Annotated in this window: 69 protein-coding genes, 1 rRNA gene and 2 other annotated features; all 70 genes read left to right on the forward strand. The window is 41.6% G+C overall.

The window, feature by feature from the left end; genetic code table 11:
- Positions 1–95, forward strand: a 5S ribosomal RNA gene (gene rrf, locus ABD006_RS16955); the annotation flags it as partial.
- 214 nt (positions 96–309) lie between these two features.
- Positions 310–1,008, forward strand: coding sequence for an MgtC/SapB family protein (locus tag ABD006_RS16960; protein ID WP_343843684.1), 699 nt, complete (start codon positions 310–312; stop codon positions 1,006–1,008).
- Between the two features lie 218 nt (positions 1,009–1,226).
- Positions 1,227–1,691, forward strand: a complete 465-nt coding sequence (locus ABD006_RS16965) for a CtsR family transcriptional regulator (protein WP_044153387.1) — start codon at positions 1,227–1,229, stop codon at positions 1,689–1,691.
- A 15-nt stretch (positions 1,692–1,706) separates the two neighbouring features.
- Positions 1,707–2,255 (forward strand): protein-arginine kinase activator protein McsA, encoded by a 549-nt coding sequence (mcsA, locus tag ABD006_RS16970; protein WP_343843691.1) that lies wholly within the window; start codon positions 1,707–1,709, stop codon positions 2,253–2,255.
- On the forward strand, positions 2,255–3,322 hold the full coding sequence (mcsB, locus tag ABD006_RS16975) for a protein-arginine kinase McsB (protein WP_343843694.1): 1,068 nt from the start codon (positions 2,255–2,257) through the stop codon (positions 3,320–3,322). Before mcsA ends, mcsB begins: the two co-directional genes overlap by 1 nt.
- A gap of 15 nt (positions 3,323–3,337) precedes the next feature.
- Positions 3,338–5,770 carry an ATP-dependent protease ATP-binding subunit ClpC gene (gene clpC / locus ABD006_RS16980; protein WP_343843697.1) on the forward strand — a complete coding sequence of 811 codons (2,433 nt, stop codon included), beginning with the start codon at positions 3,338–3,340 and terminating at the stop codon, positions 5,768–5,770.
- A 177-nt stretch (positions 5,771–5,947) separates the two neighbouring features.
- On the forward strand, positions 5,948–7,315 hold the full coding sequence (gene radA / locus ABD006_RS16985) for a DNA repair protein RadA (protein WP_343843700.1): 1,368 nt from the start codon (positions 5,948–5,950) through the stop codon (positions 7,313–7,315).
- A 353-nt stretch (positions 7,316–7,668) separates the two neighbouring features.
- On the forward strand, positions 7,669–8,769 hold the full coding sequence (locus ABD006_RS16990; RefSeq protein ID WP_343843703.1) for a PIN/TRAM domain-containing protein: 1,101 nt from the start codon (positions 7,669–7,671) through the stop codon (positions 8,767–8,769).
- A 117-nt stretch (positions 8,770–8,886) separates the two neighbouring features.
- Complete coding sequence (locus tag ABD006_RS16995; RefSeq protein ID WP_343843864.1) at positions 8,887–10,050, forward strand: bifunctional 2-C-methyl-D-erythritol 4-phosphate cytidylyltransferase/2-C-methyl-D-erythritol 2,4-cyclodiphosphate synthase; 1,164 nt, start codon at positions 8,887–8,889, stop codon at positions 10,048–10,050.
- 67 nt (positions 10,051–10,117) lie between these two features.
- Positions 10,118–11,584 (forward strand): glutamate--tRNA ligase, encoded by a 1,467-nt coding sequence (gene gltX / locus ABD006_RS17000; RefSeq protein WP_343843706.1) that lies wholly within the window; start codon positions 10,118–10,120, stop codon positions 11,582–11,584.
- 45 nt (positions 11,585–11,629) lie between these two features.
- Positions 11,630–11,846, forward strand: a binding site (T-box leader).
- A gap of 99 nt (positions 11,847–11,945) precedes the next feature.
- Positions 11,946–12,620 (forward strand): serine O-acetyltransferase, encoded by a 675-nt coding sequence (cysE, locus tag ABD006_RS17005; protein WP_343843709.1) that lies wholly within the window; start codon positions 11,946–11,948, stop codon positions 12,618–12,620.
- Positions 12,621–12,626: 6 nt separating this feature from the next.
- Positions 12,627–14,030, forward strand: coding sequence for a cysteine--tRNA ligase (gene cysS, locus ABD006_RS17010; RefSeq protein ID WP_343843712.1), 1,404 nt, complete (start codon positions 12,627–12,629; stop codon positions 14,028–14,030).
- Positions 14,031–14,033: 3 nt separating this feature from the next.
- Positions 14,034–14,438 carry a Mini-ribonuclease 3 gene (locus ABD006_RS17015; protein ID WP_343843715.1) on the forward strand — a complete coding sequence of 135 codons (405 nt, stop codon included), beginning with the start codon at positions 14,034–14,036 and terminating at the stop codon, positions 14,436–14,438.
- A gap of 3 nt (positions 14,439–14,441) precedes the next feature.
- On the forward strand, positions 14,442–15,182 hold the full coding sequence (gene rlmB, locus ABD006_RS17020) for a 23S rRNA (guanosine(2251)-2'-O)-methyltransferase RlmB (RefSeq protein WP_343843719.1): 741 nt from the start codon (positions 14,442–14,444) through the stop codon (positions 15,180–15,182).
- Positions 15,183–15,185: 3 nt separating this feature from the next.
- Positions 15,186–15,695 (forward strand): NYN domain-containing protein, encoded by a 510-nt coding sequence (locus ABD006_RS17025; protein WP_343843722.1) that lies wholly within the window; start codon positions 15,186–15,188, stop codon positions 15,693–15,695.
- Between the two features lie 88 nt (positions 15,696–15,783).
- Positions 15,784–16,434 carry an RNA polymerase sporulation sigma factor SigH gene (gene sigH, locus ABD006_RS17030; protein WP_343843867.1) on the forward strand — a complete coding sequence of 217 codons (651 nt, stop codon included), beginning with the start codon at positions 15,784–15,786 and terminating at the stop codon, positions 16,432–16,434.
- A 74-nt stretch (positions 16,435–16,508) separates the two neighbouring features.
- Positions 16,509–16,658, forward strand: a complete 150-nt coding sequence (gene rpmG / locus ABD006_RS17035) for a 50S ribosomal protein L33 (RefSeq protein ID WP_162038903.1) — start codon at positions 16,509–16,511, stop codon at positions 16,656–16,658.
- A gap of 32 nt (positions 16,659–16,690) precedes the next feature.
- Positions 16,691–16,861, forward strand: a complete 171-nt coding sequence (secE, locus tag ABD006_RS17040; protein WP_343843729.1) for a preprotein translocase subunit SecE — start codon at positions 16,691–16,693, stop codon at positions 16,859–16,861.
- Between the two features lie 181 nt (positions 16,862–17,042).
- The gene (nusG, locus tag ABD006_RS17045; RefSeq protein ID WP_044153371.1) at positions 17,043–17,576 is read left to right on the forward strand and encodes a transcription termination/antitermination protein NusG; all 534 of its coding nucleotides are present in this window, start codon (positions 17,043–17,045) and stop codon (positions 17,574–17,576) included.
- A 149-nt stretch (positions 17,577–17,725) separates the two neighbouring features.
- Positions 17,726–18,151 carry a 50S ribosomal protein L11 gene (rplK, locus tag ABD006_RS17050; RefSeq protein WP_044153370.1) on the forward strand — a complete coding sequence of 142 codons (426 nt, stop codon included), beginning with the start codon at positions 17,726–17,728 and terminating at the stop codon, positions 18,149–18,151.
- 113 nt (positions 18,152–18,264) lie between these two features.
- A complete protein-coding gene (rplA, locus tag ABD006_RS17055; protein ID WP_343843735.1) occupies positions 18,265–18,957 on the forward strand; it encodes a 50S ribosomal protein L1 in 693 nt (230 codons plus the stop codon).
- Positions 18,958–19,012: 55 nt separating this feature from the next.
- Positions 19,013–19,173, forward strand: a sequence feature (ribosomal protein L10 leader region).
- Positions 19,174–19,212: 39 nt separating this feature from the next.
- Positions 19,213–19,716 carry a 50S ribosomal protein L10 gene (rplJ, locus tag ABD006_RS17060; RefSeq protein WP_343843738.1) on the forward strand — a complete coding sequence of 168 codons (504 nt, stop codon included), beginning with the start codon at positions 19,213–19,215 and terminating at the stop codon, positions 19,714–19,716.
- A gap of 95 nt (positions 19,717–19,811) precedes the next feature.
- On the forward strand, positions 19,812–20,177 hold the full coding sequence (rplL, locus tag ABD006_RS17065) for a 50S ribosomal protein L7/L12 (RefSeq protein ID WP_044153365.1): 366 nt from the start codon (positions 19,812–19,814) through the stop codon (positions 20,175–20,177).
- A 172-nt stretch (positions 20,178–20,349) separates the two neighbouring features.
- A complete protein-coding gene (locus tag ABD006_RS17070) occupies positions 20,350–20,955 on the forward strand; it encodes a class I SAM-dependent methyltransferase (RefSeq protein ID WP_343843742.1) in 606 nt (201 codons plus the stop codon).
- Positions 20,956–21,464: 509 nt separating this feature from the next.
- Entirely contained in the window at positions 21,465–25,010 is a 3,546-nt protein-coding gene (gene rpoB / locus ABD006_RS17075) for a DNA-directed RNA polymerase subunit beta (protein WP_343843745.1), read from the forward strand.
- A gap of 49 nt (positions 25,011–25,059) precedes the next feature.
- Positions 25,060–28,674 (forward strand): DNA-directed RNA polymerase subunit beta', encoded by a 3,615-nt coding sequence (gene rpoC, locus ABD006_RS17080; protein WP_343843748.1) that lies wholly within the window; start codon positions 25,060–25,062, stop codon positions 28,672–28,674.
- 123 nt (positions 28,675–28,797) lie between these two features.
- Positions 28,798–29,049, forward strand: coding sequence for a 50S ribosomal protein L7ae-like protein (locus tag ABD006_RS17085; protein ID WP_343843751.1), 252 nt, complete (start codon positions 28,798–28,800; stop codon positions 29,047–29,049).
- 105 nt (positions 29,050–29,154) lie between these two features.
- Positions 29,155–29,568 (forward strand): 30S ribosomal protein S12, encoded by a 414-nt coding sequence (gene rpsL, locus ABD006_RS17090; RefSeq protein WP_343843754.1) that lies wholly within the window; start codon positions 29,155–29,157, stop codon positions 29,566–29,568.
- Positions 29,569–29,616: 48 nt separating this feature from the next.
- On the forward strand, positions 29,617–30,087 hold the full coding sequence (gene rpsG, locus ABD006_RS17095; protein ID WP_044153359.1) for a 30S ribosomal protein S7: 471 nt from the start codon (positions 29,617–29,619) through the stop codon (positions 30,085–30,087).
- A 45-nt stretch (positions 30,088–30,132) separates the two neighbouring features.
- Positions 30,133–32,208 (forward strand): elongation factor G, encoded by a 2,076-nt coding sequence (gene fusA / locus ABD006_RS17100; protein WP_343843757.1) that lies wholly within the window; start codon positions 30,133–30,135, stop codon positions 32,206–32,208.
- A 142-nt stretch (positions 32,209–32,350) separates the two neighbouring features.
- Positions 32,351–33,541 carry an elongation factor Tu gene (gene tuf, locus ABD006_RS17105; protein WP_343843759.1) on the forward strand — a complete coding sequence of 397 codons (1,191 nt, stop codon included), beginning with the start codon at positions 32,351–32,353 and terminating at the stop codon, positions 33,539–33,541.
- Between the two features lie 551 nt (positions 33,542–34,092).
- Positions 34,093–34,401: a 30S ribosomal protein S10 gene (rpsJ, locus tag ABD006_RS17110; RefSeq protein ID WP_044153356.1), complete on the forward strand. Its 309-nt coding sequence runs from the start codon at positions 34,093–34,095 to the stop codon at positions 34,399–34,401.
- Between the two features lie 32 nt (positions 34,402–34,433).
- Positions 34,434–35,060 carry a 50S ribosomal protein L3 gene (gene rplC, locus ABD006_RS17115; protein WP_343843763.1) on the forward strand — a complete coding sequence of 209 codons (627 nt, stop codon included), beginning with the start codon at positions 34,434–34,436 and terminating at the stop codon, positions 35,058–35,060.
- Positions 35,061–35,089: 29 nt separating this feature from the next.
- Positions 35,090–35,713 (forward strand): 50S ribosomal protein L4, encoded by a 624-nt coding sequence (gene rplD / locus ABD006_RS17120; protein ID WP_343843766.1) that lies wholly within the window; start codon positions 35,090–35,092, stop codon positions 35,711–35,713.
- On the forward strand, positions 35,713–36,003 hold the full coding sequence (gene rplW / locus ABD006_RS17125) for a 50S ribosomal protein L23 (RefSeq protein WP_343843769.1): 291 nt from the start codon (positions 35,713–35,715) through the stop codon (positions 36,001–36,003). The genes rplD and rplW overlap by 1 nt, the downstream gene beginning before the upstream one ends.
- 34 nt (positions 36,004–36,037) lie before the next feature.
- The gene (gene rplB, locus ABD006_RS17130; RefSeq protein WP_343843772.1) at positions 36,038–36,871 is read left to right on the forward strand and encodes a 50S ribosomal protein L2; all 834 of its coding nucleotides are present in this window, start codon (positions 36,038–36,040) and stop codon (positions 36,869–36,871) included.
- A 54-nt stretch (positions 36,872–36,925) separates the two neighbouring features.
- On the forward strand, positions 36,926–37,204 hold the full coding sequence (rpsS, locus tag ABD006_RS17135) for a 30S ribosomal protein S19 (protein WP_044153351.1): 279 nt from the start codon (positions 36,926–36,928) through the stop codon (positions 37,202–37,204).
- 18 nt (positions 37,205–37,222) lie between these two features.
- On the forward strand, positions 37,223–37,564 hold the full coding sequence (gene rplV / locus ABD006_RS17140; RefSeq protein WP_044153350.1) for a 50S ribosomal protein L22: 342 nt from the start codon (positions 37,223–37,225) through the stop codon (positions 37,562–37,564).
- Between the two features lie 3 nt (positions 37,565–37,567).
- Positions 37,568–38,209 (forward strand): 30S ribosomal protein S3, encoded by a 642-nt coding sequence (gene rpsC / locus ABD006_RS17145; RefSeq protein WP_343843777.1) that lies wholly within the window; start codon positions 37,568–37,570, stop codon positions 38,207–38,209.
- Positions 38,210–38,227: 18 nt separating this feature from the next.
- Positions 38,228–38,662 (forward strand): 50S ribosomal protein L16, encoded by a 435-nt coding sequence (gene rplP, locus ABD006_RS17150; RefSeq protein ID WP_044153348.1) that lies wholly within the window; start codon positions 38,228–38,230, stop codon positions 38,660–38,662.
- Entirely contained in the window at positions 38,652–38,846 is a 195-nt protein-coding gene (gene rpmC / locus ABD006_RS17155; protein ID WP_044153347.1) for a 50S ribosomal protein L29, read from the forward strand. Before rplP ends, rpmC begins: the two co-directional genes overlap by 11 nt.
- Before the next feature lie 29 nt (positions 38,847–38,875).
- Positions 38,876–39,139 (forward strand): 30S ribosomal protein S17, encoded by a 264-nt coding sequence (gene rpsQ / locus ABD006_RS17160; RefSeq protein WP_343843783.1) that lies wholly within the window; start codon positions 38,876–38,878, stop codon positions 39,137–39,139.
- Between the two features lie 44 nt (positions 39,140–39,183).
- Entirely contained in the window at positions 39,184–39,552 is a 369-nt protein-coding gene (gene rplN, locus ABD006_RS17165; protein WP_044153345.1) for a 50S ribosomal protein L14, read from the forward strand.
- 42 nt (positions 39,553–39,594) lie between these two features.
- Positions 39,595–39,906: a 50S ribosomal protein L24 gene (gene rplX, locus ABD006_RS17170; protein ID WP_343843788.1), complete on the forward strand. Its 312-nt coding sequence runs from the start codon at positions 39,595–39,597 to the stop codon at positions 39,904–39,906.
- A 28-nt stretch (positions 39,907–39,934) separates the two neighbouring features.
- Entirely contained in the window at positions 39,935–40,474 is a 540-nt protein-coding gene (gene rplE / locus ABD006_RS17175) for a 50S ribosomal protein L5 (protein ID WP_343843791.1), read from the forward strand.
- A 24-nt stretch (positions 40,475–40,498) separates the two neighbouring features.
- The gene (locus tag ABD006_RS17180) at positions 40,499–40,684 is read left to right on the forward strand and encodes a type Z 30S ribosomal protein S14 (RefSeq protein ID WP_044153340.1); all 186 of its coding nucleotides are present in this window, start codon (positions 40,499–40,501) and stop codon (positions 40,682–40,684) included.
- Between the two features lie 28 nt (positions 40,685–40,712).
- On the forward strand, positions 40,713–41,111 hold the full coding sequence (gene rpsH, locus ABD006_RS17185; protein WP_044153338.1) for a 30S ribosomal protein S8: 399 nt from the start codon (positions 40,713–40,715) through the stop codon (positions 41,109–41,111).
- Positions 41,112–41,136: 25 nt separating this feature from the next.
- Positions 41,137–41,673: a 50S ribosomal protein L6 gene (gene rplF, locus ABD006_RS17190; RefSeq protein WP_343843795.1), complete on the forward strand. Its 537-nt coding sequence runs from the start codon at positions 41,137–41,139 to the stop codon at positions 41,671–41,673.
- A gap of 32 nt (positions 41,674–41,705) precedes the next feature.
- Positions 41,706–42,068, forward strand: a complete 363-nt coding sequence (gene rplR / locus ABD006_RS17195) for a 50S ribosomal protein L18 (RefSeq protein ID WP_044153334.1) — start codon at positions 41,706–41,708, stop codon at positions 42,066–42,068.
- Positions 42,069–42,089: 21 nt separating this feature from the next.
- On the forward strand, positions 42,090–42,593 hold the full coding sequence (gene rpsE / locus ABD006_RS17200; protein WP_343843798.1) for a 30S ribosomal protein S5: 504 nt from the start codon (positions 42,090–42,092) through the stop codon (positions 42,591–42,593).
- A 13-nt stretch (positions 42,594–42,606) separates the two neighbouring features.
- Complete coding sequence (gene rpmD / locus ABD006_RS17205; RefSeq protein ID WP_044153329.1) at positions 42,607–42,789, forward strand: 50S ribosomal protein L30; 183 nt, start codon at positions 42,607–42,609, stop codon at positions 42,787–42,789.
- Positions 42,790–42,818: 29 nt separating this feature from the next.
- Entirely contained in the window at positions 42,819–43,259 is a 441-nt protein-coding gene (rplO, locus tag ABD006_RS17210; RefSeq protein ID WP_044153321.1) for a 50S ribosomal protein L15, read from the forward strand.
- Positions 43,259–44,548, forward strand: a complete 1,290-nt coding sequence (secY, locus tag ABD006_RS17215) for a preprotein translocase subunit SecY (RefSeq protein ID WP_343843803.1) — start codon at positions 43,259–43,261, stop codon at positions 44,546–44,548. The genes rplO and secY overlap by 1 nt, the downstream gene beginning before the upstream one ends.
- A 55-nt stretch (positions 44,549–44,603) precedes the next feature.
- Positions 44,604–45,257, forward strand: a complete 654-nt coding sequence (locus ABD006_RS17220; protein ID WP_343843806.1) for an adenylate kinase — start codon at positions 44,604–44,606, stop codon at positions 45,255–45,257.
- Positions 45,258–45,550: 293 nt separating this feature from the next.
- Positions 45,551–45,877 (forward strand): KOW domain-containing RNA-binding protein, encoded by a 327-nt coding sequence (locus ABD006_RS17225; RefSeq protein ID WP_044153306.1) that lies wholly within the window; start codon positions 45,551–45,553, stop codon positions 45,875–45,877.
- On the forward strand, positions 45,864–46,082 hold the full coding sequence (infA, locus tag ABD006_RS17230) for a translation initiation factor IF-1 (RefSeq protein ID WP_343843811.1): 219 nt from the start codon (positions 45,864–45,866) through the stop codon (positions 46,080–46,082). The genes ABD006_RS17225 and infA overlap by 14 nt, the downstream gene beginning before the upstream one ends.
- Positions 46,083–46,110: 28 nt before the next feature.
- Positions 46,111–46,224, forward strand: a complete 114-nt coding sequence (gene rpmJ / locus ABD006_RS17235) for a 50S ribosomal protein L36 (RefSeq protein WP_044153295.1) — start codon at positions 46,111–46,113, stop codon at positions 46,222–46,224.
- Positions 46,225–46,244: 20 nt separating this feature from the next.
- Positions 46,245–46,610 carry a 30S ribosomal protein S13 gene (gene rpsM, locus ABD006_RS17240; RefSeq protein ID WP_343843816.1) on the forward strand — a complete coding sequence of 122 codons (366 nt, stop codon included), beginning with the start codon at positions 46,245–46,247 and terminating at the stop codon, positions 46,608–46,610.
- A gap of 24 nt (positions 46,611–46,634) precedes the next feature.
- Positions 46,635–47,030 (forward strand): 30S ribosomal protein S11, encoded by a 396-nt coding sequence (gene rpsK / locus ABD006_RS17245; protein ID WP_343843819.1) that lies wholly within the window; start codon positions 46,635–46,637, stop codon positions 47,028–47,030.
- Between the two features lie 186 nt (positions 47,031–47,216).
- Positions 47,217–48,161 carry a DNA-directed RNA polymerase subunit alpha gene (locus ABD006_RS17250; RefSeq protein ID WP_343843823.1) on the forward strand — a complete coding sequence of 315 codons (945 nt, stop codon included), beginning with the start codon at positions 47,217–47,219 and terminating at the stop codon, positions 48,159–48,161.
- Positions 48,162–48,204: 43 nt separating this feature from the next.
- Positions 48,205–48,567: a 50S ribosomal protein L17 gene (gene rplQ / locus ABD006_RS17255; RefSeq protein ID WP_343843826.1), complete on the forward strand. Its 363-nt coding sequence runs from the start codon at positions 48,205–48,207 to the stop codon at positions 48,565–48,567.
- Between the two features lie 265 nt (positions 48,568–48,832).
- Positions 48,833–49,675, forward strand: a complete 843-nt coding sequence (locus ABD006_RS17260; protein WP_343843829.1) for an energy-coupling factor ABC transporter ATP-binding protein — start codon at positions 48,833–48,835, stop codon at positions 49,673–49,675.
- Entirely contained in the window at positions 49,651–50,523 is an 873-nt protein-coding gene (locus ABD006_RS17265) for an energy-coupling factor transporter ATPase (RefSeq protein ID WP_343843832.1), read from the forward strand. Before ABD006_RS17260 ends, ABD006_RS17265 begins: the two co-directional genes overlap by 25 nt.
- Positions 50,516–51,313, forward strand: coding sequence for an energy-coupling factor transporter transmembrane component T family protein (locus ABD006_RS17270; protein ID WP_343843834.1), 798 nt, complete (start codon positions 50,516–50,518; stop codon positions 51,311–51,313). Before ABD006_RS17265 ends, ABD006_RS17270 begins: the two co-directional genes overlap by 8 nt.
- Positions 51,314–51,326: 13 nt before the next feature.
- Positions 51,327–52,073, forward strand: coding sequence for a tRNA pseudouridine(38-40) synthase TruA (gene truA, locus ABD006_RS17275; protein WP_425542243.1), 747 nt, complete (start codon positions 51,327–51,329; stop codon positions 52,071–52,073).
- An 86-nt stretch (positions 52,074–52,159) separates the two neighbouring features.
- A complete protein-coding gene (gene purH / locus ABD006_RS17280; protein ID WP_343843840.1) occupies positions 52,160–53,698 on the forward strand; it encodes a bifunctional phosphoribosylaminoimidazolecarboxamide formyltransferase/IMP cyclohydrolase in 1,539 nt (512 codons plus the stop codon).
- Positions 53,699–53,941: 243 nt separating this feature from the next.
- Positions 53,942–54,379 carry a 50S ribosomal protein L13 gene (gene rplM / locus ABD006_RS17285; protein WP_044153254.1) on the forward strand — a complete coding sequence of 146 codons (438 nt, stop codon included), beginning with the start codon at positions 53,942–53,944 and terminating at the stop codon, positions 54,377–54,379.
- Between the two features lie 20 nt (positions 54,380–54,399).
- A complete protein-coding gene (gene rpsI, locus ABD006_RS17290; RefSeq protein WP_343843870.1) occupies positions 54,400–54,792 on the forward strand; it encodes a 30S ribosomal protein S9 in 393 nt (130 codons plus the stop codon).
- A 228-nt stretch (positions 54,793–55,020) separates the two neighbouring features.
- Positions 55,021–55,155, forward strand: a complete 135-nt coding sequence (locus ABD006_RS17295; RefSeq protein WP_343843846.1) for a hypothetical protein — start codon at positions 55,021–55,023, stop codon at positions 55,153–55,155.
- A 348-nt stretch (positions 55,156–55,503) separates the two neighbouring features.
- Positions 55,504–56,226: an N-acetylmuramoyl-L-alanine amidase CwlD gene (gene cwlD, locus ABD006_RS17300; protein WP_343843848.1), complete on the forward strand. Its 723-nt coding sequence runs from the start codon at positions 55,504–55,506 to the stop codon at positions 56,224–56,226.
- Positions 56,227–56,237: the final 11 nt, after the last annotated feature.

The raw sequence follows: 56,237 nt of genomic DNA on the forward strand, positions 1-56,237 counted from the left end.
GTCACACCTGTTCCCATTCCGAACACAGTAGTTAAGCTCTCCAGCGCCGATGGTAGTTGGGGTTCTTCCCCTGCGAGAGTAGGACGCTGCTGGGCAAAAGCCAAGAAGACATTTTCTTCTTGGCTTTTTTTTCGTATAATAATATTTAATATAATTTATTGAACAAACATTTCATGACCAGTCAGTGAATAATCTATATTAAAGAAAAAATATAAGAGACTGACATTTACACTAAAAAGGGAAAGCAACAGGAGAGAAATTAAATTTCACTGATTATTGCTTGAACAAAGGGACTAAGGGGAGAAAGCTATGTTTGAATCAGTCTATTGGTTAAATGATAACTTTGAAATTATGGCCTTTCGTCTTATATTAGCTGCAACCTTATGTGGGGTTATTGGTTTTGAACGGGAGATAAAAAATCACTCGGCCGGTTTTCGAACTCATATATTAGTTGGTGTAAGTGCCTGTCTGATGATGCTATTATCCCTTTATGGATTTGATCAGTATTTGGATAATTTTGAAAACATCCGGTTTGATCCAGCGCGTATACCATCCTATGTGATTAGTGGAATAGGCTTTTTAGGGGCTGGAACTATAATGGTTCATGGAATGACTATCCGAGGACTTACAACGGCTGCTTCCATATGGACCGTTGCCGGACTTGGTCTCGTTATTGGGGCAGGAATGTATGGACCTGCATTGTTAACAACATTTGTCGTTCTTTTAAGTCTGATTTTCCTCAATCAATTTGAAAATCGTTTAGCGAAAAATAAAAAGAGTGATCGTAAAATCCGATTAATTTTAAATAGAGATGCGAAACTGAATGACCTCCTGAAGGTATTTGATGATTTTCAATTAAGGGTAAAAAGAGTGGAAGTGAACCATCAGGACAATGATGAGAGATATTTGTTAGTTGAAATTGACAAGGGTCAGGATTTTGAACGAAATGATCTGCTCGACCATTTAACCAAAATCAAAAATGTGACATATATATATGATAAAAATTAAATTATTAAATTGTTGTTTTGTCAGGTTTTATTTGAAGTTAAACGGATAAACTTTAAATAGAGAAACGGTTTTTGAGAGTTTTTCCCTTTGTTAATGGCATACATATTATTTGCATGAATGCGTAATTTGAGTATAATGAAGATAAAGTCAAAGATAGTCAAAGTCAAATTGTGCAGAGATACAGTGTTAATAGTGAAATGATTTAAGGAGGAGGGAAGATGCGAAATATATCCGACATCATTGAGAATTATTTAAAAGAAGTTCTGAAACAGAGCCACCAGAACGCAATTGAAATTAAAAGAAGTGAAATTGCAGACCGTTTCCAATGTGTACCTTCTCAAATTAATTATGTTATTAAAACAAGGTTTACCATCGAAAAAGGTTATTTAGTGGAAAGTAAACGTGGTGGTGGTGGATATATTCGTATTATTCGTGTTAAACCACAAAGCAAAGTGGAGTTAATTGAACAAATCATGGAGCTTGTCCAGCCTCAGATTACTCAGCAGGCGAGTTTGGATGTTATTGAGCGTCTGCTTGAAGAAGAGATTATAACTGAACGTGAGGCCAAATTGATGCTCAGTGCATTAGATCGGAATGTAATTTCCATTCAATTACCAGCACGTGACGAACTAAGATCGAAAATTTTAGTAGCTATGCTTGATGTATTAAGATACAGAATGTAAGGGAGGTTGATTCGCATGAAATGTCAGGAGTGCGAGAAAAGACCTGCTACCGTTCATTTCAGCCAGGTAGTAAATGGCGAAAAAACGGAAGTGCACTTGTGTGAATATTGTGCCCAGGAAAAAGGGTATATGGATCAATACAATCAGAATTTTTCCTTCCAGGATTTATTATCAGGTTTGTTTAATTTTGATTCGGGAACATCATTTAAAGAAAGCCAAGGCTCGTCTTTTCAATCAAACCATTCGTTGCAATGTGATAAATGCGGCATGACTTATGAGGAATTTAAACGACGCGGAAAATTTGGATGTGACCAGTGCTATGAAACTTTTGATCAGCATTTAAATCCTATTTTCAGAAGAGTTCACAGTGGAAATACAACTCATGATGGAAAAATTCCAAAACGTGTAGGAGGAAATCTTCATCTGAAGCGTAATCTTCAGCAGTATCGGCTGGAATTACAAAAATTAATTGAAAAAGAACAATTTGAAGAGGCAGCTAAAATGCGGGATCAGATACGTGAATTGGAAAAACAACTTAATAATGATAAGGGCGGTGAAGTCTAATGTCCTTACAGCAATTTATTAACGAAGCCGTTAGCCCATGGTTAAAAGAAGAGGGGCAGGATAGTGATATCGTTCTTAGCAGTCGTATTCGGCTAGCCAGGAATTTTAAAGAATATCCGTTTCCGATTGTTGCTAATTCCGATATGCTGAATAAAGTCCTGGATGTTTTTGAGGATCATTTCGAAAATCAATCCTTAGAAAAGAACGCAAAGCTTGAATTAGTAAGGATGTCCGATTTAGAACCCATTGAAAAGAGGGTATTGGTGGAAAAACATCTCATCAGCCCGCAGTTAACCGAACATAATGAGTCGGGGGCTGCTTTAATTTCAGAGAATGAACAAGTATCCATCATGCTTAACGAAGAGGATCACATACGTATACAGCTTTACTACCCTGGACTTCAGTTAGAGAATGCCCTGGACTATGCATCTAAAATTGATGACTGGCTTGAGGAAAAGATTAATTATGCCTTTGATAAAGACCGTGGTTATTTAACCAGCTGTCCAACAAATGTCGGGACGGGTATGAGAGCTTCGGTCATGATGCATCTGCCAGCTCTTGTGATTACACAGCAAATAAACAGAATGATACCTGCCATCAACCAGTTAGGCCTGGTCGTGAGAGGGATTTATGGAGAAGGCAGTGAAGCGTTAGGCAATCTGTTTCAAATTTCCAATCAGATTACATTAGGTAAATCTGAGGAGGATATTGTTGAAGACTTAAAGAGTGTCGTGACACAGTTAATTGAACAGGAGCGCTATGCACGTCAGCGTCTGATGAGTAATTCAGGTATACAACTGGAGGATAAAGTGTTCCGTTCTTACGGAATTTTAGCCAACAGCCGGATCATCCAATCCAAGGAAGCAGCGCAATGCCTGTCTGATGTAAGGCTTGGAATTGATTTAGGAATTATTGAGAATATCTCAAAAACAATTTTAAACGAACTGACTGTATTAACTCAGCCCGGTTTTCTGCAGCAATATGCGAAAAAGCCATTGAAACCGGAAGAAAGAGATATAAGAAGAGCTGCTTTAATAAGAGAACGACTTCATTTAGAAAAGATGTAAGGAGTGAATAGAGATATGATGTTTGGGCGATTTACAGAAAGAGCACAGAAGGTTTTAGCCCTTGCCCAGGAAGAAGCCATGCGTCTAGGGCACAACAATATTGGTACAGAGCATATTTTGCTTGGATTAGTTACAGAAGGAGAAGGGATTGCTGCGAAGGCCTTAACCACCCTGAACGTAGAACCGGATAAAATCCAGCAGGAAGTTGAGCAGCTAATTGGAAAAGGGGAGAAGGCTAATCAGACGATTCACTATACACCACGGGCCAAAAAAGTAATTGAATTATCTATGGATGAAGCCCGTAAACTTGGTCATTCCTATGTTGGTACTGAACATATACTTCTTGGTCTTATTCGTGAAGGAGAAGGGGTTGCTGCACGTGTTTTAAATAATTTGGGAGTCAGTCTCAATAAAGCCCGTCAACAGGTCCTTCAGCTATTAGGAAGCAATGAATCCACTTCCAGCCACCGCGGAGGAGTCGGTCGTCAGTCTTCAAATGCCAATACACCAACATTGGATTCTCTGGCGAGGGATTTAACGGCCATCGCAAAAGAGGATCACATTGACCCTGTGATTGGAAGAAGCGAGGAAATTGAGCGTGTCGTTCAGGTGCTTTGCCGTCGAACTAAAAATAACCCTGTCTTAATCGGGGAGCCTGGGGTAGGTAAAACAGCCATTGCAGAAGGTTTAGCCCAGCAAATTGTAAATAATGAAATTCCGGAGATTTTAAGGGATAAACGAGTGATGACCCTGGATATGGGTACCGTTGTTGCAGGTACGAAATATCGTGGTGAATTTGAAGACCGTCTGAAAAAGGTGATGGAGGAAATTCGCCAGGCAGGGAATATTATCCTGTTTATTGATGAGCTTCATACTCTTATTGGTGCTGGTGGAGCAGAAGGTGCGATTGATGCTTCCAACATCTTAAAACCAGCGCTTGCCAGAGGAGAGCTCCAGTGTATTGGAGCGACCACGTTAGATGAGTACCGTAAATATATTGAAAAAGATGCGGCACTTGAACGCCGCTTCCAGCCTATTCAGGTGGATGAGCCAACTAAGGAAGAGTCCGTACAGATTTTACAGGGCTTAAGAGATCGCTATGAAGCCCACCATCGTGTCTCGATTACAGATGAGGCCATTGAGTCATCTGTAAGACTTTCTGACCGTTATATCACGGACCGCTTTTTACCGGATAAAGCGATTGATTTGATCGATGAAGCAGCTTCTAAAGTTCGTCTTCGTTCTTACACAGCTCCACCTGATTTAAAAGAACTGGAGCAGCAATTGGAAGAGGTGCGTAAAGAAAAGGATGCTGCGGTTCAAAGTCAGGAATTTGAAAAAGCGGCTTCTTTACGTGATAATGAGCAGCGTCTTCGTGAACGTCTGGAAAAAACACAATCAGAGTGGAAGGAAAAACAGGGGCAGGAAAACTCTGAAGTGACACTTGAAGATATCGCAAGTGTGGTATCCACCTGGACTGGAGTACCCGTGTCAAGACTGGCTAAGGATGAGAGTGAACGCTTGCTTAACCTTGAGGAGACATTACATTCTCGGGTTATTGGGCAGGATGAGGCAGTTAAGGCTATTTCCAAAGCAATTCGCAGAGCCCGTGCAGGTCTGAAGGATCCAAAACGTCCAATCGGTTCCTTTATCTTCTTAGGACCAACCGGTGTGGGTAAAACCGAACTCGCACGTGCCTTAGCATCATCCATGTTTGGTGATGAGGACGCGATGATTCGCATCGATATGTCCGAATATATGGAGAAGCATTCCACCTCAAGACTTGTAGGGTCCCCTCCAGGCTATGTAGGATTCGAAGAAGGAGGACAGTTAACGGAAAAGGTACGTACCAAGCCTTATTCAGTTGTACTTCTGGATGAGATTGAAAAGGCCCATCCGGATGTATTTAACATGCTTCTGCAGGTCCTGGAAGATGGCCGTTTAACAGACTCAAAAGGACGTACCGTTGATTTTCGTAATACGGTTCTCATTATGACCTCCAACGTAGGAGCCCGTGAACTGCGCAGGAATAAATATGTAGGGTTCACATTAGGAGATGAAGAGCAGGATTTCCAAAATATGAAGTCAAAGGTTATGGAGGAACTGAAGAAAGCTTTCCGTCCAGAGTTCCTGAACCGAATTGATGAAACCATTGTCTTCCATTCCCTTGAGAAGAAGCATCTTAAAGAAATTGTCTCATTAATGATTGAACAGCTCAGACAACGATTGGTAGATCAGGAGATTGATTTCGAGGTGACAGATCCGGCGCTGGATAAAATCTCAGATGAAGGCATTGACCTTGAGTATGGTGCCCGTCCATTGCGCAGATCCATTCAGAAAAACATTGAGGATCTGTTATCGGAGGAACTGCTTAAAGGTAATGTGGAAAAAGGTAAAAAAGTCACAATTGATACCAATGATGATGGAGAAATCATCGTAAGACCTTAAAATTTTTCAAAAATTGAAGGATAAAACGTGATAAAATAAAAATATCGGAGGGTGATTCCCTTCCGATATTTTTTTATACTATTAAATAACGGTGTTCAATGATTTGTCACAAAAATGTGCAACTAAGTACATGTTTTATTCGTATATATATATGAAGGGCAAAGAAGGAAGGATATTATGGCTAAACCCAAAGTGAAATTTGTCTGTCAGGAATGTGGATATGAATCGCCAAAATGGATGGGGAAATGTCCGGCCTGTCAGACATGGAATACATTAGTAGAAGAAAAGGAAATAACCAATACACGTCAGACTGTTTCCGGCGGCTCACAGAAGGCGAGCAAGCCTGAACGTATAACAGGTATTGCCATACAGGAGGAAAAACGTATTGCCACTCAAATGCCGGAGTTTAACAGAGTTTTGGGTGGAGGAATTGTACCGGGATCCCTGGTTTTAATCGGTGGCGATCCGGGTATAGGGAAATCAACCCTCCTATTGCAAATTTCTGCTCAGATGGCCCAAAAAGGACTGGACATCTTATACATATCAGGTGAAGAATCCGTTCGTCAAACGAAGCTTCGGGCAGATCGGCTTCAGATAAATTCCGATCGTCTCTATGTAATGGCTGAAACAAATTTACAGCAGTTAGCGGATGCAATATATGATATGAAGCCGTCTCTTGTAGTGGTAGATTCTATTCAAACCGTCTATCATAGTGAGATTACCTCAGCTCCTGGGAGTGTTTCTCAAGTCAGAGAGTCGACATCGGAACTGATGAGAATTGCCAAGCAGAATGGAATCCCTGTGTTTATTGTAGGTCATGTAACAAAAGAAGGGTCCATTGCCGGCCCTCGTTTACTTGAGCATATGGTGGATACAGTACTTTATTTTGAAGGAGAGCGGCACCATACCTTTCGTATTGTAAGAAGTGTAAAAAACCGCTTTGGAAGTACTCACGAGATGGGGATTTTTGAAATGAAGGAGGAAGGTCTTACAGAAGTTCTGAATCCTTCCGAAATTTTCCTGGAAGAACGCTCAAGCGGGGTGGCAGGGTCAACGATTGTAGCATCAATGGAAGGGACAAGACCGGTCCTTGTTGAAATTCAGGCCTTAATTTCACCGACAAGCTTTGGAAATCCGCGTCGAATGGCAACCGGATTGAGTCAGAACCGTGTTCATCTTTTAATGGCGGTACTGGAAAAAAGAGCAGGCTTGTTGCTGCAAAACCAGGATGCCTATATTAAAGTAGCCGGGGGTATAAAACTTGATGAACCTGCAATTGATTTAGCCATCGCTGTCAGTATTGCGTCCAGTTTTAGAGAAAAGTCCCCCCGACCGGACGATATTCTGATTGGTGAGGTTGGACTGACAGGTGAGGTTCGCCGTGTATCGCGAATCGAACAGCGCGTTCAGGAGGCAGCCAAGTTAGGATTTAAACGGGCCATCATTCCAAACAATAATTTATCCGGATGGGACCCGCCCTCATCCATTGAAGTCGTTGGTGTGGATAGTATTCAGGATGCTTTAAAAGTTACTTTTGAAACATAAATGAAATGATTCAGGATTCTTTTTAGGTCTTTGGAATGACTAAGGCCCGTAACCTGACTCATAGGGTTTCCGCGATAAAGGTCTGGGATATCCGCCTGCTAATGATGGTGCCAGTATTTGAAGCAAATCAGGGAACTGTTCAGCTCGTTTTGTAAAATAGGCTGAATTCCGTAATAAGTTTGACACATTGTAAAATTAGTGTTAAACTTGTCTGTTTAATATTTTGACTAGTGCATAATAGCGTGATATAATAAGTATCTACCAAATATTTGTATTTGGTAGTCCATGAAATTATAATTTTTCTTATTATTTTTGTATTTTTTGGTAACAATAGTTGATAGGAGGTGAAATGGATGCTGAAAAAGATTATTCAGGTCTTTATAATAGTTGCCGGAGGGGCAATAGGATATTTATATGTCCCCGATCTCTTAAAGCTGATTGGCCTTGAAAGTCCGTTATGGCTGTTGTCGCCATACGTTGGTACGGTAATAGGTGCTATTATATTATTTTTATCTGCATTTTGGCTGGTTGACTATATTGTGAATTTCATCCGTTGGGTTGAGGAGACGCTGGTTAAAGTCCCTGTTACCGACTTATTGTTTGGAAGTATTGGATTAATTATCGGTTTGATTATTGCGCTGTTGGTAAATAGACCAATACAGGATATTGAAATTCAGCTAGTATCACAGGTTATTCCTATTTTTCTAACGGTGATTTTAGGTTATTTAGGATTTCAGGTTGGTTTTAAGCGGAGAAATGAGTTTACCAACTTATTAGCTAATGCAAAAAAAGAGAAGCGGAAAACGGGAGAGGAAGAAGAGGATACGTCCGGTGCCTTCCTGAACTCAAAACCGAAAATTCTTGATACAAGTGTCATCATTGATGGCCGGATCGCTGATATATGTCAGACAAAGTTTTTAGAAGGTACAATCGTTATTCCGCAATTCGTACTTGAAGAACTGCAGCACATCGCTGATTCATCAGACGTATTGAAACGGAACCGGGGAAGACGGGGTCTGGACGTGTTGAATCGTATGCAAAAGGACCTTCCTGTTGATGTCCAGATTTATGAAGGTGATTTTGAGGATATTCATGAAGTTGACAGCAAGCTGGTAAAGCTCGCTAAAACGTTTCAAGGCATTCTTGTTACAAATGATTTTAACTTAAATAAAGTTTGTGAGTTTCAGAATGTTGAAGTGTTAAATATTAATGATTTGGCTAACGCCGTGAAACCTGTTGTTCTTCCAGGTGAGGAGCTATCTGTACATGTTATTAAAGATGGTAAGGAGGATAAACAGGGGGTTGCCTATCTGGATGATGGAACGATGATCGTCGTTGAAGAAGGGCAGAATTATATCGGCAAAACTATTGAAGTAATTGTCACCAGCGTTTTACAAACCTCTGCAGGACGAATGATTTTTGCAAAGCCAAAATTACTTGAAAAAGCACTGTAAAAACGGAATAATAAAAGGATGAGGACAAAAGTGATAACAAACCAGCTTGTTATCGCTTTTGTTTTGTTAAAGCTCTATAGACATAAGGAAACGAGTTTTGAAAAGGCGGTACATAATATGAATTATCAAGTGATTGTTCTTGCTGCAGGCCTTGGGAAACGAATGAAAACGGGAATGAATAAACAGTTTTTACAGCTTTACAGCAAACCATTAGTGATTCATACTCTGGAGGTTTTCGAGAAGGACTCCTGGTGTACGGATATTTATCTTGTCGTCAATCCTAAAGAAAAAAAGGATATGGAAGCTTTGGTGGATGAATATCAGCTTGCAAAGATTACGAAGCTTGTTGATGGAGGAGCTGAACGTCAGGATAGCGTAAACAATGGTCTAATGGCCTGTCAGACAGAGGATATTGTCCTGATCCATGATGGAGCAAGACCCTTTGTGGCAGAAGAAGCGATTCATCAGTTGGTGGAATCTGCAGCGGAAAAAGGGGCCGGGCTGCTCGCTGTCCCGGTAACAGATACGGTGAAGAAAAAAGAGGGAGAGCTTCTGGAAACCCTCGATCGGAAAAGCCTTTGGGCTGCCCAGACGCCTCAGGGTTTTCAATATCAAAAAATTAAACAGGCACATGATCAGGCGGGACGTGAAGGATACAGAGGCACAGATGATGCTTCACTGGTAGAACGTCTAGGGGAGCATGTTGAAATTGTTCAGGGCAGCTATGATAATTTTAAATTAACAACACCGGAGGATATTAAAAAAGCAGAGAACCTGTTAAGAGAAAGGGAGGAGTCGCGCTTGCAAATGAAGGTGGGTACAGGTTATGATGTTCATCAGCTTGTTGATGGACGTCCATGTATTATCGGAGGCGTGACCATTCCGTACGAGAAGGGTCTGCTTGGTCATTCTGATGCTGATGTTCTTTTACATACAGTAGCCGATGCATGTCTGGGTGCAATTGGAAAAGGGGATATTGGAACTCATTTTCCGGACACAGAAGCTGCTTTTAAAGATGCCGATTCTAAGGTATTATTAAAAGAAGTGTGGAACCTGGTTAAGAATCATGGATTGCAGCTTGGAAATATCGATTGTACGATCATTGCTCAGGCACCCAAAATGTCCCCGTACATAGAACCAATAAAAGAAAATGTTGCTGAGATCCTGGAAGCAGATCCTTCCCAGGTTAATATAAAGGCTACAACAACTGAGAAACTCGGTTTTACAGGACGAAAGGAAGGCATTGCCGCTCAGGCGACAGTCCTTTTGCAAAATAAATAAAGCAATCGTAAAATAAGTTTTACGTGGAATCATAATTGGAAAACGAGAATAAGGAAGGGGTATATATATGACAAATGATATTCGGGTAAGGTACGCACCGAGTCCAACCGGTCACCTTCATATTGGAAATGCGCGTACCGCATTATTTAATTATTTATTTGCCCGTGCGACTGGCGGTAAATTTATCATTCGGATTGAGGATACGGACCAGAAACGAAATGTAGAGGGTGGAGACATCAGCCAGTTAAAATATCTTAAGTGGTTAGGTATTGACTGGGATGAGAGTATCGACATCGGTGGAGATTACGGTCCTTATCGCCAAATGGAGCGCTTGGATCTCTATGAAAAGTATGCAAATGAGCTGTTAGAAAAAGGTCTTGCTTATAAATGTTATATGACCGAAGAGGAACTGGAAAAGGAACGGGAAGAGCAGAGGGCCCGGGGAGAAGTGCCTCGTTATTCCGGTGCTCACCGTGACTTGACCGAGGAACAACAGCAGCAATTTGAAGCGGAAGGCAGAAAACCAAGCCTTCGTTTAAAGGTTCCTCAAAATCACACGTATCGCTTTAAGGACATTGTAAAAGGCAATATTACTTTCGAGTCAGAGGATTTCGGTGACTGGGTGATTATGAAGAAGGATGGAACGCCTACATACAATTTTGCTGTGGCAATTGACGATCATCTCATGGCGATTACCCATGTCCTGCGTGGAGAGGATCATATTTCCAATACACCAAAGCAAATGATGATCTATGAAGCGTTTGGATGGGACGTTCCAACCTTTTGTCATATGACCCTGATCGTAAATGAAGAACGGAAAAAATTGAGCAAGCGGGATGAGAGCATTATCCAGTTTATTGAGCAATATGAGGAGCTTGGGTATTTACCTGAAGCACTGTTTAACTTCATCGCTCTTCTTGGCTGGTCTCCTGAGGGTGAAGAGGAGCTGTTTACGAAAGAGGAGTTTATTGAAATTTTTGATGCAACCCGTCTCGCTACATCTCCGGCTGTTTTTGATCCGAACAAACTAAAATGGATGAACAATCAGTATATCAAAGAAGCCGATTTAGACCGTATTATTGACCTGACGCTTCCGCATTTAGTTCATGCAGGGAAATTACCGGAAAAAATGGACGATACTCAGCGGAAGTGGGCAGAGGAGCTGATCGGACTCTATCAGGAACAGTTAAGCTATGGAGCTGAAATTGTGGAGCTTACTGAACTTTTCTTCAGACAGGAAATTGATTATGATGATGCAGGTATGGAAATTTTAAGCGGTGAACAAGTCCCTGCAGTGATGGAAACCTTCCTGAATAAGCTTGAAGAACTGGAAAGCTTTGAGCCGCAGGAAATTAAGGCAGCTATTAAGGCGACGCAAAAGGAAACGGGCGCAAAAGGCAAGAAATTGTTTATGCCGATCCGTGTGGCTACTACAGGACAAAGCCATGGTCCGGAGCTCCCAAATGCCATTCATTTGTTAGGACTGGAGACAGTTAAAGTAAGATTAAAAAATGTTAAGGAGCGCATACGTTAACGTCACCAAATTTATCGTTTATAATATAGTATAACAGGAATATCTAACTGAACGTTGATGAGGAGAAGTAAAAAGGCTCATCCTGTATACAGAGAGAATCGCCACCGGCTGAAAGTGATTCTACAGGACCCTTTTGAAATGCACCTCTGAGTCCCTTGTTGAATAGTAGTATACAAGGGCGGCGATCTCCCGTTACGAGACTGAGTTGAGGAATGAGTGATCGTTCCTAAACAGAGTGGGACCGCGTGCGAACGTCTCTGTATAGCTTTTATACAGGGACGTTCTTTTTTTATACTTTTTAAAGCTTCGGATTAGAGGAACTGGGGAAAGTCGTGTCTTTCTAAATGGATTTCAGATTTTGATGAATCAACAAGGAGGGGAAACAGGTATGGGTGGATTTTTTAAATTGTTAAAGGCTGATGTGGATGTTGTGTTTGACCAGGATCCAGCTGCACGCAATCGGTTTGAAGTTATTTTATTATATTCAGGTTTGCATGCCATATGGGCGCATCGGGTGGCCCATGCTTGTTATAAACGTAAGCTTTTGTTCCTTGCGCGTCTGATTTCACAGGTATCCCGGTTTTTTACCGGAATTGAAATTCATCCTGGTGCCAAAATTGGAAAACGTTTTTTTATTGATCATGGCATGGGGGTTGTTATCGGGGAAACGTGTGAAATTGGTGATAATGTCACCCTGTTTCAAGGTGTAACATTAGGTGGGACCGGAAAAGAGAAAGGGAAGCGGCATCCTACCGTGAAGAACAATGCATTAATCGCCTCAGGTGCAAAAGTGCTCGGGTCCATTACGATAGGAGAAAATTCAAAAGTCGGAGCAGGTTCGGTTGTATTACGTGATGTGCCGAATAATTCCACCGTGGTCGGTATTCCGGGGAAGGTTGTTGTCCAGGATGGGAAAAAGGTTCGGAAAGACCTCGATCACCATAAAATGCCTGACCCTGTAGCTGATAAAATCAAACAACTGGAAGAGGAAGTACAAGAATTGAAATCTGCCATGCAAAGTGTGCATAAGGAGTGATGAGTAGTGGCCATTCAGATTTATAATACACTGACAAGACAAAAAGAGGCATTTAAACCGTTGGAAGATGGAAAAGTTAGAATGTATGTATGCGGTCCTACCGTTTATAACTATATACACATAGGGAATGCCCGTCCTGCTATTGTGTTTGATACTGTAAGACGTTATCTGGAGTACAGAGGATATGACGTGAAATACGTCTTAAATTTTACAGATGTAGATGATAAATTGATAAAAGCGGCAAACGAATTAGGGATGGAGGTTCCTGAAGTAGCAGACCGTTTTATTAACGCCTACCATGAGGATGTCAGTGCGTTTGGTGTGAGAAAAGCGGACCGCCATCCCCGTGTAACGGAAACGATGGACGATATTATTGAATTTATTCAGGGGTTAATTGATGCTGGCTATGCTTATGAAGAGGATGGAGATGTTTATTTTAAAACCCGTTCCTTTGATGAGTATGGAAAGCTCTCCCATCAGTCCATCGATGAACTGCGGTCAGGGGCAAGAATTGAAGTAGGCGAGAAAAAGCATGACCCACTGGATTTTACTCTCTGGAAGCCTGCCAAGCCGAATGAAATTGCCTGGGATAGTCCATGGGGCAAAGGTCGTCCGGGCTGGCATATTGAATGCTCGACGATGGCGAAAAAATACTTGGGAGAAACCATTGATATTCATGCTGGAGGGCAGGATTTATCCTTTCCACACCACGAAAACGAAATTGCTCAATCTGAATCACTGAACGGAAAAACCTTCGCAAATTACTGGATGCATAATGGTTATATTAATATTGAAAATGAAAAAATGTCTAAATCCCAGGGAAATTTTGTCCTCGTTCACGATGTGGTTAAGGAACAGGATCCTAATGTAGTCCGTTTCTTTATGCTGAGTGTGCACTACAGGAACCCGATTAACTTCAGCAAATCCCTGCTGGAAAGTGCGGAAAACGGACTGGACAGAATCAGAACGGCCCGGGTCAACCTGGCTCACCGTAAGCAGGCAAGCACGAATCTTACCGGCCAGGACGATGAATGGTATCAAAGAATTGAAGAATTTAAAAACCGTTTTATGACCGAAATGGACGATGACTTTAATACGGCAAATGCGATTTCTGTTTTATTTGATTTAGCAAAAGAAGGGAATGTGTATCTGCAGGAGAGTCATACATCCACAGGGGTTATTGATGCTTTTATACAGACCATTGATGACCTTATGAACATCCTCGGGGTATCAATCGCAGAGGAAGAGGATGAACTGCTTGATGATGAGATTGAACAATTAATAGAAGAACGAAATCAGGCCAGAAAAAATCGGGACTTTGCACGTGCAGATCAGATTCGCGATGAATTAAAAGAAAAAAATATTGTTTTGGAAGATACTCCTCAGGGAACCCGGTGGAAAAGAGGCTAGAATATGACGGAGAAAAAACTGGACGTAAAACAAATGAAAAGTTTAACTCTTGCTTATATGGGGGATGTCATATACGACAAGTATATTCGGGAATATTTAATTCAAAAAGGCTTTGTCCAGCCCGATCAATTACACCATAAAGCTGTAGAGTTTGTGGCAGCCACGTCTCAGTCTAAGGTGCTGAAGACGTGGCTGTCGGAGGAGTTTCTTGATGATGAAGAATCAGGTGTTGTTCGCAGAGGCCGAAATGCAAAATCCAGAGTCCCTAAAAATACAGATGTCATGACGTATCGATATAGTACAGCCTTTGAAGCACTTTTGGGTTTTCATTATTTAACGGGCAATAACGAACGACTGGAACAGCTTATTCATCATGCCATACAGAATACTGAAGAAAGGAGCCGGTAGCGTATGAAGGAAGAATGGATTGTCGGTAAAAATCCAGTCATCGAAGCATTGAAGTCGGGCCGCGAAATGAACAAAGTCATGGTTCTGGAAAATTTGAAGCCCCAGTCTGCAAAGCAAATCCAGCAGCTTGCGAAAAAGAAAGGGGTAACGGTACAAGCTGTTCCTAAACGAAAGCTGGATCAGATCGGCCAGCATCATCAGGGGGTTGCTGCCTCCATTGCCGCTTATGATTATGCAACTCTTGATGACTTGTATGATAATGCGGAAAAAAAGGGAGAGAGCCCCTTCTTCATTATTTTAGATGAGCTTGAGGATCCACATAATCTGGGGTCCATTTTACGTACAGCTGATGCAACAGGTGCTCATGGAGTTATTATCCCTAAAAGACGCTCTGTTCAGCTGACCCAGACCGTTGTCAAAGCCTCTACAGGTGCTGTTGAGTATATCCCTGTGGCCAGAGTTACCAACCTGGCTCGAACCATTGATGAGTTAAAAGAGAAAAATATCTGGGTAGCTGGTACAGATGCAAAGGGAACAGAGGATTATCGTGAATTAAACGGTGATATGCCTCTTGCCCTTGTGATTGGCAGTGAAGGAAAAGGAATGAGTCGCCTGGTCAGGGATAAGTGTGACTGGCTGGTCAGTCTGCCGATGAAGGGAAAGGTTACTTCGCTGAACGCATCTGTTGCCGCGGGTTTACTCATGTACGAAGTCTATCGGAAACGCAGTCCAATAGGTGAATAGACAATGGATGTGCTAATTGTGGATGGATATAATATCATTGGTGCCTGGCCCGAACTGCAGGTCCTGAGAGATAGGGATCTGGCACAGGCCCGTGAGCTTCTGGCAGAAAAAATGGCCGATTATCAAGCTTACACTGGCTCCCGCGTAATTATTGTTTTTGATGCTTATGGTGTACAGGGGATTGAAACGAAAAATAAACATCGAAATGTACAAGTGATTTATACCCGGGAACATGAAACTGCAGACGAACGGATTGAAAAGCTTGTAGGGGAGATCAAAAATATTAAGACAAAGGTTTATGTGGCTACCTCTGATTATACAGAGCAGCGCACGATTTTTGCTCAGGGGGCATTTCGGCTCTCAGCAAGGGAATTACTGATTGAGACGGAAAACATAGAAAGTGAAATTGAGCAGGATGTGAAGGTGAGACACTCTGTCCAGACCAGGGCAAAAATTCCGATCGATAAAGATGTCTTAGAAATCTTTGAAAAGTGGAGAAGAGGCAAGAAGTAAAATTAACAACGTTGACGCAATTTTGACAATTCCTGTATAATAACGTTATATCACGGATTATGTGAATCAGGGGGAATCCTGTGTGACCATCAGACTCGAGGATCACGAAAACCAAGATATTGATTTAGAGCATACTTCAGATGAAATATTAGTGGAGCTTGTTCATAGTGGGAATAGTCAGGCGCTGGAGTACTTAATTAACAAATACCGTAATTTTGTACGTGCAAAAGCAAGGACTTATTTTTTAATTGGGGCAGATCGTGAGGATATTGTACAGGAAGGTATGATTGGTCTTTATAAAGCTATACGGGATTATCAGGAGGACAAGCTATCTTCTTTTAAAGCCTTCGCAGAACTTTGTGTAACCAGGCAAATTATTACCGCTATTAAAACCGCTACCAGGCAAAAGCATATTCCGCTGAACTCCTATGTATCCCTGGACAAGCCTATTTATGATGAAGAGTCTGATCGTACATTACTGGATGTATTGGAAGGTTCAAAGACGATGGACCCTGAACAGCTAATCCTTACACGGGAACGCTATGGGGATATGGAAGATAAAATGAGCGAAATCTTAAGTGACCTGGAAAAAGAGGTGCTGAATTTGTATCTGGATGGTCGCTCCTATCAGGAGATTTCCGCAGAATTAAATCGTCATGTAAAATCAATAGACAATGCACTACAGCGAGTGAAACGCAAACTGGAACGATATTTGGAGCTGAATGGACTAACCCCCTAGTATAGATTGACAGACCCCGTGACACATGCTAAATTTAGATAAGTGACAAGACCCTGATAGAGGGATGATAAATCGTGCGTAAAAAAATCATCTTGGCTTGTTCAGAATGCCATAATCGAAATTATACAACTTATAAAAATAGCAAATCAGATTCAGATAGACTTGTAATAAAAAAGTATTGCAGGCAATGTGGAAAGCAAACACTCCATTCAGAAACAAAATAAACGACTGTTTTTTGCAGGTTGGGGGTTCAAACATGAAGTTTTTGAAAGATGTCGTTCGTGAAATGAAGAAGGTTAGCTGGCCTAAAGGCAAAGAGCTGACCCGTTACACGATTACAGTTGTGACAACTGTTGCATTTGTAACCGTATTTTTTGCCGTTGTAGATTTAGGCATTTCACAAATATTAGAACTGTTTTTTGAATAAACGAACGATAAATATGCTATAATGTAAAATATAGTTATTTCATGGAAAAAACCCGCGATAAGGGTTTTTTTCTATTGAACAGATTTTCAGAGATGAAAGGATTGTCCGGAGTCTCATTATACATCAGCTGACACTAGATACTATGAGTAAGGGAGGGAAGGACAAAGGATTGTCCTAACTTATGGAAAAGAATTGGTATGTCGTTCATACGTATTCAGGGTATGAAAATAAAGTAAAAACAAATTTAGAGAAGCGAGTAGAAACCATGGGGATGCAGGATAAAATTTTCCGCGTACTGGTTCCTGAAGAGGAAGAAACGGAGATTAAGAATGGGAAGCGGAAAACCAATAAAAAGAAAGTTTTCCCGGGCTACGTAATTGCTGAAATGGTGATGACGGATGACTCATGGTATGTTGTACGTAATACACCTGGTGTAACAGGTTTTGTTGGTTCAACCGGATCTGGAACGAAGCCTATCCCTCTCTTACCGGAAGAAGTAGACACTATTCTGAAGCGCCTGGGTATTGATGAACCTGTTACCGATATTGATATTGAAATAAATGAAAATGTTCGTGTAACAGATGGACCGTTTGCCAATTTCGCTGGTACAGTGGAGCAGATTGATCTAGATAAGCAAAAAATCAAGGTCCATGTAAATATGTTTGGACGGGAAACCCCGGTAGAACTGGAATTTTCACAGGTGGAAAAACTATAATCCAGGAATACCCCTTGCAATTGTAAGGTAAAGATGCTAAAATTTTTATGTTCTTTATGCCTAGAGTATGAGGATTTTATAAAGTTGAAAATAAGTGGGAGGGGCCAGGACCCCAAATACCACATCACGGACTTAAGGAGGTGTGTCTCGTGGCTAAAAAAGTAATTAAAGTTGTTAAATTGCAAATTCCTGCAGGTAAAGCGAACCCAGCTCCACCAGTAGGTCCTGCATTGGGTCAGGCTGGTATTAATATCATGGGATTCTGTAAGGAATTTAACGCTCGTACGCAGGAACAAGCTGGTATGATTATTCCGGTTGAAATTACGGTTTTTGAAGACCGTTCATTTACATTTGTTACGAAAACCCCGCCTGCTGCAGTTCTATTGAAGGATGCGGCCGGTATCAAGTCAGGATCAGGTGAACCAAACCGCAATAAAGTTGCGACTGTAAAACGCGATAAAGTACGCGAAATTGCAGAGACAAAAATGCCTGATTTAAATGCTGCTAACGTGGAAGCTGCTGTGCGTATGGTTGAAGGAACCGCGCGTAGTATGGGTATTGTAATTGAGGATTAATCCCACGCTTTCGTGGAAGTAGGTAGAGGTTGCGGGGGTTCCAGTAAAACTTCCGCAACCTTTATAGTGGGAGGTAAAACCGTTAAAACCACAATTTTGAGGAGGAAAATAGTATGGCTAAACAAAGCAAAAAGCATGCAGAAGCTTTAAAGCTTGTGGATCGCTCAAAAGCATATGAAATAAATGAAGCTGTTGAAGTTGTGAAAAAGGCTGCAACAGCAAACTTTGATGAATCTGTTGAAGCTGCTTTTCGTCTGGGCGTAGATCCTAAGAAAGCAGACCAGCAAATCCGCGGAGCAATGGTGCTTCCACACGGAACCGGTAAAACTCAGCGAGTATTAGTATTCGCTAAAGGGGATAAAGCCAAGGAAGCAGAAGCTGCTGGAGCTGATTATGTAGGAGAGCAGGACTACATCAACAAAATTAACCAGGGATGGTTTGATTTTGATGTTGTTGTAGCAACTCCTGATATGATGGCTGAAGTAGGTAAGCTTGGTCGTGTGTTAGGACCTAAAGGACTAATGCCAAACCCTAAAACCGGTACTGTAACTTTTGAAGTAGAAAAAGCCGTTAACGAAATTAAAGCTGGTAAGGTTGAATACCGTGTTGATAAATCCGGTAACATCCATGTACCAATCGGTAAAGTATCCTTTGAAGATCAAAAGCTTGTAGAAAACCTTGAAGCTGTTGTTGAACAGGTTGTTAAGGCTAAGCCGCAATCTTCCAAAGGTGTTTACATGCGCAACGTATCTATTTCTTCAACAATGGGACCTGGCGTACACGTAGACGTTTCTAAATATCTATAATTAAAATAGATATTGACACCGGGTTTGATTTTGAATATAATATGATTTGTTGTTAAATTAAATATAAGAAATACCGAAGACAGTAGGTGCGTTTATCGCTTAATTTCCTACCGAGGTGTGTTAATACGATATGTAAAACATACACCATGTATGTTTATAAATTGGTTAATGCGTATACCTCCTCTGTCTTTCAGTGGAGGTATTTTTAATGAATACACCCGCAATCGGTATAAACAAACCATAGGAGGTGGAAAAGTGAGCCAAATCATCGAACACAAAAAACAAATTGTTTCCGATATTGCTGATAAACTAAAAGACAGCAAAACCACTCTTCTTGTTGATTATCGCGGACTTGATGTTGAAGAAGTAACTGAACTCCGTCAACAGCTGCGTGAAGCAGATGTGGATTTTAAAGTTTACAAAAACACAATGACTCGCCGTGCAACAGAAGAGACAGGCTTTCAGGAACTTGACGAAGTGTTAGTTGGACCAACAGCACTAGCATTTGGTAAGGATGATGTTGTAGCTCCGGCTAAAATTATAAATAATTTTGCTAAAGAGCATCAGGATTTAGAAATTAAAGGCGGAATTATTGAGGGGAACGTAGCAACTCTTGATCAAATCAAAGAGCTTGCCGAGCTTCCATCCTACGAAGGTCTTCTATCCATGCTGCTTAATGTGCTTCAGGCACCAGTACGTAACTTCGCATATGCAACAAAAGCTATTGCGGACCAAAAGGATGAAGAAGAAGGGGCTTAATCGCCTGGTTATTCAGATTTTTAAGTCAGTTTATATAGATAAGCCGAAAGAAACGGTTTATAAAATTAATTACAAATTATAAGGAGGAAATGAAATTGACTAAAGAACAAATTATTGACGCAATTAAAGAAATGTCCGTTCTTGAACTGAACGATTTAGTTAAAGCAATCGAAGAAGAATTTGGTGTAACAGCTGCTGCGCCTGTTGCTGTAGCTGGTGGCGCTGCAGGCGGAGAGGCTGCTGAAGAGAAAACAGAATTTGATGTTGAACTTTCAGATGCAGGTTCTTCCAAGATTAAAGTTGTTAAAGCCGTACGCGAAATCACTGGTCTTGGCCTGAAAGATGCAAAAGATCTAGTAGATAACGCACCAAAGCCTGTTAAAGAAGGCGCTTCTAAAGAAGAAGCTGAAGAAATCAAAGGTAAACTAGAAGAAGCTGGTGCTTCTGTAGAATTGAAGTAATAAAATGATAGAGAGAAAAGCTCGCTGGACACCGGCGAGCTTTTCTTATATGGTGCAGGAAATTATAAAGCATCCTCCATGTTATATCAGCTTTTCCAAGTATGTAACTTTATGTTTGGGATATAACTAGATTTAAACATGACATGCTTGAAAAACAGGTGGTGTTCATTCTATGTCGGAGCATTATTATTCAACAGATCCTTCAAGTAAAAGTAACCCTGCAACGTGGACATACAGACTTCGGAATTATCCATTACAATTTACTTCGGATATTGGTGTTTTTTCAAAGGGTGGGGTTGATTTTGGTTCGGGAGTACTAATAGAAAACTTCGAAGAGCCACAAGCGGAAGGTGATTTTCTGGACCTTGGCTGTGGTTATGGACCTATCGGACTAAGCCTTGCTAAATCCTTTCCGCATAGACACGTTTTTATGAGTGATATCAACAAAAGAGCGTTAGGATTAGCTGTGCAGAATGCTGAACAGAATCGCATTTCAAATGTTACGGTTTTAGAGAGTGATTTATTTGCGGCATTCGATCAGCAAAAGTTTGCGGCGATTCTTACCAATCCGCCAATCCGTGCGGGTAAAAAAGTTGTTCACACCATACTTGAAAATAGTTTTGATTATATAAAGAGTGGTGGAGCTTTGTGGGTAGTTATTCAAAAGAAACAGGGGGCTCCATCTGCAAAGAAAAAATTAGAAGAAATTTTTTCGGAAGTAAGTGTGATGAAGAAAGATAAAGGTTATTATCTTTTAAGAGCAGTAAAGTTTGACTGAGTTTTTAAGCTGTGCTATTATTAAAAAATGCCAATAATAACTTCCTCTTGTCAAGGGGGATTTTTATATTTTTGATATAAGGTATAGAACATGCGAAAGTTTGGTTACACTAATAAAATCAGTAGAGATATTGTAAGACTTATAAGAAATATATGATGCAGAACTACATAACCATACTTCTCCATAAAGTGTAAATACCTTTCAGCCTTTATACGTATATGTATTAGGATTCTATTTTCTTTACAGTCCAGCATGATACATCTTGGAATAAACACTGACGTCCATGTTGGCTTTTCTCTGGAACGACTGCTGCCCGATGCTTGTGGAGATTTATAAACAAATCAGAAGCAAGCATGTTCAGTATGCCGTTCTGTTTAAGGTTCCGGATCCGGACAGATAAGGACCGGATAATCTTATCATTACGATTTTGTTCAGTAAACTCCGGGCTTTTAGAGTGTGGAAGTCTGGGTTTTCTATAATAAATATGCTTGTTTTGAGGGGTGAATCAGTTGGCAGGTCAACTAGTTCAATATGGTCGACTACGCAAGCGTAGGACATACGCACGTATAAGTGAGGTACTGGAATTACCAAACCTTATCGAAATTCAGACTGCATCCTACCAGTGGTTTTTAGAAGAAGGTTTGAAGGAAATGTTTAAGGACATTTCTCCAATTGAAGATTTTACTGGCAATTTATCGTTGGAATTTGTGGATTACAGCTTTGGTGAACCAAAGTATCCAGTGGGTGAGGCAAAAGAGCGAGATGTCACTTATTCCGCTCCTCTACGTGTGAAAGTTCGTTTGTTAAATAACGATACAGGTGAAGTGAAAGAACAGGAAGTATTTATGGGAGATTTTCCTCTCATGACAGACACCGGTACTTTTATTATAAATGGTGCTGAACGTGTCATTGTTTCACAGTTAGTCCGTTCTCCAAGTGTGTACTTCAGTGAAAAAATCGATAAAAACGGTAAAAAAGGGTATACCACAACCGTAATCCCTAACCGTGGTGCGTGGCTGGAGTTTGAAACAGATGCGAAAGATGTTGCGCATGTACGTATTGACCGTACGCGTAAACTTCCGATCACTGTTCTGCTTCGCGCTTTAGGATTTGGAACTGATGAAGAAATTATTGATTTAATTGGCGAAAATCAATTTCTGAAAAACACCTTGGATAAGGATAACACTGAAAACAGTGAAAAGGCGCTGCTTGAAATTTACGAGCGTCTGCGTCCAGGTGAACCGCCTACTCTTGAAAGTGCAAAAAGTCTGCTGATTTCACGCTTTTTTGATCCCAAGCGTTATGACCTTGCACGTGTAGGTCGCTATAAAATGAATAAAAAGCTGCATATTAAAAACCGTTTATTTAATCAGACATTGGCTGAAACCATTGTTGATGAGGAAACGGGTGAAGTGATCGGCCGAAAAGGGGATAAAATTGATCGACCACTTCTGAATAAACTTCTGCCTTATCTGGAAGGTTCTGAGGAAAATGTGGGCGAACAGATTCTTGAACCACATGAAGGCGTTCTTGATGATCCTGTGCGCATACAGTCCATTAAGATTATGGATCCATCAGACCCTGAAGGTGAAAGAACGCTAAAGGTAACAGGTAATGCTGGTATTGATTATGATGTGAAGCATATTACCCCTGCTGATATGATTGCATCAATCAGTTATTTCTTCAACATCCTGCATGGTGTTGGAGATACAGATGATATTGACCATTTGGGTAACAGACGTTTACGTTCAGTTGGTGAACTGCTTCAAAACCAATTCCGGATTGGTTTATCCAGGATGGAAAGAGTTGTCCGTGAACGGATGTCCATTCAGGATACGAATTCTATTACACCACAGCAGCTCATTAATATTCGACCTGTTATTGCATCTATTAAAGAATTCTTTGGAAGCTCGCAGCTTTCACAGTTTATGGACCAGACGAACCCATTAGCTGAACTGACTCATAAACGACGTCTGTCAGCACTTGGACCAGGCGGACTCACCCGTGAACGCGCCGGTTTTGAAGTGCGTGACGTTCACTATTCTCACTATGGCCGTATGTGTCCGATTGAAACACCTGAGGGTCCGAACATTGGTTTGATTAACTCATTATCTTCTTATTCCAAGGTCAATGAATTCGGTTTTATTGAAACCCCTTATCGACGAGTGGATCCTGAGACAGGTAAGGTTACTGAGCAGATTGACTATTTGACAGCGGATGAAGAAGATAACTATGTAGTTGCGCAGGCAAACGCCAGCTTAGATGAAGAAGGCCGATTTGTTGAAGAAGAAGTTATTGCCCGTTTTCGAGGAGAAAACACAGTCGTCCGTCGAGATCGTATTGATTATATGGACGTATCACCAAAACAGGTGGTATCTGCGGCGACAGCTTGTATCCCATTCCTTGAAAATGATGACTCCAACCGTGCGCTTATGGGTGCAAACATGCAGCGCCAGGCTGTACCGTTGATTAATCCAAAATCACCAATTGTGGGTACTGGTATGGAATACGTTTCCGGTAAGGACTCAGGTGCTGCGGTTAGAGCCAAGCATGCCGGGGTTGTTGAGCGAGTAGAAGCTAAAGAAGTACATGTCCGTCGCATTTCCGAAGTTGATGGGAAAGAGGTAAAAGGAGATGTAGACGTTTATAAGTTCCAGAAATTCATTCGCTCCAACCAGGGAACTTGCTATAACCAGAAGCCAATTGTTGAGAACGGGGAAAGAGTAAAACAAGGTGATATTCTTGCTGATGGACCATCCATGGAGCAAGGTGAACTGGCTCTTGGTCAAAACGTACTCGTCGGCTTCATGACCTGGGATGGATACAACTATGAGGACGCTATTATTATGAGTGAGCGCCTTGTAAAAGATGATGTTTATACATCTATTCATATTGAAGAGTATGAATCAGAGGCACGTGATACGAAATTAGGGCCGGAAGAAATTACTCGTGACATTCCAAACGTAGGTGAAGATGCCCTGCGCAACCTTGATGAGCGGGGAATTATACGAGTTGGAGCTGAAGTGGGTGACGGAGATCTTTTAGTAGGTAAAGTAACTCCTAAAGGTGTTACAGAACTAACAGCCGAAGAAAGATTGCTGCATGCCATATTTGGTGAAAAAGCCCGTGAAGTACGGGATACTTCATTACGTGTTCCGCATGGCAGCGGAGGTATTGTCCTTGATGTTAAAATCTTTAACCGTGAAGACGACGATGAATTGCCTCCAGGTGTCAATCAATTAGTGCGTGTTTACATTGTTCAGAAACGTAAGATCAATGCCGGGGATAAAATGGCCGGACGTCACGGAAACAAAGGTGTTATTTCAACCATTCTTCCGGAAGAGGATATGCCATTCTTACCTGACGGAACACCTATTGATATCATGCTTAATCCACTGGGTGTGCCATCCCGTATGAATATCGGTCAGGTATTAGAATTACACCTCGGAATGGCTGCTCGTGAACTAGGTATACACGTCGCAACGCCAGTATTTGACGGTGCTTCCGACTATGACGTATGGGATACATTGGAAGAAGCAGGTCTGTCCCGGGATGCAAAAACCGTCCTTTATGACGGTCGTTCAGGGGAACCGTTTGACCACCGTGTCTCCGTTGGTGTCATGTACATGATTAAGTTGGCACATATGGTGGATGACAAACTGCACGCTCGTTCAACTGGACCATATTCCCTTGTAACTCAGCAGCCACTTGGTGGTAAAGCACAGTTCGGGGGACAGCGTTTTGGAGAGATGGAGGTTTGGGCATTAGAGGCCTATGGTGCAGCCTATACACTCCAGGAAATCCTGACTGTCAAGTCCGATGATGTTGTCGGTCGTGTGAAAACTTACGAATCTGTGGTTAAGGGAGATAATGTTCCTGAACCAGGCGTTCCAGAGTCATTCAAGGTATTAATTAAAGAATTGCAAAGTCTTGGCATGGATGTGAAGATTCTATCAAGTGATGAATCTGAGATTGAAATGCGTGATATTGAAGAAGATGATCAATCTGCTGAACAATTGAATGTAGATATGGAACAACGTGAAGACGCAAATTGATAAAAGGTAAACTAGCGAAAATCCGGATAATCTAAGGGAGGTAGGCCCTTTGCTAGATGTAAATAATTTTGAATACATGAAGATAGGTTTAGCCGCACCTGAAAAAATTCGTTCCTGGTCTTATGGTGAGGTTAAAAAACCAGAAACCATTAATTACCGTACGTTAAAGCCGGAAAAAGACGGTTTATTCTGTGAACGTATTTTCGGCCCTCAAAAAGATTGGGAATGTCATTGCGGGAAGTATAAGCGGGTGCGTTATAAAGGGATTGTTTGTGACCGTTGTGGAGTCGAAGTTACAAAATCCAAAGTACGAAGAGAGCGTATGGGGCATATTGAATTAGCTGCCCCTGTCTCTCACATTTGGTATTTTAAGGGAATTCCAAGCCGTATGGGTCTGGTACTTGATATGTCCCCACGTGCGCTTGAGGAAGTCATTTACTTTGCGGCTTATATCGTAACTGATGTTGGTGACACACCACTTGAAAAGAAGCAATTGCTGTCCGAAAGAGAATATCGTCAATACCGGGATAAATATGGGGCAACATTCCAGGCTCAAATGGGAGCTGAAGCCATCCGCAAGCTTCTTCAGGATGTTCATTTAGACGAAGAAGTTGATATGCTGAAGGAAGAGCTGAAAACGGCTCAGGGTCAGCGCAGAACTCGTGCCATTAAGCGCCTGGAGGTACTTGAGTCCTTCCGTAATTCCGGCAATGATCCGTCATGGATGGTGTTAGATGTATTACCAATCATACCTCCAGAACTTCGACCAATGGTTCAACTGGACGGCGGCCGCTTTGCTACATCCGATCTGAACGATTTATACCGTCGTGTGATTAACCGTAACAACCGTTTGAAGCGTTTGTTGGACTTAGGTGCACCAACGATTATCGTTCAAAATGAAAAACGTATGCTTCAGGAAGCTGTAGATGCCCTGATTGATAATGGACGCAGAGGCCGTCCGGTTACAGGACCGGGAAATCGTCCGCTGAAATCCTTATCTCATATGTTAAAAGGTAAGCAGGGTCGTTTCCGTCAGAACTTACTTGGTAAGCGTGTAGACTATTCTGGCCGTTCCGTAATTGCGGTTGGTCCGAGCCTTAAGATGTACCAATGTGGTCTGCCGAAAGAAATGGCTATTGAATTATTCAAGCCATTCGTTATGAAAGAGCTTGTTGACCGTGGTATTGCTCATAATATTAAATCAGCAAAACGTAAAATTGAACGGCTGCATCCGGAGATTTGGGATGTTCTTGAAGAAGTCATTAAGGAACATCCAGTGTTATTAAACCGTGCACCAACCTTGCACAGGCTTGGTATCCAGGCATTCGAACCGACGTTGGTTGAAGGTCGTGCGATTCGTCTTCACCCATTAGTCTGTACAGCATATAATGCAGACTTTGACGGTGACCAAATGGCTGTGCACGTTCCATTATCTGCGGAAGCACAGGCGGAGTCCCGTATTCTGATGCTTGCTGCTCAGAACATCTTGAATCCTAAAGATGGAAAACCAGTTGTTACACCATCACAGGATATGGTATTAGGGAACTATTATTTAACTCTTGAGAGAAAAAATGCTGTTGGTGAAGGGAAGGTATTTAAAGACTTAGACGAAGCATTAATGGCTTATCGAAACGGCTATGTACACCTTCACACGCGTGTTGCTGTAGATGCCGGGTCTTTAAACAACAAAACTTTTACAGAAGAACAAAACGGCATGCTGCTTCTGACTACTGTCGGTAAACTGATCTTTAATAATATGCTGCCAAATGCATTCCCTTATCTGAATGAGCCGACAGCAGATAACTTAGAGGTAAAAACGCCTGAAAAATACTTTATTGCTAAGGGCACAAACGTACCTGAAGAAATCGCCCAACGCGAAGTTATTCCTCCATTTAAGAAAGGTATTCTGGGAGATATCATTGCGGAGGTCTTTAAACGCTATAAGATTACAGAAACATCCAAGATGCTAGACAGAATGAAGGACTTAGGCTTTGAGTACTCGACGAAGGCGGGTATTACTGTCGGTGTATCTGATATCGTTGTTCTTTCTGAAAAGCAGGAAATCCTGGATGAGGCACAGGAAAAAATCGATAAAGTTGTTAAACAGTTCCGCCGAGGCTTAATCACCGGTGAGGAACGTTATGATCGCGTGGTCGCTATCTGGACGGAAGCAAAAGATAATATTCAGGATAAACTGATGCAGTCTCTTGAATCGACAAACCCAATCTTTATGATGAGTGATTCCGGTGCACGTGGTAACGCATCAAACTTCACTCAGCTTGCAGGTATGCGTGGTCTGATGGCCAATCCATCCGGTCGAATTATCGAACTTCCGATCAAATCCAGTTTCCGTGAAGGACTGACTGTACTTGAGTACTTTATTTCAACACACGGTGCCCGTAAAGGTCTTGCGGATACCGCGCTTAAGACAGCTGACTCCGGATACTTGACACGTCGTCTTGTAGATGTTGCACAGGATGTAATTGTTCGTGAAGATGACTGTGGTACCGACCGTGGTATGTTCGTCAGTGCCTTAAAAGAAGGGGACGAAATTATCGTTCCATTAATCGATCGTCTTATCGGACGTACAGCCTTTAAGACTCACCGTCACCCTGAGACCGGTGAAGTTCTTCTTCGTCGTAATCAATACATTACAGAAGACAAAGCAAAAGAGATTGTTAATGCAGGTATTGAGGAAGTTTATATTCGTTCCGTATTCACATGTAATACAAAACATGGGGTATGTAAGGAATGTTATGGACGTAACCTTGCTACAGGTTCAGAAGTTGAAGTGGGAGAAGCAGTGGGAATCATTGCAGCTCAATCCATCGGGGAACCAGGTACACAGCTTACAATGCGTACCTTCCACACTGGTGGGGTAGCAGGAGACGATATCACACAAGGTCTTCCGCGTATTCAGGAATTGTTTGAAGCAAGAAATCCTAAAGGTCAGGCCGTAATCAGCGAAATATTTGGTACGGTTGAGAACATTAATGAAGTAAAAGATAAACTTGAAATTGTTGTACAGGGTGAAGTAGAAAGCAAGACCTATAATGTGCCTTACAACGCACGACTAAAAGTAACTACAGGAGATAAAGTCGAAGCAGGTCAGCCGTTAACAGAAGGTTCTATTGATCCTAAAGAGCTTCTGAAGGTTAGCGGTACAAAAGCGGTTCAGAAGTATATTCTGAAAGAGGTTCAGAAAGTTTACCGTATGCAGGGTGTTGAAATCTCTGATAAGCACATTGAAGTTATGACACGTCAGATGTTTAGAAAGGTTCGTGTCGTTGAATCTGGTGAAACAGATGTACTTCCAGGATCACTGCTGGAAACATTCCAATTCAGAGATGCTAATACGAAGGCGCTTAGAGATGGAGAAAATCCTGCTGTAGGTAAGCCAGTCATTTTAGGTATTACCAAAGCATCCCTTGAAACGGATTCATTCTTATCAGCCGCATCCTTCCAGGAAACAACAAGGGTACTGACAGATGCAGCTATCAAAGGAAAACGGGATGAACTATTAGGCTTGAAAGAAAATGTGATTATTGGTAAACTTGTTCCTGCTGGTACCGGAATGAACCGTTACCGCAGCATAGATATGAAAAAGAACGTTGAACCTGAAGTTGTTTCAGAGGAAGTCAACGAACAAATAACAACACAGTAATCAATGTTAAATAGGTAAATAGAGCACCTTGGATGATATGAAAATCAAGGTTGACTTTCATAATCTAGAGTGATAATATATTCAAGGTGCTTCTATTTAGCCCTGTTGCTTTGGAGGATGCATATGTCTTATGAAAAAGTAGCACAGGATAAATCGAAAGCAGTAATAGGTACAAAACAGACAATGAAGGCTTTAAAGAGCGACCAGGTTTCAGAGGTATTCGTTGCAGAAGATGCTGAACGAAAAGTAACTGATAGGGTAGTACGCCTGGCTGAAGATTTAAAGACACCCGTCGTTTATGTGGATTCCATGAAGCAATTGGGAAAAGCATGCGGGATTGATGTTGGTGCAGCTACCGTCGCAATAAAGAAATAAAGCTCTGGCGATTATGTGATCGTTAAGACTTTGTTTTTTTGCCTTTTTATGAACCACCTGGATGTGTGGTATTACAAAACGGCGAATGAAGGGAGGAAAACTAAGATGCCAACTATTAACCAATTAGTACGTAAAGGTCGTACAACCAGAACTGGAAAGTCAGACTCTCCAGCACTAAACAAAGGATATAATAGTCATAAAAAGAAAATGACTGACCAATCCTCACCACAAAAACGTGGCGTGTGTACACGTGTTGGAACACTAACACCTAAGAAACCGAACTCAGCACTTCGTAAATATGCACGTGTTCGTTTAACAAATGGAATTGAAGTTAGTGCTTACATTCCTGGTATTGGTCATAACTTGCAAGAGCACAGTGTTGTATTAATTCGTGGTGGTCGTGTTAAAGACTTGCCAGGTGTGCGTTACCATGTTGTACGTGGTGCTCTTGATACTGCAGGAGTTGAAGGTCGTCAGCAAGGTCGTTCCAAATACGGCACAAAGAGACCTAAGAAATAACTTTTATACAAACCAGAATAATTGAACAGAATGAAAGGAGGGGAACGTATGCCTCGTAAAGGTCCAGTGGCAAAACGTGACGTACTGCCAGATCCGATTTATAATTCTAAACTCGTAACACGTTTGATTAACCAGATTATGGTTGACGGTAAACGTGGAACAGCACAAAAGATTTTGTACAAAGCGTTCGAACTAGTTAATGAACGCAGCGGACAAGATGCTATGGAAGTATTTGAAGAAGCGATGAAAAACGTAATGCCTGTGCTTGAAGTTCGTGCCCGTCGTGTTGGTGGTTCAAACTATCAGGTACCAGTTGAGGTTCGTCCGGAACGTCGTCAGGCATTAGGTCTTCGTCATATTGTCCTATACTCCCGCCAACGCGGTGAGAAGACGATGGAAGAACGTCTTGCAAACGAAATTCTTGATGCATCCAACAACACAGGTGCAGCAGTAAAAAGACGTGAAGATATGCACAAAATGGCAGAAGCCAATAAAGCATTTGCTCATTATCGCTGGTAATGACATTCATTCTACAAAACTATACTCTAGGAAGGAGAAAAGTTCATGGCTAGAGAGTTCTCCTTGGAAAGAACACGTAATATTGGGATAATGGCCCATATTGATGCCGGTAAAACAACCGCAACTGAACGTATTCTTTTCTATACAGGACGTATCCATAAAATTGGGGAAACTCACGAAGGTGCTTCCCAAATGGACTGGATGGATCAGGAGCAGGAACGCGGAATTACCATTACTTCCGCTGCAACAACTGCTCAGTGGAAAGATCACCGTATCAATATCATTGATACACCAGGACACGTGGACTTCACGGTAGAAGTTGAACGTTCATTGCGTGTTTTGGATGGCTCCGTGGCCGTACTGGATGCGCAATCCGGAGTGGAGCCGCAGACAGAAACGGTTTGGCGTCAGGCTACAACCTATCATGTACCGCGTGTTGTGTTTGTTAACAAAATGGATAAAGTAGGGGCGGACTTCCTATACTCAGTAAGCACCCTGCATGATCGTTTAGGTGCAAACGCACAAGCGGTTCAACTTCCTATCGGTGCCGAAGATGAATTTGAAGGTATTATTGATTTAGTCACCATGCAGGCATTCTATTACATGGATGACCTCGGTACTCGTACAGAATCAAGACCTATTCCTGATGAATACAAGGAGCAGGCAGAAGAATATCGCGCCAAATTAGTGGAATCTGTAGCTGAATTGGATGAGGACCTCATGATGAAGTATCTTGAAGGTGAAGAGATTACGAATGAGGAACTTAAACAAGCAATTCGTACAGCTACACTAAACGTTGAATTCTATCCTGTACTAGTAGGTTCTGCCTTCAAAAACAAAGGGGTTCAATTACTGATTGATGCAGTTATTGACTATCTGCCATCTCCATTAGATGTACCTCCAATTGAAGGTAAAGACAGAGAAACAGAGGAAGAGGTTGTTCGTAAGGCGGATGACAATGAGCCATTCTCAGCTCTTGCCTTTAAGGTAATGTCAGACCCATATGTTGGTAAGCTTACATTCTTCCGGGTATATTCAGGAACGTTGAGCTCTGGTTCTTATATCCAGAACTCAACGAAAGATAAGCGTGAACGTGTAGGACGTATTCTGCAAATGCATGCAAACTCCCGTGAAGAAATTTCAACGGTTTATGCCGGTGATATTGCTGCTGCTGTTGGTTTAAAAGATACAGGTACTGGTGATACTCTGGTTGCAGAGAAAAGTAATATTATTCTTGAATCCATGGAATTCCCAGAGCCGGTTATCTCTGTGGCCATCGAGCCAAAATCAAAAGCAGACCAGGATAAAATGTCCGTTGCCTTGGGTAAATTAGCTGAAGAGGATCCAACCTTTAAGGCTGAAACCAATACAGAGACGGGTCAGACCATTATCTCTGGTATGGGTGAGCTTCACCTTGATATTATCGTTGACCGCTTGAAGCGTGAATTTAAAGTGGAAGCAAACATTGGTTCACCACAGGTTGCTTACCGCGAAACCTTCCGTGCACCTGCCGAAGTTGAAGGTAAATTTGTTCGACAATCCGGTGGACGTGGACAATATGGTCACGTTTGGGTTAAATTCGAACCAAATGATGAAGGTGCAGGATATGAGTTCGTCGATAAAATTGTCGGAGGGGTTGTTCCTCGTGAATACATTCCATCCGTCGATCAGGGAATTCAGGAAGCTCTTGAAAATGGAGTTCTTGCAGGATACCCTCTTATCGATGTAAAAGCTACTTTATATGATGGTTCCTACCACGACGTTGACTCTAACGAGATGGCGTTTAAAGTAGCAGCTTCAATGGCTGTTCGTGAGGCGAAAAACAAATGTAACCCGGTTCTTCTTGAGCCAATGATGAAAGTGGAAATTGTGATTCCTGAAGAATACATGGGTGACATTATGGGTGATGTTACATCCCGTCGTGGACGCGTTGAAGGTATGGAAGGACGTGGAAACGCACAGGTAGTAAATGCCTTTGTTCCACTATCAGAAATGTTTGGTTATGCAACGTCACTACGTTCCAACACACAAGGACGTGGAACGTACACTATGCACTTCAGTCACTATGAAGAGGTGCCAAAATCTATTTCTGATGAAATTATTAAAAAAAATAATGGATGATAATTGATTTTTTCATCCTCATCCATTATAAATGAAGTTAGAGGCTTGGGAGTGTGTGTAAGTCTCTATGATCCGCACTTCCAAGTAAACTATATAAATTCTATCCATAGGAAACAATTATTTATTTAAGGAGGAAATATAAATGGGTAAAGAAAAATTTGATCGTTCCAAATCGCACATTAACATTGGAACTATTGGTCACGTTGACCATGGTAAAACTACTTTAACTGCAGCTATCACTACTGCTCTTTACAACAAGACAGGTACTGGTGAAGCAATGGCTTATGACACTATCGACGGTGCTCCAGAAGAGCGTGAACGTGGAATCACAATCTCTACTGCACACGTTGAGTATGAAACAGATACTCGTCACTATGCACACGTTGACTGCCCAGGTCACGCTGACTATGTTAAAAACATGATCACTGGTGCAGCACAAATGGATGGTGCGATTCTTGTTGTTTCTGCAGCTGATGGTCCAATGCCACAAACTCGTGAGCACATTCTTCTATCCCGTCAGGTTGGTGTGCCAGCGATTGTTGTATTCCTAAACAAAGTTGACATGGTAGACGACGAAGAGCTATTAGAACTAGTAGAAATGGAAGTACGTGATCTTCTATCTGAATACGACTTCCCTGGTGATGACATTCCAGTAGTTGCCGGTTCAGCTCTTAAAGCTCTTGAAGGTGAAGAAGAGTATGTAAACAAAATCTTTGAACTTATGGATGCTGTTGATGAGTACATTCCAGCTCCAGACCGTGACACTGATAAGCCATTCATGATGCCAGTTGAGGACGTATTCTCCATCACTGGTCGTGGTACAGTTGCAACAGGTCGTGTTGAGCGTGGACAAGTAAAAGTAGGTGACGATGTAGAAATCATCGGACTTGCTGAAGAATCCTCCAAAACAACTGTAACTGGTGTTGAGATGTTCCGTAAGCTTCTTGACTACGCTGAAGCTGGTGACAACATTGGTGCACTTCTACGTGGTGTAGCCCGTGAAGAAGTAAACCGTGGCCAAGTTTTAGCTAAGCCTGGTTCCATCACACCACACACAAAGTTTAAAGCAGAGGTTTATGTACTATCTAAAGATGAAGGTGGACGTCACACTCCATTCTTCTCTAACTACCGTCCACAGTTCTACTTCCGTACAACAGACGTAACTGGTGTTATCCAGCTGCCTGAAGGAGTAGAAATGGTTATGCCTGGCGATAACGTAGAAATGGATGTTGAGCTTATTTCTCCAATCGCTATCGAAGACGGTACGAAATTCTCTATCCGTGAAGGCGGACGTACTGTAGGCGCTGGTGTTGTTTCTACAATTGAAAAGTAATGAATAAGGATTTGCAAAAAGGAGCTATCTCAATGAATGAGATAGCTCCTTTTTTTGTTGGATGATTGATATAAATTCGGGAATATGGAAAACTTGTATTGATCTTGAAGGACAAAGAAGATAGAAGAATATAAAGGATATATTAAAAAAACAACTTACTAAAAAGTTCATTATACATATGGTGAATGACCTTGAATCGCAATCGTGTTACAATATAACCTTCATCAGTTGAAAAAAAGACAACTCTCATTAATGCAAAACCCTTTGGTTAAATAAGATATGTATCACAACTCAGAAGGAAAATTATACCATATGCATCTGTATGTTGAAATCCGATGAATATGTATGTATAATAAATCAAGTGTCAATCATGCATAAAGAATGAATTCATGGTTGCAAACCGCCTTTATTTTCTATATAATAAGAAATGTTGGCTATAAAGGCGATGATGCGAAAGGTTGCCGAAACACCCGGCCCCTTTGCCATGGCGGGTGGTTGGGAAATTTTCGCGGAGTATGTCTATTCAAAATGGGCGAAAAGGAGGGAAAGTAATGGCAAAAGAAAAGATTCGTATTCGTTTGAAAGCATATGATCACAGAATTTTGGATCAATCAGCTGTAAAAATCGTGGACACAGCGAAGCGTTCTGGTGCTAATGTTTCAGGGCCAATTCCGCTTCCAACAGAAAGATCGGTTTACACAGTTCTTCGTGCTGTACACAAGTATAAGGATGCTCGTGAGCAATTTGAAATGCGCACACATAAGCGTTTAATTGATATTGTAAACCCAACTCCTCAGACGGTTGATTCACTAATGCGTTTGGATCTTCCATCTGGCGTGGATATTGAAATAAAACTATAAAAAATATGATTGAAAAATAGGAGGTGTAACGGATGGCGAAAGGAATCTTAGGTCGAAAAATTGGCATGACTCAACTTTTCTCTGAAGAAGGAGAAATGGTTCCTGTAACAGTCGTTCAAGCTGAACCTAACGTAGTTTTACAAACAAAGACTGTTGAAAACGATGGTTATGAAGCTGTTCAATTGGGAATTGCCGATAAAAAAGAAGTTCGATCAAATAAACCTGAAAAGGGTCATGCTGAAAAAGCAAATACAAACCCTAAGCGCTACGTTCGCGAAATCCGTAATACAAATCTTGACGACTATGAAGTGGGTCAAGAAGTGAAAGTGAATGTTTTTGAACCTGGAGAAAAAATTGATGTAACAGGTACTTCCAAAGGCAAAGGGTTCCAAGGTGCAATTAAGCGGCACAACCAGGCTCGCGGACCAATGACACACGGTTCTCATTATCACAGAAGCCCAGGTGCAATGGGGGCTATTGACCCTATGCACGTATTTAAAGGGAAAAAGCTTCCTGGTCAAATGGGTGGAAACACTGTTACAATTCAAAACCTTGAAGTAGTCAAAGTAGATGAAGAAAACAATCTACTACTTATTAAAGGTAATGTGCCAGGTGCCAAAAAATCTTACGTAACGATCACAAGTGCGGTAAAGGCGTAGAAGACTATTAAATGAAGGGAGGATATGTCATGCCTAAAGTAGCACTATACAAGCAAGATGGCTCAAAAGCTGGAGATGTAGAACTAGTAGAAGCTGTCTTTGGAATTGAACCAAACACTCACGTATTACATGAAGCGGTTCAGACACAGCAAGCTTCTTTGCGTCAAGGTACGCATAAAGTGAAGAATCGTTCTGAAGTTAGTGGCGGAGGTCGTAAGCCATGGCGTCAAAAAGGAACAGGACGTGCGCGCCAAGGTTCTATCCGTTCACCACAATGGGTAGGTGGAGGAACTGTTTTCGGTCCTACACCGCGCAGTTACAGCTATAAGCTTCCTAAAAAGGTTCGCCGTTTAGCGTTAAGATCTGCACTTTCTTCTAAAGTAAAAGAAGAGAGTATTTATGTGTTAGATAACCTTTCTTTTGATGCACCAAAAACAAAAGAAGTTGTTAAAATGCTAGAAGGTTTAAACGTTCCGGAAGATACGTTGATAGTAACTGCTGACAGTGATGAAAATGTTGAGCGTTCAGCTAATAACATCCAAGGTGTTAAAGTGCTGACAGTTGAGCAGGTAAACGTACTTGACCTGTTAACTCACGACAAGTTAGTGATTACGAAGGATGCAGCCGAAAAAGCAGGGGAGGTGCTCGCATAATGAAAGATCCACGCGATATTATAAAGCGCCCTGTCATTACGGAGGATTCAGCCGACTTGATGATTGACAAGAAATACACTTTTGAAGTTGATTCAAAAGCAAATAAAACAGAAATCAAAAATGCGGTTGAAGTAATTTTTGGTGTTCAAGTAGATAAAGTGAACACATTGAATCAAAAAGGTAAATTCAGAAGAATGGGACGTTACGGTGGATATCGTCCAAATCGTAAAAAGGCTGTTGTGCAGCTTACAGAAGACAGTAAAGAATTGGACTTCTTTGAAGGTGTATAAGCCGAACAATTGAAACTAAAGGAGGGAAATAGAGATGGCGATTAAAAAATTCAAACCAACATCAAACGGTCGTCGTAATATGTCTGCATCAGATTTTGCTGAAATTACGACGAACAAACCTGAAAAAACCTTGCTTGCACCACTAAGTAAAAGAGCAGGTCGTAACAATCAGGGGCGTTTGACCACTCGTCATCAAGGTGGCGGTCATAAGCGTAAATACCGTATTATTGACTTCAAGCGTGATAAAGATGGTATACCAGGACGCGTTGCCACTGTAGAATATGATCCAAACCGTTCTGCAAACATTGCACTTATTCATTATGCAGATGGTGAAAAGCGATATATCCTAGCACCTAAAGGTCTTAAAGTAGGCGATGAGATTCAATCAGGTCAAGGTGCTGACATTAAAACAGGTAATGCTTTAGAGCTTAAAGACATCCCTGTTGGTACAATTATTCACAACGTAGAATTAAAGCCTGGCCGTGGCGGACAGCTTGTTCGTTCAGCAGGAGCACAGGCGCAAATCCTTGGTAGAGAAGGGAAGTATGTATTAGTACGTCTTGCATCCGGTGAGACACGCATGATCTTATCTTCCTGCCGTGCAACTGTAGGTCAAGTTGGAAACATTGAGCACGAACTTATTACTGTAGGTAAAGCTGGACGTACTCGCTGGCAAGGTAAGCGTCCAACAGTACGTGGTTCTGTTATGAACCCAGTTGATCACCCTCACGGTGGTGGTGAAGGTCGCGCACCAGTCGGACTTCCATCTCCAATGTCACCATGGGGCAAACCTACGCTTGGACTTAAGACTCGTAAACGTAACAAACCATCTGATAAATATATTGTACGTAGACGTAAGAAAAAATAGCGGGATTGAAAGGCGCTGCGTTTAAGTCTATCAATCGCGAAGGGAGGTTTACTGATGGGTCGTAGTTTGAAAAAAGGACCTTTCGTGGATGATCATTTAATGAAAAAAGTTGAGAATCTGAACGAATCTAATAAAAAGCAAGTCGTTAAAACATGGTCTCGTCGTTCTACCATCTTTCCTAACTTTGTAGGACACACCATTGCGGTATATGATGGACGCAAACATGTACCTGTTTATGTTACGGAAGATATGGTCGGTCATAAATTAGGTGAATTCGCACCTACACGCACATTTAAAGGCCATGCCGGCGACGATAAAAAAACAAAACGCTAATGAGAGGAGGCACACAAGATGCAAGCTAAAGCCGTTGCAAAAACTGTTCGTATCGCTCCTCGTAAGGCTCGCTTAGTGGTTGACTTAATTCGAGGAAAAGAAGTTGGCGAAGCTTTTGCTATTTTAAATCATACAAACCGTGCGGCTTCTCCAATCGTAGAAAAAGTGTTAAAATCTGCTGTTGCGAACGCAGAGCACAATTATGAATTGGATCCTGATAACCTGGTTATTTCAGAAGCATTTGTAAATGAGGGTGTTACGTTGAAACGTTTCCGTCCTCGTGCACAAGGTCGCGCAACCCAAATCAATAAACGCACTAGCCATATTACGGTTACTGTATCAGAAAAGAAGGAGGGATAATCTGTGGGTCAAAAAGTTAATCCTGTAGGTCTGCGAGTAGGCGTTATTCGCGACTGGGAATCAAAATGGTACGCAGGAAATGATTATTCAGATCTATTGCATGAAGATATTAAAATTCGTGAATATATTGAAAACCGCCTGAGTGATGCTGCCCTTTCCTCTGTTGAGATCGAACGTGCAGCAAGCCGTATCAATATTACCGTTCACACAGCTAAGCCAGGAATGGTAATCGGTAAAGGTGGTTCTGAAGTAGAAGCACTTCGTAAATCATTAAACAACCTTACAGGTAAGAAGGTTCATATCAACATTGTTGAAGTTAAGAAACCAGAGCTTGATGCAACTCTAGTTGCAGATAACATTGCTCGTCAATTGGAAAATCGTGTTTCATTCCGTCGTGTACAAAAGCAGGCCATTCAAAGAGCTATGCGTGCAGGCGCTAAAGGAATCAGAACTCAAGTATCAGGTCGTCTTGGCGGTGCTGATATTGCTCGTGTTGAAGATTACAGCGAAGGTACTGTACCACTTCACACGCTTCGTGCAGACATTGATTATGGAACTGCAGAAGCCGACACTACTTACGGTAAACTAGGTGTTAAAGTGTGGATTTATCGTGGTGAAGTCCTTCCAACGAAGAATGAAGATTAAGGAAGGGGGAAAAGCAAAATGTTAATGCCTAAACGTGTTAAATATCGTAAACAATTTCGTGGTAACCTGAAAGGTCGCGCTAAAGGTGGTACGAGTGTTTCTTTCGGTGAATACGGACTTCAGGCGGTTGATGGTGCATGGATTACCAGTCGTCAAATCGAAGCAGCCCGTATTGCTATGACTCGTTACATGAAGCGTGGAGGTAAAGTCTGGATTAAGATTTTCCCGGATAAGCCAAAAACTGCTAAGCCACTTGAAGTTCGAATGGGTTCCGGTAAAGGTGCTCCTGAAGGATGGGTAGCAGTTGTAAAACCTGGTAAGATCATGTTTGAAGTTGCAGGTGTTTCTGAAGAAGTTGCTCGCGAAGCATTACGTCTTGCTTCTCACAAACTGCCGATTAAAACCAAATTTGTAAAACGTGAAGAAATTGGTGGTGAAAATAATGAAGGCTAATGAAATAAGAGATTTAACCACTGCCGAAATTGAACAAAAAGTTAAGTCTTTAAAAGAAGAGCTCTTCAATTTGCGTTTCCAACTGGCTACCGGACAGCTTGAAAACACTGCCCGTATCCGGGAAGTTCGTAAATCAATTGCTCGTATGAAGACCGTTGTACGTGAAAGAGAACTCGCCGAGTAATTTCAATATTTGAGAGGAGGTATACCTCGATGAGCGAACGTAACAATCGTAAAGTTTACACTGGTCGTGTTATATCCGACAAAATGGATAAAACCATCACAGTATTAGTTGAGACTTATAAATTCCATTCCCTATATGGAAAACGTGTTAAGTATTCTAAGAAGTTCAAAGCTCATGATGAAAACAATCAAGCTAAAAAAGGCGACGTTGTAACCATCATGGAAACTCGACCACTTTCAGCTACAAAACGTTTTCGTTTAGTTGAAGTTGTTGAAGAAGCGGTTATTATATAAGGTTTCAGAAGCTATAACGCATTTTGAAGGGAGGTCACACCGCTATGATCCAACAGGAAAGTCGTTTAAAAGTTGCGGATAACTCTGGTGCTCGTGAAGTTTCCACGATTAAAGTATTAGGTGGCTCAGGCCGCAAAACTGCGAATATCGGTGATGTTATTGTTTGTTCCGTAAAGCAGGCAACACCAGGTGGCGTTGTCAAAAAGGGTGAAGTAGTCAAAGCTGTTATTGTCCGTTCAAAAAGCGGAGTGCGTCGTAAAGATGGTTCCTATATCCGTTTTGACGAAAATGCTGCCGTAATCATTCGTGATGATAAAGGCCCGCGAGGAACACGTATTTTCGGACCTGTAGCTCGTGAATTACGTGATAATAAATTTATGAAAATTGTATCTCTAGCTCCAGAAGTTCTATAAAGAACTTAATTACGAAAAGCCTTGTAAGGAGGTGCGCGAGTCATGCATGTGAAAAAAGGTGACAAAGTTATGGTTATCTCAGGTAAGGATAAAGGCAAACAAGGAACTGTTTTACAGGCTTTCCCTAAGAAAGATCGTGTTTTAGTGGAAGGCGTAAATCAGGTGAAAAAGCACGCTAAGCCTTCTCAGGATAATCCGCAGGGCGGTATTTTAACTCAGGAAGCTGCTATTCATGTTTCAAACGTTATGCCAATTGATCCAAAATCCGGTGAACCAACACGTGTTGGTTATAGTGAAGTAGATGGTAAAAAAGTACGTATTGCAAAAAAATCCGGTGAACCATTAGATAAATAAGTCTAACGGCGAAAGGAGGGCTTAAAAAATGAGCGAACTTAAATCAAAGTATCGAAATGAAATTATTCCATCCTTAATGGAAAAGTTTAATTATGATTCTGTTATGGAAGTGCCACAAATCGAAAAGATTGTAATCAACATGGGTGTTGGTGACGCTGTTCAGAACGCAAAAGCACTGGATAATGCAGTAGAAGAGCTGACCCTTATTTCAGGTCAAAAGCCAGTCGTAACACGTGCGAAAAATTCAATCGCCGGTTTCCGTCTGCGTGAAGGTATGCCTATTGGTGCAAAAGTAACTCTACGTGGAAATCGTATGTATGAGTTTCTACAAAAGCTTATTGACGTTTCTCTTCCACGTGTGCGTGACTTCCGCGGGGTTTCCAACAAAGCCTTTGATGGTCGTGGAAACTACACATTAGGCGTAAAAGAGCAACTGATCTTCCCTGAAATTGATTACGATAAAGTAGATAAAGTACGTGGTATGGATATTGTGATTGTTTCAAGTGCCAATACTGATGAAGAAGCTCGAGAACTTCTAACTCAGTTCGGTATGCCATTCAGAAAATAGATCCTATGTAAAGGAGGTTCATTCATGGCCAAGAAATCAATGATCGCGAAGCAAAAGCGCCAGCAGAAGTTTAAAGTCCGCGAATATACCCGTTGTGAAAGATGTGGACGTCCACATTCCGTTATTCGTAAATTTAAACTTTGCCGTATTTGTTTCCGTGAATTAGCCTATAAAGGTCAAATTCCAGGCGTCAAAAAAGCTAGTTGGTAAACCCCAATAGGGAAGGAGGTAATATAAAATGACTATGACAGATCCAATTGCAGATATGCTAACTCGTATTCGTAACGCAAACATGGTACGTCATGAAAAACTGGAAGTCCCTGCTTCTAAACTAAAACAGGAAATTGCAGATATCTTAAAGCGTGAAGGATTTATTCGCGACTATGAATTTGTAAGTGACGACAAACAAGGAATCATTCGTCTGTTCCTTAAGTACGGACCTAACAATGAACGTGTAATTACGGGTCTTAAGAAAATCAGTAAGCCTGGTCTTCGTGTTTATGCCAAAGCAGACGAACTCCCACGTGTTCTTAACGGACTAGGTGTAGCAGTTGTATCCACATCAAACGGTGTTTTAACCGATAAAGAAGCTCGTCAGCAAGCAGTTGGTGGCGAAGTACTCGCTTATATTTGGTAATCCATTACGACAGGAGGTGTAGAGAATGTCTCGTATAGGCTTTAAACCAGTTGAGATTCCTGAAGGGGTAGAAGTGAACGTTAACGACGGTAAAATTGAAGTTAAAGGGCCAAAAGGTGAATTGGTTCGTTCTTTTAACCCTGACATGAATATTAAGATTGAAGATAACGTTCTAACTGTAGAACGTCCTAGCGAAAGCAAGGAGCACCGTTCTTTGCATGGAACAACACGCAGCTTAATCAGCAATATGGTTGAAGGTGTTTCCAAAGGATTCGAAAAAGCTTTGGAAATCACAGGTGTTGGTTACCGTGCACAAAAACAAGGTGACAAAATCGTTGTTAATGCCGGATATTCACATCCAGTGGAGATCGAACCTATTGAAGGCATTGATATCGAAGTTCCATCGAATACCAGAATCGTTGTAAAAGGTATTGATAAAGAAAAAGTTGGTGCTGTAGCAGCTAATCTTCGTGCGATCCGTCCACCTGAGCCTTATAAAGGTAAAGGAATTCGTTATGAGGGCGAATATGTACGTCGTAAAGAAGGTAAGACAGCTAAATAATGTTCATGTAAGGACAGAAAGGAGTGACCCAAATGATCGCAAAGAAGGACAAAAACGCTGTGCGTAAAAAGCGCCACAGTCGTATGCGTCGAAATTTATTCGGTACAGAATCCCGCCCACGTTTAAATGTGTATCGTTCAAATAAACACATTTATGCACAGCTAATCGATGACATTAATGGTGTTACAGTTGCAAGTGCATCAACTGTGGATAAAGAATTTGACCTTGACACAACAGGCAATGTTGAAGCTGCCCAGAAGGTTGGCGAACTAGTTGCTAAGCGTGCTTTGGATAAAGGCTTCAAATCAATCGTATTTGATCGCGGAGGTTACTTATATCACGGACGTGTAAAGGCATTAGCTGATAGTGCTCGTGAAACAGGTCTTGAATTTTAATCGTAAAAAGGAGGGAAATTGATGCGTACTAATATCGATCCAAACAAATTGGATATTGAAGAACGTGTAGTTACGGTCAACCGAGTAGCGAAAGTTGTGAAAGGTGGACGTCGTTTCCGTTTTACAGCTCTAGTTGTTGTGGGAGATAAAAATGGCCATGTAGGTTTTGGAACAGGAAAAGCGCAAGAGGTTCCTGAGGCTATCCGAAAGGCTATTGAAGACGGTAAGAAAAACCTGATTGAGGTGCCAATCGTAGGTACCACTATTCCGCATGAGATTCATGGTGAATTCAGTGCCGGAAACATTCTTCTAAAACCTGCTGCTGAAGGTACAGGAGTTATTGCTGGCGGACCTGTTCGTGCAGTATTAGAACTTGCTGGTATTGGCGACATTCTATCGAAATCTCTAGGATCCAACACACCAATTAACATGGTTCAAGCAACAATTAACGGCCTAAACAATCTTAAACGTGCTGAAGATGTTGCAAAACTTCGTGGCAAATCAGTAGAAGAATTGCAAGGATAAGGAGGGAAAAAACATGGCCAATAAAATAGAAGTTACCCTCACTAGAAGTTTAATTGGGAGACCAGAAGATCAGCGTGAGACAGTAAAAGCGTTAGGTCTTAAGAAAATCAATCAAAAAGTTGTTCATGATGACTCACCAGCCATTCGCGGAATGGTAGATAAAGTGTCCCATCTTGTAGCAGTTAAAGAAGCGTAATGTAAAATAGCTTAAGAGGAGGTGCAACCATGAAACTACATGAGTTAAAGTCTGAAGAAGGTACTCGTAAAAAACGTAATCGTGTAGGACGCGGAATGTCTTCAGGTAATGGTAAGACATCCGGACGTGGCCACAAAGGACAAAAAGCCCGTTCAGGCGGCGGTACTCGTCCAGGCTTTGAAGGTGGTCAGATGCCATTGTTCCAACGCCTTCCAAAACGTGGTTTTACAAACATTCATCGTAAAGAGTATGCAGTTGTAAACCTAGAAGCACTTAACCGTTTTGAGGATGGTACAGAGGTAACTCCAGAATTGTTGATTGAATCAGGAGTTGTGAGCAAGCTAAAAGCTGGAGTTAAGGTACTTGCAAAAGGTAATCTTGAAAAGAAATTAACTGTTAAAGCTCACAAGTTCTCTGCTTCAGCTAAGGAAGCGATCGAAGCGGCGGGCGGTCAAACTGAGGTGATTTAATGTTCCGTACTCTCTCCAATTTTATGCGCGTAGCTGATATTAGGCGGAAAATATTATATACCTTAATGGCACTGTTTATTTTCCGCTTAGGTACTTTTATACCTGTTCCATTTACCGATAAGGATGCCATTGACTTTATGAACCAATCCAATGTATTTGGCTTTTTGGATACATTCGGAGGGGGAGCTTTAAGTCAATTTTCCATTTTTGCTATGGGGATCATGCCTTACATTACGGCATCCATTGTTGTTCAGTTACTGCAAATGGATGTCGTCCCTAAATTTACAGAGTGGAAAAAGCAAGGTGAAATGGGACGAAAGAAATTAGCACAAGTAACCCGATATGGTACAGTTGGTCTGGCGTTCGTTCAGGCAATTGGGATGTCGGTTGGCTTTAATGCTATGACTGGCGGTCAATTAATTTCAGATCCTGGTCCATTAAAGTTTGTGATGATTGCTATCGTTCTTACTGGTGGTACTACTTTCCTTATGTGGCTGGGTGAACAAATCACGGCCAATGGGGTGGGGAACGGTATATCAATCCTGATTTTTGCAGGTATTGTAGCTGCTATTCCAACAGGTGTTAACCAGTTGTATGAACAATATATCACAGATGCTGGTGATCAGTTATTTATTAATCTGGTTATTCTGGCACTGATAGTACTTGTTATTCTTGCTGTTGTCGTAGGAGTAATCTTCATTCAGCAGGCATTACGTAAAATTCCTGTACAATATGCAAAACGTCTTGTAAATCGTTCACCGGTTGGCGGACAGTCTACACACTTGCCTTTAAAGGTTAATGCTGCAGGAGTTATCCCTGTCATTTTTGCCATTTCATTCATTATTGCACCCCGAACTGTGGCGCAATTTTTTGATGGAGATGTTGCAAGCTTTATTGAGCGTGTGTTTAACTATGAAGAACCAATTGGTATGTTGATTTATGTTACGTTAATTATTGCATTTACGTACTTCTATACATTTGTGCAGGTGAATCCTGAGCAAATGGCTGAAAACCTTAAGAAACAAGGTGGATATGTACCGGGTATTCGTCCTGGTAAAAATACCGAGACGTATCTTACTCGTGTAATGTACCGACTGACTTTTGTTGGTTCGATCTTTCTTGCATCAGTATCGGTACTGCCAATTATTTTAGGTTCGTTAGCAGGTCTTCCATCTGCAGTTCAAATTGGCGGAACCAGCTTACTCATTGTTGTCAGTGTAGGACTTGAAACGATGAAACAACTGGAAAGTCAATTGGTTAAACGCCATTATAAAGGGTTTATTAAATAACTGAAGCTTGTGTAACAAACAGCTTTGAACGGTAAACGAGAGCGAGGGGAAAAGCATGAATTTAATTTTAATGGGTCTGCCAGGTGCCGGAAAAGGTACGCAAGCAGAGAAAATTGTTGATAAGTATGGAATCCCTCATATCTCAACAGGAGATATGTTCCGCTCAGCTATTAAAGAAGGTACTGATTTAGGCAAACAGGCGAAGTCATTCATGGATAAAGGTGAACTTGTCCCAGATGAGGTAACCATTGGTATTGTTCGTGAGCGTTTAGGTAAGCCTGATTGTAAGAATGGATTTTTATTGGATGGTTTTCCAAGAACGATTGCTCAGGCAGAAGCACTTGAAAATCTATTGAATGATATGAATTCCAAGCTTGACTACGTACTTCATATTGATGTACCTAAGGAAAAGCTTGTTGATCGTCTGACGGGTCGTCGCATCTGTCCGAAGTGCGGGGCAACCTATCATGTTGAATTTAACCCTCCTGAAGTTGATGGAAAATGTGATGTGGATGGGGAAGCGTTAATTCAGCGTGAAGATGATCAGCCTGATACCGTTAAAAATCGTCTGGAAGTAAATATGAGCCAGGCAGAGCCATTGTTAAACTTCTATGATGAAAAAGGTTATCTTGTAACTATTGATGGTGATCGGGATATTGATCAGGTATTTTCTGATATTGATGATAAACTTGGAAAGATTTCTTCATAATCATTTGCAAAACTCCCTGTGAAATTGTTATGATTCGAGAGTCCTTTATTTTCACTGGAGGATAAGTTTGTTATGCCATGATGGACTATACATTGAAGCTTTCCTGAAGGTATAATAGACGTTGTGAAGGGATGCCGGTGTTCACATACAATGAAAATGTGAATGATGGGATTCCCATGATTTAAGAAGAATGATAGCAAAAGTTTAGATTTAAAATAAATATTCTTTTTGGCATATATTAATCGTTACTTGAGGAGTTAAAAGGAAAAAACCCCAAGTGAAGGTGATGACATTTGAGTGATCCAGGGTCGAGTCCGAGGTTAGGGCAGGTTGTTCGAATTTCGAAGGGCCGTGAAGCCGGACAGTATGCTATTATTATTGAAGTTGTTGAAGGACGTTCTGTATTATTGGCTGATGGTGATAAGCGAAAATTTGATAAGCCAAAGAGAAAGAATATCCAGCACATTGAAGTGAGTGAATATGTTTCACCTGAAGTGAGAAACAGCTTGTTAGAGACTGGTCGAGTGACAAACGGTAAATTGCGTTATGCCTTATCAAAATTCATCAATGAAAACTTGATTGATTTGAAGAAGGGAGATCAACTCGATGGCGAAAGATGATGTTATTGAAATGGAGGGTAAAGTTGTCGAGACTTTACCGAATGCACAGTTTAAAGTAGAGCTGGAAAATGGCCATACAGTATTGGCGCATGTTTCAGGAAAAATCCGCATGCACTTTATCCGGATTTTAGCTGGAGACAAAGTGACAGTTGAATTATCTCCATATGATTTAACCAGAGGTCGAATTGTCTACCGTTATAAGTAAATACTCCGAGTAAAAGGAGGTAAGAGAAATGAAGGTAAAACCGTCTGTTAAACCAATGTGTGAAAAGTGCAAGGTTATTCGTCGTAAAGGTAAAGTAATGGTGATATGCGAAAACCCTAAACACAAACAAAAACAAGGATAATGAAGGAGGTGCAGGTCTAAATGGCACGTATTGCAGGTATTGATGTTCCTCGCGATAAAAGAGTTGTTGTTTCATTAACATACATTTACGGTATTGGTAAATCTACGGCTGCAAAAGTTGTAGAGGATGCAGGTGTATCCGCTGATACTCGTGTACGCGATCTTACAGAAGATGAGCTTTCCCGTATCCGTAACGAAGTGAATAACCTTACTGTTGAAGGTGACCTTCGTCGTGAAACATCTTTAAACATTAAACGTTTAATCGAAATTGGCTCTTATCGCGGTATCCGTCATCGTCGTGGTTTGCCACTAAGAGGTCAAAAGACAAAAAACAACTCTCGTACACGTAAAGGTCCAAAACGTACAATTGCTAATAAGAGAAAATAACTGAAAAAGGAGGTTAGCTAAATTATGGCTCGTAAATCTACAGCAGCTCGCAGAAAGCGTAAAGTGAAAAAGAATATAGAAACGGGTGTGGCACATATCCGTTCAACATTTAATAACACTATTGTTACGATCACAGATACTCAGGGAAATTCTCTTGCATGGAGCAGTGCTGGTGCATTAGGTTTTAAAGGTTCCCGTAAATCTACACCTTTTGCTGCACAAATGGCCGCAGAAGCAGCAGCTAAGGCTTCTATGGAGCATGGTGTAAAATCTATTGAAGTAGCTGTAAAAGGCCCTGGTGCTGGTCGTGAAGCAGCTATTCGTGCGCTTCAGGCAGCAGGTCTTGAAGTAAGTGCCATCGCTGATGTGACACCGGTGCCTCATAATGGGTGTCGCCCACCAAAACGTCGTCGTGTTTAATATCGTTTTGTATAGACATTTGTTACCCTGTCTATAATGGGTTATGATAGCTTATACACCAAAGCACGCTTGCAGCAGGACATTTTAGTTTCACGTGAAGACACGGGGGAACTTGCCTACCTGAGGAATTTCGGTTAGACATCCGGTCTAGCCGGGGTTTCGACGTTTTGAAGGAGGGTTTTATAGATGATTGAAATTGAAAAACCAAAAATTGAGGCGGTTGAAGTAAGTGAAGATGCTACATTTGGAAAGTTCGTTGTTGAACCACTGGAACGTGGATATGGTACAACAATGGGTAACTCCTTGCGTCGTATCCTATTATCCTCACTCCCGGGTGCAGCTGTAACATCTGTACAGATTGACGGTGTTCTTCATGAGTTTTCAACAATAGACGGCGTTGTGGAAGATGTTACAACCATCATTTTAAATCTTAAGAAACTGGCACTAAAAATCTATTCTGATGATGTTAAAACGATGGAAATTGATGTTCAGGGAGAAGGAACGGTAACAGCTGCTGATATCACCCACGATAGTGATGTGGAAATCTTGAACCCAGATATTCATATCGCAACACTATCCAGTAATGCACATCTCCATATGCGTATTACTGCAGAGCGTGGCCGTGGCTATCGTCCGGCTGAGGACAATAAGAAAGAGGATCAGCCTATTGGTGTCATTCCAGTTGACTCTATCTTCACACCAGTATCCCGCGCGACTTATCAGGTTGAAAGTACGCGTGTAGGTCAAGTAGCTAATTTTGATAAGTTAACGCTTGATGTTTGGACAGATGGTAGTATTCGACCAGAAGAAGCCGTTTCACTAGGTGCAAAAGTATTCACAGAACACTTAAATATTTTTGTAGGACTTACAGATGAAGCACAAAATGCAGAAATTATGGTAGAAAAAGAAGAAGATCAAAAAGAAAAAGTCCTTGAAATGACAATTGAAGAGCTGGACTTGTCCGTTCGTTCTTACAATTGCTTAAAACGTGCTGGTATTAACTCTGTTCAGGAACTCACTCAAAAGTCAGAAGAAGATATGATGAAAGTGCGTAATCTGGGTCGTAAATCTCTGGATGAAGTGAAATATAAGCTCGCTGATTTAGGACTTGGGCTGCGTAACGACGATTAATAATATGCATCCATGATCTTTCAGGAAAAAGGAGGGAAACGAAATGGCTAGAACGAAGCTTGGTCGTACAACTGATCAACGCATTGCGTTACTCCGAAATTTAGCTACAGATCTTATCGTTAAAGAACGCATCGAGACGACTGAGGCAAAAGCAAAGGAGTTACGTTCTGTTGTTGAAAAAATGATTACTCTTGGTAAACGAGGCGATTTGCATGCGCGTCGTCAGGCAGAATCATTTTTACAGAATGTGAACGTTGATGAAGAGGAAAAACAAACAGCTCTTCAGAAGCTGTTTGCCGATGTGGCACCACGTTATGAAGACCGTCAAGGCGGTTACACTCGTATCCTTAAATTAGGAGAGCGTCGTGGAGACGGTGCAAAAACGGTGATTATTGAACTAGTATAATCTTCGCAGGTGAAAGGGCGGGAAGCATCCTGAGATGTGATTCCGACCCTTTTTTTGTTTTATCCAAAATATAGGCAGGCTGATTATCACACATGAACTGGCCGTAATACCCCCACTGATGAAAGTTTCACTTTATGATAAAATAAAAGGAAATTTCAATTCGTGTTTACTAGTTCACAGATCCGAAAGTCAGTTGGCTTTTAGCTGAAAATAATAGGATATTACCTAGGAAATAGTCGAGGCAGAGAAGAGCGGAGGTAATTTTATGAGTACACCTTATGATATTGAATTTAAAAATGTATCCTTTCAATATCCGCAGAGTGACGAGTGGGCTTTGAAGGATGTCTCCTTTCATATAAACGAAAACGAATGGGTAGCCGTTATTGGTCATAATGGTTCAGGCAAATCTACAATTGCCAAGCTGATGAACGGTTTACTCACTCCGCAGCATGGTCATATCCAAGTAAAGGGTATGGAAGTAAATGAGGAGAACATTTGGGAAGTACGTAAAAGGGCAGGTATGGTTTTTCAAAATCCTGATAATCAGTTCGTAGGAACAACGGTCATCGATGATATTGCTTTCGGATTGGAAAATCATGGTTTTTTACGCGATGAAATGCTCAAACGCATGGATTACAGCCTGAAAGCTGTAAATATGGAAGGCTATGAAAATCATGAACCCCATAATCTGTCCGGTGGTCAAAAGCAAAGGGTAGCTATTGCCAGTGTTCTTGCTGTTGAACCAGATATCCTCATCCTGGATGAGGCAACAGCTATGTTAGATCCCAAGGGGCGCCGGTCCATTATGGAAACTGTTCATCATGTCAGACGGGAACGGGAGGTTTCCGTGATTACGATTACTCATGATTTAAATGAAGTCCTTTTTGCCGATCGGGTCATTGTTATGAATGATGGAAAGGTCTGGAGAGAAGGAACCCCAAGAGAAATATTTAACCTTCATGAAGAACTCAATCAAATTGGATTAGACACCCCGTTTGTTACACACCTGTCAAGTTCGTTAAAAGCAGAGGGTATAGAGCTTGGTCAGGAACCATTAACACATAAGGAATTGATGGATGAATTATGGACATTTTATTCGAGAACGTAAGCCATATATACCAAAAGAATACACCATTTGAATTCAGAGCCCTGAAGGATGTATCCTTCCAGATTCCCACTGGATCATTTGCGGCGATCATCGGACATACCGGAAGTGGGAAGTCAACGCTCATCCAGCATTTTAACGGCCTGCTCATACCCTCAAGCGGGCGAATACAAATGGATGATTTTCAATTGAAAGCCGGAGAAAAAGTAAAGGATATTATGTATTTACGAAAACGAGTGGGTGTCGTCTTTCAATATCCGGAGCATCAGCTTTTTGAAGAAACGATAGACAAAGATATTAAGTTTGGGCCGCAGAATTTCGGGCTGTCCCAGGATACGATTGATGCACGTCTTCCTGAAGTGCTAAAATCAGTAGGTTTATCGGAAGGACTCCTGTCAAGATCACCCTTTGATTTAAGCGGAGGGCAAATGAGACGAGTAGCGATTGCAGGAGTATTAATGATGGATCCCGATTTACTCGTATTAGATGAACCAACGGCTGGTCTGGACCCTCGTGGACAAAAGGATATTATGGACATGTTTGCACAGGTTCATAAAGAAAAACAGCGGACTACCATCCTTGTTACACATAGTATGGAAGATGCACTGAAATATGCGGATTATGTGTTCATTATGGATCACGGGAAGCTCGTCATGGAAGGGAATCCTGTAGAACTTTTTCAAAAGGAGCAGGCGTTACATGGAGTAGGCTTAGATGTCCCCGAAGTGATTAAATTTCTTAATGAATTTAAGTCCGCATTCGGATACTCCATTCCTTTTCACGGCCAGTCCATTCAGGAGTTAGCCAAGGATATGGCGAGGATTGTCAAAGGGGGCATAAAAGATGAGTAGTTCTTTTATCATCGGACAATATGTGCCCGGACAATCGGTTGTTCATCGTCTGGATCCACGCATGAAAATTGTTATGGTCTTTCTTTTTATTATTTTTATCTTTCTGGCAAATAGCTGGTTAGGCTATATGGTACTGACGCTATTTGCACTGTTAAGCGTGGTGACGACAAAAATTGCTCCCTCATATGTAATGAAAGGACTTAAGCCTGTCTGGTTTTTGATTATTTTCACCTTTATATTACATTTGATCGTCACGAAAGAGGGACAGGTATTGTTTTCAATCTGGAATTTTGACGTCTATTCGGGCGCCTTATGGAAAGGTCTTGAGATATCTTTACGTTTCTTTCTGTTGATTTTAATGACGACTTTATTAACATTAACGACGACCCCGATTTCGATTACAGATGCGATTGAAAGCCTGTTTCAGCCCTTGAATAAGGTCCGGTTCCCTGTCCATGAGCTGGCGTTGATGATGTCGATTTCCTTACGGTTTATTCCGACGCTCATGCAGGAAACAGATAAAATATCAAAGGCTCAGGCATCCCGCGGGGTAGATTTTCGTACAGGACCGGTAAAAGAGCGACTAAAGGCCGTTGTCCCATTGCTTGTCCCATTGTTTGTGAGTGCTTTTAAGCGTGCGGAGGAACTGGCGATGGCGATGGAAGCCAGGGGTTATAAAGGTGGAGAAGGCCGGACCAAGTTCCGCGAGCTGAAGCTGAAAAACGCGGATATATGGATATTTATCTTTTTTACTGCTGTTCTGATTCTATTCTGGATGTTACGAACATAGAGGGTGAATGAAGTTGGAACGAATAAAATGCACATTACAATATGATGGAACCTTTTTTTCGGGCTTTCAGGTCCAGCCTGATCAGCGTACGGTCCAGGGAGACATTGAAGCGGCCCTCCGGCGTATGCACCGCAATCAGCTTGTCCGGATTACGGCTTCAGGAAGAACGGATACAGGAGTACACGCTCTGGGCCAGGTTTTTCATTACGACACGGATTTAGAGCTTACAGAGGAAAAATGGAAAAAGGCATTGAATTCTCTGTTACCGGATGACATCTATATTACCGATGTCGAAAAGGTTTCGAATGACTTCCATGCGAGATTTAATGTAAAAATAAAGGAATATCGATATAAACTATTGAATCAGAAAAAACCCGATATTTTTCACCGTCATCATTATTGGCACATTTACCAGGATCTGGATGTCGAAAAAATGCGGCAGGCAGGAGAGTACTTAATTGGTACTCATGATTTCACTTCATTTTGTTCGACCAAAACAGAGGTTCAAGGTGATAAAATCCGCACCATATATAATGTGGAAATTTTACAGGATGATCCTGTGCTAACTGTAAGTGTACAGGGAAGTGGATTTTTATATAATATGGTACGCATCATTACAGGGACACTTGTGGAAGTCGGACAGGGTAAGGTCAGTCCGGATGAAGTAAAAGCTATTCTGGAAGGTAAGGACCGGACGTTGGCGGGCCTAACTGCTCCGCCGCAGGGTCTGTATTTATGGCAGGTGGTTTATCAAGAATAAATGACCTGTACGATTCCATCATCAGGGGAGGCCCTCTGCTGATGGACGTTTTACTTTATTTTTCATACATAGGGGAGTGGAGAAAGATGAGGATTAAACGTGCTTTACTGAGTGTATCCGACAAAGAGGGAATTGTTGAATTTGCCCGAATGCTTTCAGACAATGGTATAGAGCTGGTATCTACAGGGGGAACGAAAAAGCTGCTGGATAACGAGGGGATTCCTGTTGTTAGCGTGGAAGAAGTAACCGGATCACCGGAAATTCTGGATGGTCGGGTGAAAACCCTGCACCCGACAATTCATGGAGGAATTCTTGCCAGGCGGGATCAGACTGAGCATATGGGCCAACTGCAAGAGCAGAATATCCAGCTGATCGATTTGATTGTGGTGAATCTGTACCCATTTAAGAAAACCATTTTACGTGGAAATGTAACAGAGGAAGAGGTTATTGAAAACATTGATATAGGTGGACCCACCATGCTTCGTGCGGCAGCCAAAAACGCCCGTGATGTGACAGTAGTCGTTGATCCGAATGATTATCAGGACATTGGAACTGAGATTCAAGAGCATGGTGCTGTTTCTCCAGAGAAGCGCAGAAGATTGGCGGCTAAGGTATTTCGTCATACAGCCCATTATGATGCTTTAATTAGCCAATATTTGAGTGAACAGGTGGAGGAACATGAGCCTGATTATCTCACGCTTACCTATGAGAAAAAGCAGGATTTGCGTTATGGGGAAAATCCTCATCAACAGGCAGCTTTTTATAAACATGTTCAGGCGGATTCCTCGTCAATAGCAAACGCCGAACAGCTTCACGGGAAGGAGCTGTCCTTTAATAATATTCAGGATGCAGACAGTGCTCTGGGGATGGTAAGGGAATTTCAGGAGCCAGCCGTTGTAGCAGTGAAGCATACGAATCCATGCGGAGTGGGTACAGGGGAAACCTTGGATGAAGCATGGAAACGGGCCTATGAAGCAGATCCTGTATCGATTTTTGGCGGAATTGTAGCGTTGAATCGAAACGTGGATGAACGTGTCGCAAAACAGCTAAGTGAAATTTTCCTCGAAATTATTCTGGCACCGTCGTTTTCTGAGGAAGCCCTGTCTATTTTGCAGAAAAAGAAAAATATCAGGCTGTTAACGGCTGATTTTAGCGAAAATCAGAGAGTCCGTCAGCTGATCAAGTCGGTTCGTGGCGGTCTGCTCGTTCAGGAGGAGGATGTCTATTCTCTTGAACAGGCCACCATTCATATTCCGACAAAGCGGAAACCAACCGATGAAGAATGGGCAGATTTAAAGCTTGCATGGCAGGTTGTCAAACACGTAAAGTCAAATGCCATTCTGCTTGTGAAGGATCAGAAGACCATAGGAGTCGGTGCCGGTCAGATGAATCGAGTAGGAGCTGCTGAGATTGCCATTAAACAGGCAGGAGAAAGTGCAGAAGCGGCAGTTATGGCCTCAGACGCCTTTTTCCCGATGGATGATACCGTAGAAGCTGCTGCTCAGGCAGGGATAAGGGCAATTATTCAGCCAGGCGGATCCATCCGGGATGAAGACTCGATTAAAAAATGTGATGAATATGGCATTGCTATGGTGTTTACAGGTGTTCGTCATTTTAAGCATTAAGACTGGCTTTATGGTATTTGAAGAGCTGTAATGGCAGAGAATAAATGAATGTCCCTGCTGTAAATAATGGAAATGGGAACAATCAGGAATAAATCTTGACATTCATACTACAGCTATTATAATATTATCTATGGCATTTTATTTCAAAACCACGATTAGCCCCGGAACTATTCGTGTTGAGATAATGAAAATGAACAGTGAAATCTAGAATTTTGAATGATTGAAAATAGGAGGGAAAACCACATGCGTACAACATTCATGGCGAATGATCAGAACGTTGATCGTAAATGGTATGTTGTTGATGCGGAAGGACAAACTCTTGGTCGTCTGGCTAGTGAAGTTGCCGCTATTCTCCGCGGAAAACATAAACCAACATACACACCGCATGTAGATACTGGTGATCATGTTATCATCGTGAACGCAAATAAAGTAAACCTGACTGGTAAAAAGCTTACAGATAAAATGTATTACCGCCATTCAAACTATCCTGGTGGTCTTAAAGCTCGCAGCGCAAATGAAATGCGTACGAACTATGCGGAAAGAATGATTGAAATTACCGTTTCAGGTATGCTTCCAAAGAACAAATTAGGTCGTAAAATGATCAAAAAACTTCATGTATTTGAAGGACCTGAACACAATCACCAAGCACAAAAACCAGAAGTTTATGAACTTCGTGGGTAATTTTAAGGAGGTTGACTAGAGTGGCTGAAGTACAATACTACGGTACAGGACGTCGTAAAAGCTCCGTAGCTCGTGTTCGTCTCGTTCCTGGTACTGGTAAAGTAGTTGTGAATAAACGCGATGCGGAAGATTATTTCCCATATGAAACACTACGTCGTATTTTAAACCAGCCTTTAGAAGTAACAGAAACTAAAGGCAGCTACGATGTATTGGCAAATGTTGATGGTGGAGGATTCACTGGTCAAGCAGGTGCAATCCGTCTGGGTATTGCCCGTGCTTTGCTTGAAGCAGACCCTGAGTATCGTTCTGCTCTTAAGCGTACCGGTCTTCTCACTCGTGATGCTAGAGAGAAAGAACGTAAGAAATACGGTCTTAAAGCAGCACGTCGCGCACCACAATTCTCAAAGCGTTAATATATGTTTATCAAAGACTCTTTTCACTTATGTGGAAAGAGTCTTTTTTATGGCTTAGGAAATTATAAAATATACGATTTGTGGATATGAAAAACAGGAAAGGCCACGTCCGGCTCAGTCCAGTCCGTACGTCGCTAAACGGGCGGTTCCGCCTTTGTTCTGTCGAGCAATGTTTCCTTGTGTACTTCGATTTGGAGTGAAGGGTCGCCGCTCCGGATTTCATCCAGAATGATAGTAATTAGATTGGATGGAGCAGGAATATGCCGGAGTAAGCGCTCATTGATCCGTGGTGACCGCGATTTGTCCGGAACCAAAGTAATTAATCTTATCGAGGAAAAATCAGTCGAATTTGATGAGAATTAATCGGGTAGATATAGGAATTAGACCTGTTTTAGAAATAATTAATCCGAAAAAGAAAATAATTTGTCCAGTTTTGAGAAAGATTGGTCTGAAATGTGTGGAATTGATCTGAATAGGTAATTATTTTTCCATTAAATGATGAATTATGCCTGAATGGCCCTGATTATGCCAGAGCCGGTCGATATGAGCCGAAGAAAACCTAATCCAGAATCACGACAATTTATCCAATCTCCCATCAATTGAACCAAAAACTAATCTTCTATAAAAACCAATCAGCCATTCCATTTAAATTGCATAATCCCCACCCTTGTCCCATATAGTTTAACGAGCGTAATATGGGGAGGAAATGGTATGAATAGAATCTTTGTTTATCGGTTACTATGGTTATTAGGCTTTATTGCCCTCATTGTTTTACTGAGATATCCAGCTGCGACCGAAGAAGCAGGAAACTCTTTCTCGCTTCCTTTGTCCGGGAAGGTCATTGTACTGGATCCTGGACATGGTGGTGTAGATGGTGGAGCTGTAGGTGAGGATGATTCCCAGGAAAAGGATATTGCCCTGAGTACAGTGAAGTATTTAAGGGATTATCTGCAGGAAGCGGGGGCGCTGGTTTATCTGACAAGAGAGGGAGACTATGATTTAGCGGCTGAGGGAACAAACGGCTATTCCAAGCGAAAAGCAGAGGATATTCGAAAGCGGGTGCAATTTGTTAAGGATAAAAATCCGGATATGTTTATTAGTGTCCATTTGAATGCCATACCGCAGACGAAATGGTCCGGGGCTCAAACCTTTTATCATCCATCTGTAAAGAAGAACGAGCATTTAGCCAAATTTATTCAAAGTGAAATTCGTCGCAATTTGGAAAATACCACACGGAAAGCACAGTCCGTCGACAATATTTATATTCTTAAACATACAGATCAGCCGTCTGCACTAGTGGAAATCGGTTTTTTGTCGAATCCCCATGAGAGAGACTTATTAAAAACGGATGATTATCAGCAGAAGATGGCTGCTTCCATCTATGAAGGGGTTTTACGCTACATAACAGAGGAAAAATATCCAGAAGAATCATAATTTTTTTGTTA

Origin of the sequence: Salinibacillus aidingensis (genome assembly GCF_039522525.1) — a bacterium.
Lineage (GTDB): Bacteria > Bacillota > Bacilli > Bacillales > Alkalibacillaceae > Salinibacillus > Salinibacillus aidingensis.

Coding starts and splice junctions, on each gene's coding strand:
- ABD006_RS16960 (WP_343843684.1), top strand. CDS start 310: ATGTTTGAATCAGTCTATTGGTTAAATGATAACTTTGAAATTATGGCC.
- ABD006_RS16965 (WP_044153387.1), top strand. CDS start 1,227: ATGCGAAATATATCCGACATCATTGAGAATTATTTAAAAGAAGTTCTG.
- mcsA (WP_343843691.1), top strand. CDS start 1,707: ATGAAATGTCAGGAGTGCGAGAAAAGACCTGCTACCGTTCATTTCAGC.
- mcsB (WP_343843694.1), top strand. CDS start 2,255: ATGTCCTTACAGCAATTTATTAACGAAGCCGTTAGCCCATGGTTAAAA.
- clpC (WP_343843697.1), top strand. CDS start 3,338: ATGATGTTTGGGCGATTTACAGAAAGAGCACAGAAGGTTTTAGCCCTT.
- radA (WP_343843700.1), top strand. CDS start 5,948: ATGGCTAAACCCAAAGTGAAATTTGTCTGTCAGGAATGTGGATATGAA.
- ABD006_RS16990 (WP_343843703.1), top strand. CDS start 7,669: ATGCTGAAAAAGATTATTCAGGTCTTTATAATAGTTGCCGGAGGGGCA.
- ABD006_RS16995 (WP_343843864.1), top strand. CDS start 8,887: ATGAATTATCAAGTGATTGTTCTTGCTGCAGGCCTTGGGAAACGAATG.
- gltX (WP_343843706.1), top strand. CDS start 10,118: ATGACAAATGATATTCGGGTAAGGTACGCACCGAGTCCAACCGGTCAC.
- cysE (WP_343843709.1), top strand. CDS start 11,946: ATGAATCAACAAGGAGGGGAAACAGGTATGGGTGGATTTTTTAAATTG.
- ABD006_RS17015 (WP_343843715.1), top strand. CDS start 14,034: ATGACGGAGAAAAAACTGGACGTAAAACAAATGAAAAGTTTAACTCTT.
- rlmB (WP_343843719.1), top strand. CDS start 14,442: ATGAAGGAAGAATGGATTGTCGGTAAAAATCCAGTCATCGAAGCATTG.
- ABD006_RS17025 (WP_343843722.1), top strand. CDS start 15,186: ATGGATGTGCTAATTGTGGATGGATATAATATCATTGGTGCCTGGCCC.
- secE (WP_343843729.1), top strand. CDS start 16,691: ATGAAGTTTTTGAAAGATGTCGTTCGTGAAATGAAGAAGGTTAGCTGG.
- nusG (WP_044153371.1), top strand. CDS start 17,043: ATGGAAAAGAATTGGTATGTCGTTCATACGTATTCAGGGTATGAAAAT.
- rplA (WP_343843735.1), top strand. CDS start 18,265: ATGGCTAAACAAAGCAAAAAGCATGCAGAAGCTTTAAAGCTTGTGGAT.
- ABD006_RS17070 (WP_343843742.1), top strand. CDS start 20,350: ATGTCGGAGCATTATTATTCAACAGATCCTTCAAGTAAAAGTAACCCT.
- ABD006_RS17085 (WP_343843751.1), top strand. CDS start 28,798: ATGTCTTATGAAAAAGTAGCACAGGATAAATCGAAAGCAGTAATAGGT.
- rpsL (WP_343843754.1), top strand. CDS start 29,155: ATGCCAACTATTAACCAATTAGTACGTAAAGGTCGTACAACCAGAACT.
- rpsG (WP_044153359.1), top strand. CDS start 29,617: ATGCCTCGTAAAGGTCCAGTGGCAAAACGTGACGTACTGCCAGATCCG.
- fusA (WP_343843757.1), top strand. CDS start 30,133: ATGGCTAGAGAGTTCTCCTTGGAAAGAACACGTAATATTGGGATAATG.
- tuf (WP_343843759.1), top strand. CDS start 32,351: ATGGGTAAAGAAAAATTTGATCGTTCCAAATCGCACATTAACATTGGA.
- rpsJ (WP_044153356.1), top strand. CDS start 34,093: ATGGCAAAAGAAAAGATTCGTATTCGTTTGAAAGCATATGATCACAGA.
- rplC (WP_343843763.1), top strand. CDS start 34,434: ATGGCGAAAGGAATCTTAGGTCGAAAAATTGGCATGACTCAACTTTTC.
- rplD (WP_343843766.1), top strand. CDS start 35,090: ATGCCTAAAGTAGCACTATACAAGCAAGATGGCTCAAAAGCTGGAGAT.
- rplW (WP_343843769.1), top strand. CDS start 35,713: ATGAAAGATCCACGCGATATTATAAAGCGCCCTGTCATTACGGAGGAT.
- rplB (WP_343843772.1), top strand. CDS start 36,038: ATGGCGATTAAAAAATTCAAACCAACATCAAACGGTCGTCGTAATATG.
- rpsS (WP_044153351.1), top strand. CDS start 36,926: ATGGGTCGTAGTTTGAAAAAAGGACCTTTCGTGGATGATCATTTAATG.
- rplV (WP_044153350.1), top strand. CDS start 37,223: ATGCAAGCTAAAGCCGTTGCAAAAACTGTTCGTATCGCTCCTCGTAAG.
- rplP (WP_044153348.1), top strand. CDS start 38,228: ATGTTAATGCCTAAACGTGTTAAATATCGTAAACAATTTCGTGGTAAC.
- rpmC (WP_044153347.1), top strand. CDS start 38,652: ATGAAGGCTAATGAAATAAGAGATTTAACCACTGCCGAAATTGAACAA.
- rpsQ (WP_343843783.1), top strand. CDS start 38,876: ATGAGCGAACGTAACAATCGTAAAGTTTACACTGGTCGTGTTATATCC.
- rplN (WP_044153345.1), top strand. CDS start 39,184: ATGATCCAACAGGAAAGTCGTTTAAAAGTTGCGGATAACTCTGGTGCT.
- rplX (WP_343843788.1), top strand. CDS start 39,595: ATGCATGTGAAAAAAGGTGACAAAGTTATGGTTATCTCAGGTAAGGAT.
- rplE (WP_343843791.1), top strand. CDS start 39,935: ATGAGCGAACTTAAATCAAAGTATCGAAATGAAATTATTCCATCCTTA.
- ABD006_RS17180 (WP_044153340.1), top strand. CDS start 40,499: ATGGCCAAGAAATCAATGATCGCGAAGCAAAAGCGCCAGCAGAAGTTT.
- rpsH (WP_044153338.1), top strand. CDS start 40,713: ATGACTATGACAGATCCAATTGCAGATATGCTAACTCGTATTCGTAAC.
- rplF (WP_343843795.1), top strand. CDS start 41,137: ATGTCTCGTATAGGCTTTAAACCAGTTGAGATTCCTGAAGGGGTAGAA.
- rplR (WP_044153334.1), top strand. CDS start 41,706: ATGATCGCAAAGAAGGACAAAAACGCTGTGCGTAAAAAGCGCCACAGT.
- rpsE (WP_343843798.1), top strand. CDS start 42,090: ATGCGTACTAATATCGATCCAAACAAATTGGATATTGAAGAACGTGTA.
- rpmD (WP_044153329.1), top strand. CDS start 42,607: ATGGCCAATAAAATAGAAGTTACCCTCACTAGAAGTTTAATTGGGAGA.
- rplO (WP_044153321.1), top strand. CDS start 42,819: ATGAAACTACATGAGTTAAAGTCTGAAGAAGGTACTCGTAAAAAACGT.
- secY (WP_343843803.1), top strand. CDS start 43,259: ATGTTCCGTACTCTCTCCAATTTTATGCGCGTAGCTGATATTAGGCGG.
- ABD006_RS17220 (WP_343843806.1), top strand. CDS start 44,604: ATGAATTTAATTTTAATGGGTCTGCCAGGTGCCGGAAAAGGTACGCAA.
- infA (WP_343843811.1), top strand. CDS start 45,864: ATGGCGAAAGATGATGTTATTGAAATGGAGGGTAAAGTTGTCGAGACT.
- rpmJ (WP_044153295.1), top strand. CDS start 46,111: ATGAAGGTAAAACCGTCTGTTAAACCAATGTGTGAAAAGTGCAAGGTT.
- rpsM (WP_343843816.1), top strand. CDS start 46,245: ATGGCACGTATTGCAGGTATTGATGTTCCTCGCGATAAAAGAGTTGTT.
- rpsK (WP_343843819.1), top strand. CDS start 46,635: ATGGCTCGTAAATCTACAGCAGCTCGCAGAAAGCGTAAAGTGAAAAAG.
- ABD006_RS17250 (WP_343843823.1), top strand. CDS start 47,217: ATGATTGAAATTGAAAAACCAAAAATTGAGGCGGTTGAAGTAAGTGAA.
- rplQ (WP_343843826.1), top strand. CDS start 48,205: ATGGCTAGAACGAAGCTTGGTCGTACAACTGATCAACGCATTGCGTTA.
- ABD006_RS17260 (WP_343843829.1), top strand. CDS start 48,833: ATGAGTACACCTTATGATATTGAATTTAAAAATGTATCCTTTCAATAT.
- ABD006_RS17265 (WP_343843832.1), top strand. CDS start 49,651: ATGGACATTTTATTCGAGAACGTAAGCCATATATACCAAAAGAATACA.
- ABD006_RS17270 (WP_343843834.1), top strand. CDS start 50,516: ATGAGTAGTTCTTTTATCATCGGACAATATGTGCCCGGACAATCGGTT.
- purH (WP_343843840.1), top strand. CDS start 52,160: ATGAGGATTAAACGTGCTTTACTGAGTGTATCCGACAAAGAGGGAATT.
- rplM (WP_044153254.1), top strand. CDS start 53,942: ATGCGTACAACATTCATGGCGAATGATCAGAACGTTGATCGTAAATGG.
- ABD006_RS17295 (WP_343843846.1), top strand. CDS start 55,021: ATGATAGTAATTAGATTGGATGGAGCAGGAATATGCCGGAGTAAGCGC.
- cwlD (WP_343843848.1), top strand. CDS start 55,504: ATGAATAGAATCTTTGTTTATCGGTTACTATGGTTATTAGGCTTTATT.